The sequence below is a fragment of the Rhizobium sp. 05N49 genome (genome assembly GCF_056396805.1).
On record NZ_JBFTME010000001.1, the window covers coordinates 389273 to 444251 of the forward strand.

At 61.6% G+C, this 54979-nt stretch carries 57 protein-coding genes, 1 other RNA gene and 1 riboswitch (1 of these 59 only partly in view); of the genes, 31 read left to right on the forward strand and 27 right to left on the reverse strand.

Translation table 11 applies throughout. The annotated features are described in order from the left end of the window. The first annotated feature begins 80 nt into the window (after nucleotides 1-80). Nucleotides 81-1124, forward strand: coding sequence for a DUF2278 family protein (locus tag AC1DF8_RS02015; RefSeq protein ID WP_477994853.1), 1044 nt, complete (start codon nucleotides 81-83; stop codon nucleotides 1122-1124). Nucleotides 1125-1148: 24 nt separating this feature from the next. On the opposite strand, the gene AC1DF8_RS02020 is transcribed toward AC1DF8_RS02015, so the two are convergent. Further along, nucleotides 1149-2366, reverse strand: coding sequence for an aminotransferase-like domain-containing protein (locus AC1DF8_RS02020; protein WP_477994854.1), 1218 nt, complete (start codon nucleotides 2364-2366; stop codon nucleotides 1149-1151). 305 nt (nucleotides 2367-2671) lie between these two features. Between AC1DF8_RS02020 and AC1DF8_RS02025 the strand changes: the two genes are divergently transcribed. The 4 genes from AC1DF8_RS02025 (at nucleotide 2672) to AC1DF8_RS02040 (ending at nucleotide 5100) form a co-directional block, all read left to right on the forward strand. Continuing rightward, nucleotides 2672-3769, forward strand: coding sequence for a branched-chain amino acid aminotransferase (locus AC1DF8_RS02025; protein WP_029616541.1), 1098 nt, complete (start codon nucleotides 2672-2674; stop codon nucleotides 3767-3769). Between the two features lie 172 nt (nucleotides 3770-3941). Beyond that, entirely contained in the window at nucleotides 3942-4151 is a 210-nt protein-coding gene (locus tag AC1DF8_RS02030; RefSeq protein WP_112546792.1) for an AbrB/MazE/SpoVT family DNA-binding domain-containing protein, read from the forward strand. After that, on the forward strand, nucleotides 4151-4528 hold the full coding sequence (locus AC1DF8_RS02035; RefSeq protein WP_477994855.1) for a PIN domain-containing protein: 378 nt from the start codon (nucleotides 4151-4153) through the stop codon (nucleotides 4526-4528). The genes AC1DF8_RS02030 and AC1DF8_RS02035 overlap by 1 nt, the downstream gene beginning before the upstream one ends. Then, the gene (locus AC1DF8_RS02040) at nucleotides 4525-5100 is read left to right on the forward strand and encodes a class I SAM-dependent methyltransferase (RefSeq protein ID WP_477994856.1); all 576 of its coding nucleotides are present in this window, start codon (nucleotides 4525-4527) and stop codon (nucleotides 5098-5100) included. The genes AC1DF8_RS02035 and AC1DF8_RS02040 overlap by 4 nt, the downstream gene beginning before the upstream one ends. Before the next feature lie 51 nt (nucleotides 5101-5151). Here the strand turns inward: AC1DF8_RS02040 and ilvC are convergent, their stop codons facing one another. Beyond that, complete coding sequence (ilvC, locus tag AC1DF8_RS02045) at nucleotides 5152-6171, reverse strand: ketol-acid reductoisomerase (protein WP_018115625.1); 1020 nt, start codon at nucleotides 6169-6171, stop codon at nucleotides 5152-5154. Between the two features lie 47 nt (nucleotides 6172-6218). After that, entirely contained in the window at nucleotides 6219-6884 is a 666-nt protein-coding gene (locus tag AC1DF8_RS02050; RefSeq protein ID WP_018115626.1) for a TetR/AcrR family transcriptional regulator C-terminal domain-containing protein, read from the reverse strand. Between the two features lie 172 nt (nucleotides 6885-7056). Here AC1DF8_RS02050 and AC1DF8_RS02055 point away from each other — a divergent pair, with 172 nt between their 5' ends. After that, nucleotides 7057-7413 carry a DUF4087 domain-containing protein gene (locus tag AC1DF8_RS02055; protein ID WP_477994857.1) on the forward strand — a complete coding sequence of 119 codons (357 nt, stop codon included), beginning with the start codon at nucleotides 7057-7059 and terminating at the stop codon, nucleotides 7411-7413. Between the two features lie 3 nt (nucleotides 7414-7416). Here AC1DF8_RS02055 and AC1DF8_RS02060 read toward each other — a convergent pair whose 3' ends face one another. After that, entirely contained in the window at nucleotides 7417-8328 is a 912-nt protein-coding gene (locus AC1DF8_RS02060) for an AraC family transcriptional regulator (RefSeq protein WP_477994858.1), read from the reverse strand. A 201-nt stretch (nucleotides 8329-8529) separates the two neighbouring features. Between AC1DF8_RS02060 and AC1DF8_RS02065 the strand changes: the two genes are divergently transcribed. From AC1DF8_RS02065 to AC1DF8_RS02080, 4 genes are all read left to right on the forward strand, one after another. Then, nucleotides 8530-9576 carry an NAD(P)-dependent alcohol dehydrogenase gene (locus AC1DF8_RS02065; RefSeq protein ID WP_018115630.1) on the forward strand — a complete coding sequence of 349 codons (1047 nt, stop codon included), beginning with the start codon at nucleotides 8530-8532 and terminating at the stop codon, nucleotides 9574-9576. A gap of 618 nt (nucleotides 9577-10194) precedes the next feature. Further along, nucleotides 10195-10674: a DUF992 domain-containing protein gene (locus tag AC1DF8_RS02070; protein ID WP_477994859.1), complete on the forward strand. Its 480-nt coding sequence runs from the start codon at nucleotides 10195-10197 to the stop codon at nucleotides 10672-10674. Nucleotides 10675-10703: 29 nt separating this feature from the next. After that, nucleotides 10704-10979, forward strand: coding sequence for a hypothetical protein (locus AC1DF8_RS02075; RefSeq protein ID WP_477994860.1), 276 nt, complete (start codon nucleotides 10704-10706; stop codon nucleotides 10977-10979). Between the two features lie 52 nt (nucleotides 10980-11031). Beyond that, nucleotides 11032-11745, forward strand: coding sequence for a hypothetical protein (locus AC1DF8_RS02080; protein WP_477994861.1), 714 nt, complete (start codon nucleotides 11032-11034; stop codon nucleotides 11743-11745). 158 nt (nucleotides 11746-11903) lie between these two features. Here the strand turns inward: AC1DF8_RS02080 and AC1DF8_RS02085 are convergent, their stop codons facing one another. Together AC1DF8_RS02085 and AC1DF8_RS02090 are read right to left on the reverse strand one after the other, a co-directional pair. Next, a complete protein-coding gene (locus AC1DF8_RS02085; RefSeq protein ID WP_018115634.1) occupies nucleotides 11904-13169 on the reverse strand; it encodes an NAD(P)/FAD-dependent oxidoreductase in 1266 nt (421 codons plus the stop codon). A gap of 88 nt (nucleotides 13170-13257) precedes the next feature. Continuing rightward, complete coding sequence (locus AC1DF8_RS02090) at nucleotides 13258-13719, reverse strand: Lrp/AsnC family transcriptional regulator (protein ID WP_029616542.1); 462 nt, start codon at nucleotides 13717-13719, stop codon at nucleotides 13258-13260. Between the two features lie 150 nt (nucleotides 13720-13869). Here AC1DF8_RS02090 and AC1DF8_RS02095 point away from each other — a divergent pair, with 150 nt between their 5' ends. The 4 genes from AC1DF8_RS02095 (at nucleotide 13870) to AC1DF8_RS02110 (ending at nucleotide 17656) form a co-directional block, all read left to right on the forward strand. Then, entirely contained in the window at nucleotides 13870-14592 is a 723-nt protein-coding gene (locus AC1DF8_RS02095; RefSeq protein ID WP_112546784.1) for an aspartate/glutamate racemase family protein, read from the forward strand. A gap of 160 nt (nucleotides 14593-14752) precedes the next feature. Further along, the gene (locus tag AC1DF8_RS02100; RefSeq protein WP_477994862.1) at nucleotides 14753-15670 is read left to right on the forward strand and encodes a bifunctional helix-turn-helix transcriptional regulator/GNAT family N-acetyltransferase; all 918 of its coding nucleotides are present in this window, start codon (nucleotides 14753-14755) and stop codon (nucleotides 15668-15670) included. A 60-nt stretch (nucleotides 15671-15730) separates the two neighbouring features. Next, nucleotides 15731-16354 (forward strand): TetR/AcrR family transcriptional regulator, encoded by a 624-nt coding sequence (locus AC1DF8_RS02105; RefSeq protein WP_477994863.1) that lies wholly within the window; start codon nucleotides 15731-15733, stop codon nucleotides 16352-16354. A 93-nt stretch (nucleotides 16355-16447) separates the two neighbouring features. Further along, entirely contained in the window at nucleotides 16448-17656 is a 1209-nt protein-coding gene (locus AC1DF8_RS02110; RefSeq protein ID WP_477994864.1) for an MFS transporter, read from the forward strand. Between the two features lie 88 nt (nucleotides 17657-17744). Here AC1DF8_RS02110 and AC1DF8_RS02115 read toward each other — a convergent pair whose 3' ends face one another. Continuing rightward, complete coding sequence (locus tag AC1DF8_RS02115; RefSeq protein WP_112969306.1) at nucleotides 17745-18191, reverse strand: winged helix-turn-helix transcriptional regulator; 447 nt, start codon at nucleotides 18189-18191, stop codon at nucleotides 17745-17747. Nucleotides 18192-18309: 118 nt separating this feature from the next. On the opposite strand from AC1DF8_RS02115, the gene AC1DF8_RS02120 reads away from it, so the two are divergent. Continuing rightward, entirely contained in the window at nucleotides 18310-19197 is an 888-nt protein-coding gene (locus AC1DF8_RS02120) for an SDR family oxidoreductase (protein WP_477994865.1), read from the forward strand. Between the two features lie 124 nt (nucleotides 19198-19321). Here AC1DF8_RS02120 and AC1DF8_RS02125 read toward each other — a convergent pair whose 3' ends face one another. After that, entirely contained in the window at nucleotides 19322-20074 is a 753-nt protein-coding gene (locus AC1DF8_RS02125) for a pyridoxine 5'-phosphate synthase (RefSeq protein ID WP_018115642.1), read from the reverse strand. A gap of 449 nt (nucleotides 20075-20523) precedes the next feature. Here AC1DF8_RS02125 and AC1DF8_RS02130 point away from each other — a divergent pair, with 449 nt between their 5' ends. Next, nucleotides 20524-21216, forward strand: coding sequence for a MerR family transcriptional regulator (locus AC1DF8_RS02130; RefSeq protein ID WP_018115643.1), 693 nt, complete (start codon nucleotides 20524-20526; stop codon nucleotides 21214-21216). 74 nt (nucleotides 21217-21290) lie between these two features. Here AC1DF8_RS02130 and AC1DF8_RS02135 read toward each other — a convergent pair whose 3' ends face one another. Beyond that, nucleotides 21291-22418, reverse strand: a complete 1128-nt coding sequence (locus tag AC1DF8_RS02135; RefSeq protein WP_113115327.1) for an ATP-dependent DNA helicase — start codon at nucleotides 22416-22418, stop codon at nucleotides 21291-21293. Nucleotides 22419-22477: 59 nt separating this feature from the next. Next, nucleotides 22478-23797: a Mur ligase family protein gene (locus AC1DF8_RS02140; protein WP_113115146.1), complete on the reverse strand. Its 1320-nt coding sequence runs from the start codon at nucleotides 23795-23797 to the stop codon at nucleotides 22478-22480. A 30-nt stretch (nucleotides 23798-23827) separates the two neighbouring features. Next, nucleotides 23828-23908, reverse strand: a riboswitch (ZMP/ZTP riboswitch). 172 nt (nucleotides 23909-24080) lie between these two features. Between AC1DF8_RS02140 and AC1DF8_RS02145 the strand changes: the two genes are divergently transcribed. The 4 genes from AC1DF8_RS02145 to AC1DF8_RS02160 all read left to right on the forward strand — a co-directional run bounded on the left by AC1DF8_RS02145 (nucleotide 24081) and on the right by AC1DF8_RS02160 (nucleotide 26892). Further along, complete coding sequence (locus tag AC1DF8_RS02145; RefSeq protein ID WP_477994866.1) at nucleotides 24081-25112, forward strand: sensor domain-containing diguanylate cyclase; 1032 nt, start codon at nucleotides 24081-24083, stop codon at nucleotides 25110-25112. A 91-nt stretch (nucleotides 25113-25203) separates the two neighbouring features. Continuing rightward, a complete protein-coding gene (locus AC1DF8_RS02150) occupies nucleotides 25204-25584 on the forward strand; it encodes a COG4315 family predicted lipoprotein (protein WP_113115148.1) in 381 nt (126 codons plus the stop codon). A gap of 10 nt (nucleotides 25585-25594) precedes the next feature. Then, entirely contained in the window at nucleotides 25595-26110 is a 516-nt protein-coding gene (locus tag AC1DF8_RS02155) for an RNA polymerase sigma factor (protein ID WP_113115328.1), read from the forward strand. Further along, entirely contained in the window at nucleotides 26107-26892 is a 786-nt protein-coding gene (locus AC1DF8_RS02160) for an anti-sigma factor family protein (RefSeq protein WP_113115149.1), read from the forward strand. Before AC1DF8_RS02155 ends, AC1DF8_RS02160 begins: the two co-directional genes overlap by 4 nt. Nucleotides 26893-26913: 21 nt before the next feature. On the opposite strand, the gene AC1DF8_RS02165 is transcribed toward AC1DF8_RS02160, so the two are convergent. The 3 genes from AC1DF8_RS02165 to nthA are packed head-to-tail and all read right to left on the reverse strand — an operon-like array spanning nucleotide 26914 to nucleotide 28602. Beyond that, nucleotides 26914-27285, reverse strand: coding sequence for a nitrile hydratase accessory protein (locus tag AC1DF8_RS02165; RefSeq protein WP_113115150.1), 372 nt, complete (start codon nucleotides 27283-27285; stop codon nucleotides 26914-26916). Next, nucleotides 27272-27931: a nitrile hydratase subunit beta gene (nthB, locus tag AC1DF8_RS02170; RefSeq protein ID WP_113115151.1), complete on the reverse strand. Its 660-nt coding sequence runs from the start codon at nucleotides 27929-27931 to the stop codon at nucleotides 27272-27274. Before nthB ends, AC1DF8_RS02165 begins: the two co-directional genes overlap by 14 nt. Beyond that, a complete protein-coding gene (nthA, locus tag AC1DF8_RS02175; protein WP_113115152.1) occupies nucleotides 27928-28602 on the reverse strand; it encodes a nitrile hydratase subunit alpha in 675 nt (224 codons plus the stop codon). The genes nthB and nthA overlap by 4 nt, the downstream gene beginning before the upstream one ends. A gap of 256 nt (nucleotides 28603-28858) precedes the next feature. Here nthA and AC1DF8_RS02180 point away from each other — a divergent pair, with 256 nt between their 5' ends. From AC1DF8_RS02180 to AC1DF8_RS02190, 3 genes are all read left to right on the forward strand, one after another. Continuing rightward, the gene (locus AC1DF8_RS02180; protein WP_477994867.1) at nucleotides 28859-29551 is read left to right on the forward strand and encodes a hypothetical protein; all 693 of its coding nucleotides are present in this window, start codon (nucleotides 28859-28861) and stop codon (nucleotides 29549-29551) included. A gap of 88 nt (nucleotides 29552-29639) precedes the next feature. After that, nucleotides 29640-30923: an SDR family oxidoreductase gene (locus tag AC1DF8_RS02185; RefSeq protein ID WP_477994868.1), complete on the forward strand. Its 1284-nt coding sequence runs from the start codon at nucleotides 29640-29642 to the stop codon at nucleotides 30921-30923. Then, complete coding sequence (locus AC1DF8_RS02190; protein ID WP_113204775.1) at nucleotides 30923-31393, forward strand: DUF2269 family protein; 471 nt, start codon at nucleotides 30923-30925, stop codon at nucleotides 31391-31393. The genes AC1DF8_RS02185 and AC1DF8_RS02190 overlap by 1 nt, the downstream gene beginning before the upstream one ends. Here the strand turns inward: AC1DF8_RS02190 and AC1DF8_RS02195 are convergent. Then, entirely contained in the window at nucleotides 31385-31978 is a 594-nt protein-coding gene (locus AC1DF8_RS02195) for a LysE family translocator (RefSeq protein ID WP_018115656.1), read from the reverse strand. The two genes, AC1DF8_RS02190 and AC1DF8_RS02195, sit on opposite strands and share 9 nt — an antisense overlap. 151 nt (nucleotides 31979-32129) lie before the next feature. Here AC1DF8_RS02195 and AC1DF8_RS02200 point away from each other — a divergent pair, with 151 nt between their 5' ends. Beyond that, nucleotides 32130-32975 (forward strand): aldo/keto reductase, encoded by an 846-nt coding sequence (locus AC1DF8_RS02200; RefSeq protein ID WP_112969294.1) that lies wholly within the window; start codon nucleotides 32130-32132, stop codon nucleotides 32973-32975. Between the two features lie 83 nt (nucleotides 32976-33058). On the opposite strand, the gene ilvN is transcribed toward AC1DF8_RS02200, so the two are convergent. After that, entirely contained in the window at nucleotides 33059-33631 is a 573-nt protein-coding gene (ilvN, locus tag AC1DF8_RS02205; RefSeq protein WP_018115658.1) for an acetolactate synthase small subunit, read from the reverse strand. A 27-nt stretch (nucleotides 33632-33658) separates the two neighbouring features. Continuing rightward, entirely contained in the window at nucleotides 33659-35452 is a 1794-nt protein-coding gene (locus AC1DF8_RS02210; protein WP_018115659.1) for an acetolactate synthase 3 large subunit, read from the reverse strand. Between the two features lie 340 nt (nucleotides 35453-35792). Here AC1DF8_RS02210 and AC1DF8_RS02215 point away from each other — a divergent pair, with 340 nt between their 5' ends. Further along, the gene (locus AC1DF8_RS02215; RefSeq protein WP_477994869.1) at nucleotides 35793-37823 is read left to right on the forward strand and encodes an ATP-binding protein; all 2031 of its coding nucleotides are present in this window, start codon (nucleotides 35793-35795) and stop codon (nucleotides 37821-37823) included. Nucleotides 37824-37832: 9 nt separating this feature from the next. Here AC1DF8_RS02215 and AC1DF8_RS02220 read toward each other — a convergent pair whose 3' ends face one another. Both AC1DF8_RS02220 and miaA read right to left on the reverse strand, forming a co-directional pair. Further along, a complete protein-coding gene (locus AC1DF8_RS02220) occupies nucleotides 37833-38381 on the reverse strand; it encodes a histidine phosphatase family protein (protein ID WP_477994870.1) in 549 nt (182 codons plus the stop codon). A 12-nt stretch (nucleotides 38382-38393) separates the two neighbouring features. Continuing rightward, nucleotides 38394-39287, reverse strand: coding sequence for a tRNA (adenosine(37)-N6)-dimethylallyltransferase MiaA (gene miaA / locus AC1DF8_RS02225; protein WP_477994871.1), 894 nt, complete (start codon nucleotides 39285-39287; stop codon nucleotides 38394-38396). On the opposite strand from miaA, the gene serB reads away from it, so the two are divergent. After that, nucleotides 39286-40176, forward strand: a complete 891-nt coding sequence (gene serB, locus AC1DF8_RS02230; RefSeq protein ID WP_477994872.1) for a phosphoserine phosphatase SerB — start codon at nucleotides 39286-39288, stop codon at nucleotides 40174-40176. The genes miaA and serB overlap by 2 nt on opposite strands. Before the next feature lie 80 nt (nucleotides 40177-40256). On the opposite strand, the gene AC1DF8_RS02235 is transcribed toward serB, so the two are convergent. The 6 genes from AC1DF8_RS02235 to AC1DF8_RS02260 all read right to left on the reverse strand — a co-directional run bounded on the left by AC1DF8_RS02235 (nucleotide 40257) and on the right by AC1DF8_RS02260 (nucleotide 45945). Beyond that, nucleotides 40257-42011, reverse strand: coding sequence for a Do family serine endopeptidase (locus AC1DF8_RS02235; RefSeq protein ID WP_477994873.1), 1755 nt, complete (start codon nucleotides 42009-42011; stop codon nucleotides 40257-40259). Between the two features lie 103 nt (nucleotides 42012-42114). Then, nucleotides 42115-42300 carry a DUF2065 domain-containing protein gene (locus AC1DF8_RS02240; protein WP_018115664.1) on the reverse strand — a complete coding sequence of 62 codons (186 nt, stop codon included), beginning with the start codon at nucleotides 42298-42300 and terminating at the stop codon, nucleotides 42115-42117. Nucleotides 42301-42311: 11 nt separating this feature from the next. Further along, complete coding sequence (gene hflC, locus AC1DF8_RS02245) at nucleotides 42312-43274, reverse strand: protease modulator HflC (RefSeq protein WP_018115665.1); 963 nt, start codon at nucleotides 43272-43274, stop codon at nucleotides 42312-42314. A 3-nt stretch (nucleotides 43275-43277) separates the two neighbouring features. Further along, nucleotides 43278-44375: an FtsH protease activity modulator HflK gene (gene hflK / locus AC1DF8_RS02250; protein ID WP_112969551.1), complete on the reverse strand. Its 1098-nt coding sequence runs from the start codon at nucleotides 44373-44375 to the stop codon at nucleotides 43278-43280. 146 nt (nucleotides 44376-44521) lie between these two features. Further along, nucleotides 44522-45043: a dihydrofolate reductase gene (locus tag AC1DF8_RS02255; RefSeq protein ID WP_477994874.1), complete on the reverse strand. Its 522-nt coding sequence runs from the start codon at nucleotides 45041-45043 to the stop codon at nucleotides 44522-44524. A gap of 107 nt (nucleotides 45044-45150) precedes the next feature. Continuing rightward, entirely contained in the window at nucleotides 45151-45945 is a 795-nt protein-coding gene (locus AC1DF8_RS02260) for a thymidylate synthase (protein WP_477994875.1), read from the reverse strand. Nucleotides 45946-46059: 114 nt separating this feature from the next. On the opposite strand from AC1DF8_RS02260, the gene ssrA reads away from it, so the two are divergent. From ssrA to AC1DF8_RS02280, 4 genes are all read left to right on the forward strand, one after another. After that, nucleotides 46060-46436: a transfer-messenger RNA gene (gene ssrA, locus AC1DF8_RS02265) on the forward strand. A 130-nt stretch (nucleotides 46437-46566) separates the two neighbouring features. After that, nucleotides 46567-47079 (forward strand): SspB family protein, encoded by a 513-nt coding sequence (locus AC1DF8_RS02270; protein WP_018115669.1) that lies wholly within the window; start codon nucleotides 46567-46569, stop codon nucleotides 47077-47079. A 51-nt stretch (nucleotides 47080-47130) separates the two neighbouring features. After that, on the forward strand, nucleotides 47131-47319 hold the full coding sequence (locus tag AC1DF8_RS02275; RefSeq protein ID WP_018115670.1) for a DUF4169 family protein: 189 nt from the start codon (nucleotides 47131-47133) through the stop codon (nucleotides 47317-47319). 84 nt (nucleotides 47320-47403) lie between these two features. Next, the gene (locus tag AC1DF8_RS02280; protein ID WP_477994876.1) at nucleotides 47404-47625 is read left to right on the forward strand and encodes a ribbon-helix-helix domain-containing protein; all 222 of its coding nucleotides are present in this window, start codon (nucleotides 47404-47406) and stop codon (nucleotides 47623-47625) included. A gap of 26 nt (nucleotides 47626-47651) precedes the next feature. Here AC1DF8_RS02280 and AC1DF8_RS02285 read toward each other — a convergent pair whose 3' ends face one another. The 3 genes from AC1DF8_RS02285 to AC1DF8_RS02295 form a co-directional block, all read right to left on the reverse strand. After that, complete coding sequence (locus tag AC1DF8_RS02285; protein WP_477994877.1) at nucleotides 47652-51359, reverse strand: AsmA family protein; 3708 nt, start codon at nucleotides 51357-51359, stop codon at nucleotides 47652-47654. Nucleotides 51360-51448: 89 nt separating this feature from the next. After that, nucleotides 51449-52861 (reverse strand): FAD-binding oxidoreductase, encoded by a 1413-nt coding sequence (locus AC1DF8_RS02290; RefSeq protein WP_477994878.1) that lies wholly within the window; start codon nucleotides 52859-52861, stop codon nucleotides 51449-51451. A 101-nt stretch (nucleotides 52862-52962) separates the two neighbouring features. After that, entirely contained in the window at nucleotides 52963-54015 is a 1053-nt protein-coding gene (locus tag AC1DF8_RS02295; RefSeq protein ID WP_477994879.1) for an aldo/keto reductase, read from the reverse strand. 89 nt (nucleotides 54016-54104) lie between these two features. On the opposite strand from AC1DF8_RS02295, the gene AC1DF8_RS02300 reads away from it, so the two are divergent. Then, nucleotides 54105-54979, forward strand: partial view of a LysR family transcriptional regulator gene (locus tag AC1DF8_RS02300; RefSeq protein WP_477994880.1) — the 5' portion only. Its footprint extends 28 nt past the window's final position; 875 of the gene's 903 nt are visible here — the first part of the coding sequence; it begins with the start codon at nucleotides 54105-54107; its stop codon lies off the right edge, out of view.

Genomic DNA, 54979 nt, shown 5'->3' on the forward strand with positions numbered 1-54979 from the left:
TTGCATGGCGGGTAACCGGCGTCACAAAAGATGCAATTCCGCCATGCTATCGTGAACCTCGCCCCACCAAGAGGTTCATCATGCTCCGGAATTACAAGGTGCTGAAGGGTACGGCTTCGTCGCTCGCCCTTGACGACGACAACGATCCCCACATCGAAATTCGCCTCGAGGCCGGTGACGTCAGCTATCGCATCGCCATGAACGTGCGCTCGAAGGAATCGCCGCACGATCTGCTCTATGCAAATGTCATGGACTTCCAGCACGCCGAGCTGACGGCAGAGCTCGCCGCCTTGCCGATGGGCCTCACGGATATCAGGGGCGACCGGCAGGATCTGGCGATCGACTATGTGCGCGGCGGCATCATCGAGCGCGAGGACATGGATGTTGCGCCCTTCCAGCTCGACGGACCGAAGAACGACCTGCGCGATTTCATCGAACCCATCGTACAGGAAGGCATCGCCGACAAGTCCATCCATTTCTACGCCTTCGGTGAAGCCTGGGGACCTGAGAACAACAAGCCGGACGAATATTTCGGCTTCGAACCCGGCAACGGCATCCACGACATCCACATGAACCAGGGTGACAGCGGCAGTTTCCGCGCCACCAACGCCCCCAATCAGGACGGCGCGCTGCTGATCCATTTTTCCGATGAGGATCACTGGGCGGCGATCTTCCTCGGCTTCCAGTCGCAGAACTGGAATACGGACGCCAATACCGGCCATCCGGTCGGCGACAACAGGGGCGGTCAGGGCCGCGGCGAAGGCACTCGCCGCCCGCAACCGATCGTCGCCTCGTCGCTGCGTATCGTTGCCGCCATGATCAACCCGGTGAACCACCCTGACGGCACCGAGGACGAGACGGTGACGATCATCAACCGGTCGGACGTCGCCATGTCGATCGAGGGCTGGTCGCTGGAAGATGGCGAAGGCCGCCGCCAAAAACTCTCGGGCTCACTCGCATCGGGCGAATTCCGTACCGTGACGCTCGACCCGGAAAATGGCGGCCCGCAGCTCGCCAACAAGGGCGGCGATATCATGCTCGTCAATGCCGACGGAGCTGTCGCCGACCGTGTCGGCTACGGCAAGAGCGAAACCGCCAACGAAGGCTGGACGACGATCTTCTGATCGCCGCCCATGCATCTCGACATATCAGCCGATCTCGCTGGCGATCAGCTGGCCGAGACGGCTGATGCCCTCCTCGATCATCCTCTCGTTGGCGCAGGAGAAGCTGACACGAAACGTGTTGGCGCCCGAACCGTCGGCAAAGAAAGCCCGGCCCGGAACGAAGGCGACCTTGGCGCTTTCGAGCGATTTGGGGAGAAGCTTCGCGCCGTCCATGCCCTCCGGCAGGGTGACCCAGATGAACATGCCGCCTGCCGGCTTCGTCCAGCTTGTGCCTGATGGCATGTATTTTTCAAGCGCCGCCAGCATGCAATTCCGCCGCTGGCTGTAGGCGGCCCTGATCTTGGCGACCTGCGCGTCGAAACCACGCTCGGCAACTTCCGAAATTGCCATCTGGTTGATGGTCGACGAATGCAGATCCGCCGCCTGCTTCATCAGCACCAGCTTGCGGATGACGGGCGCATTGGCAACGATGAAACCGACGCGAAGGCCGGGCGCGAGCGTCTTGGAGAAGCTGCCGCAATAGATCGTGCGCGTATCGTTGATATGCCCCTTCCGCGCAATTTCCAGCGCCAGGATAGGTGGGATCGGATCGCCGTCATACCGCAGCGATTGATAGGCGGCATCTTCGATGACGGCGATGTCGAGCTCTTCGGCAAGATCGAGAACTTTCTCGCGACCCTCGCGATCGACGGTTTCGCCGGTCGGGTTGGAGAATTCGGCCGAGAGATAGGCGAACTTCACCTTGCCGCCCTTCTGGGCAGCCGCATCGCGATAGGAACCCGGCGTGCGGTTGCCGCCTGGTGTCAGCTGGTCGTAGGCGGGCTCATAGGCATTGAAGGCCTGCAGCGCGCCGAGATAGGTCGGCCAGGTGACGAGCGCCGTATCGTTGGGCGAGAGAAACAACTTGCCGAGATAATCGAGGCCCTGCTGCGAGCCTGAGACGATGAAGACATTCTCGAGCTCGCAGGGAATGCCGAGATCCGCCATCTGCCTGACAAGCCATTCGCGCAACGGCTTGTAGCCTTCCGATACCGAATATTGCAGCGCCGAGTTCACCGCCGCACTGTCGAAAATATCCGCATAGGCCTTCTTGAATTCCTGATCCGGAAACAGTGCCGGGTCCGGAATGCCGCCGGCAAAGGAGATGATATCCGGCCGGTCGAGAAGTTTCAGAAGCTCGCGGATTTCCGAAGCGCGCATCCGTGACGAGCGCGTCGCAAACATTGAATCCCAGTTCAGCATGGGGTTTCCTCATCTTTTTTTATGTTGTTTGCAGATCACCATGCCGCGCAATTTATGTCAACAATACTGACCTATTTTCTTGTCACTGTGACAAGTCCGACGATCCGGCAGTCCGACTGCCTTGGCGCCAATCCAGGATTTCACGCAGCCAAACCGAATGGTCTGCGTCATTGGCTCAACATTCGCCACATCGCTGAATTATTCGTCCGATCAAGAGCAAAAATCGGCTCATTCAGACCTTTCCAAAACCGGCCCGGCGGCAGTAGTGTGCCGGCCATTATTCAATGGACTATCAAGGTGCCAGCATGACCGCGACGTCGACCTCTCATGAAATCACAATCGAATTCCACAAGTCTCCCGTCTCCGACGCCGACCGCATCAAGGCACTGGAAACACCCGGCTTCGGCAAGATCTTCACGGATCATATGGTCCTGGCACGCTGGACCGCCGACAAGGGCTGGCACGATGCGAAGGTGACGGCGCGCCGCCCGCTGGAGCTCGATCCTGCAAGCGCCGTCCTACACTACGCCCAGGAAATCTTCGAAGGCATGAAGGCCTACAAGGCGGACGATGGCCGCATTCTGCTCTTCCGGCCCGAAGAGAACGCCCGCCGTTTCGCGCAGTCGGCCGCCCGCATGGCGATGCCCGCCGTGCCGGAAGAACTTTTCCTGAAGGCGGTCGAAGAGCTTGTTCGTGTCGACAAGAACTGGATCCCCTCCGGTGACGCCAGCCTCTACCTGCGCCCCTTCATGTTCGCCAATGAGGCTTTCCTCGGTGTTCGCCCGGCCCAGGAATATATCTTCTGCATCATCGCCTCCCCGGTCGGCGCCTATTTCAAGGGCGGCGCCAAGGCCGTCTCCCTCTGGGTCGAGACCGCCTATACCCGCGCAGCCGCCGGCGGCACCGGTGCTGCAAAATGCGGCGGCAACTATGCAGCCAGCCTCGTCGCCCAGGCTGAAGCGGCCAAGAAGGATTGCGACCAGGTCGTCTTCCTCGACGCGGCAGAACATCGCTGGGTCGAAGAGCTCGGCGGCATGAACGTCTTCTTCGCGATGAATGACGGCTCGATCGTCACCCCGCCGCTCGGCGGCACCATCCTTCCCGGCATCACCCGCGCCTCGGTCATCGTGCTCGCCAAGGAAAAGGGCCTGCGCGTCGAGGAACGCCCCTACTCCTTCGAGGAATGGAAGGCCGATGCGGCGAGCGGCAAGCTCGTCGAAGCCTTCGCTTGCGGCACGGCAGCCGTGCTCGCGGGCATCGGCCTGGTCCGTCATGCCGACGGCGAGTTCAAGGTCGGCGACGGCCAGACCGGCAAGCTGACATCAGAACTGCGCCAGCAGCTCGTCGGCCTGCAGAAGGGCGTCACCAACGACGAGCGCGGCTGGACCCGCCGCGTTCTCTGATCTCAATCCTGGATATCGGGAATGCTGCCGCGTTCCCGATCGCGATTCTCACGTAAAACAGAACTTCGAAACCGGGCTTGTCGCCCGGTTTTTTTATTGCGGAAAACCACCCACCATTGACGGCAGCGAACCATGTTCTTACCCTATAGCGATCGATAGAGGAAAGGTAAGAATGGCAACAGCAACTCTCTCTGCAAAGTTCCAGATCTCCATTCCAAAGGAAGTGCGCGAGCAGCAGCACTGGTCCGCGGGCCAGGAATTCGTGTTCATCCCGAAGGGCAAAGGCGTTCTGCTCATCCCCGTCCCTGAACTCGCCGATCTCAAAGGCATTGCCAAAGGCGCCGACCCCGCCAACTATCGCGACAGGAAAGACCGTTTCTGATGCGCGTCGTCGATAGCTCGGCCTGGATCGAATGGCTGACCCAGGGCCCTGCAGCGGATCGCCTGCAGGGTGAAATGCCCGCTCGGACAGAATGCATTGTCCCCACGATCGTCCAGCTTGAGCTCGCCAAATGGCTGGAGCGCGAACGCGGTGAGGACGCCGTCGATTCCTTTTTCGCCTATACCGCCACCTGCGTCATCGCGCCCCTTGATACGGCCCTCGCCCACCGCGCCGCCGAAGTGTCGGCCAAGCGCAAGCTCGCGCTTGCCGATGCGATCATTTATGCCACGGCCGAATTGCACGATGCCGATGTCCTGACACTGGACGCTCATTTCAAGGATCTGGACCGCGTGGTCTATATCGGGAAGACTCCATGACCACTTCCTTCTACGACGACAACGCCGAAACTTACGCCGCCCGCGATCGCAAGCCGCCTACCGCAAGGCTCGATGCATTCCTCGCCGCCCTGCCCGAGAAGGCTCGCATCCTCGAACTCGGCTGCGGTGGCGGGCAGGATTGCGCCTATATGCTGTCCAAAGGCTTCGACGTCACGCCGACGGATGGTTCGGCTGAGCTTGCTCGCCAGGCCGAGAAACTGATCGGCAGGCCCGTCAAAATCATGCGTTTCGAGGAACTGTCCGCACATGAGGAATTCGATGGCGTCTGGGCCGAAGCGAGCCTCCTGCACGTGCCTCGCGCAGATCTGCCCGGCATCCTCACTCTCATCCGTAGCGCCCTGAAGCAGGACGGTGTCTTTCATGCGAGCTTCAAGGCCGGTACCACCGAAGGCCATGACAGCTTCGGGCGCTATTACAACTATCCTTCGATGGAATGGCTGCAGGCATTGCTCGACGCGGACGGCTGGAGGGATATCTCAATCAACGAGGTCGATGGCGGCGGCTATGACGGTAAACCGACCCGCTGGCTGCATCTTGCCACCCGCAAATGAAAAGGCCGGAGCTTTTGCCCCGGCCTCTCGTGATTACTGTCCTGAAGTCGCTTAGTTGACGGACTTGTCGACCAGCTTGTTCTTGCCGATCCAGGGCATCATGGCACGCAGCTTGGTGCCGACTTCCTCGATCTGGTGGCTGTCGTTCAGGCGACGGATGCCCTTGAAGCGTGCGCCGCCGGCGCGGTATTCCTGCATCCAATCCGACGTGAACTTGCCGGTCTGGATATCGGTCAGGACGCGCTTCATCTCGGCCTTCGTCTCGGCGGTGATGATGCGCGGACCGGAGACATATTCGCCCCACTCGGCCGTGTTGGAGATCGAGTAGTTCATGTTGGCGATGCCGCCTTCATAGATCAGGTCGACGATCAGCTTCACTTCGTGCAGGCATTCGAAATAGGCCATTTCCGGAGCGTAGCCGGCTTCGGTCAGCGTTTCGAAACCAGCGCGGATGAGTTCGACGAGACCGCCGCAGAGAACGACCTGTTCGCCGAAGAGGTCGGTTTCGCACTCTTCACGGAAGTTGGTTTCGATGATGCCCGAACGGCCGCCGCCGACGCCGCAGGCGTAGGAGAGAGCGAGTTCAAGCGCATTGCCGGAAGCGTTCTGGTGAACGGCAACGAGGCAGGGAACGCCGCCGCCCTTCTGGTATTCGCCGCGAACCGTATGGCCCGGGCCCTTCGGGGCGATCATGACGACGTCGACCGAAGCCTTCGGCTCGATGAGGCCGAAGTGAACGTTGAGGCCGTGGGCGAAGGCAATCGCTGCGCCGTCACGGATGTTCGGAGCAATCTCGGCCTTGTAGATATCGGCCTGCAACTCGTCCGGGGTCGCCATCATCATCAGGTCGGCCCAGGCGGCAGCTTCGGCCACCGTCATGACCTTGAAGCCATCGGCTTCGGCCTTCTTGACGGTCGGCGAACCGGCCTTGAGCGCGATAGCGACGTTCTGGGCGCCGGAATCCTTGAGGTTCAGCGCATGGGCGCGACCCTGCGAACCGTAGCCGATGACGGCGACCTTCTTCGACTTGATGAGGTTGAGATCGGCATCACGATCGTAATAGACGCGCATTGAAATTCCTTCCCTTTTGCTTGTCCTGTTGACTGTCAGAAAGCGGTTCAGCCGAGGATCGGCATCTCCGCCAGAACTTTCTCCGTGCCGTAAAGGCGCAGGAAAGCGGTGACCGCCTTCTCCGCCTGACGCGCGGTATCCTTGAGGCCCGGCTCGCCGAGCAGCATGCGCACATGCAGGTCGGAAACGATGAGGCCGTATAACGTATGATAGGCTTCGTCGGCATCATGGAAGCGCAGCAGCCCTGCCCTCTTGCCGGCATCGATCAGTGCCATGGCGCGGCGGTCGATCTGCCGGCGGCCGCGCTCGAGCAAGAGCTTGCCGAGCTTGGAGCCGTCGCGATGCGAATCATGCGCACTGGCATGGCCGATCGCCAGCCGGTTGAGCGCCAGCGACACGTCGCCGGCCAGAACCTCGAGCAGGTCGCGGGCGAAGATCACGAGATGGTCGTGCAGGCTCGTATAGGTCAGCCGCTCGCCGCTGCGCTCGAACGTGCGCACCTTGCTCGCCTGATAGGCGATCATTGCAGACAGAAGACCGTCACGGTCGCCGAACCATTTATAGAGGCTTTCCTTGGAGCAGTTGGCGGCGCGCGCCACACCCGAGGTCGTCAGCGCTTTCTCCCCGCCATCGACGAGAAGCTGCAGCGCCTGCTCCAGAACAGCGTTCTGGCGTGGCGAAAACTCGCTCGGCTCTGCGACATCGACTGACACGGTTTCAACTCCCCATTTACGTACCGTACGGTACGGTTCGTGGCGTTTATGCGCCAGATGGCAGGCCCTCGTCAAGAGCCATCAGGAGATTTTTCATGTCATATGAAACAGCGGAATTCGGCTGTTCGAAGGCAGGCAAATAGCTGAACCTGAAAGCCAAGGAGAATCGCTCATGAAAATAACAGCCCTCACCGTTGCCCTGTCGCTTGCGCTTGCCCTTCCGACCCTTGCCGCCGAGACGCGCTGCGGCTGGATCCAGAACCCGACGCCCGGCAACTGGTGGCTGGACGATGCGCAAAACACCTGGACGATCATGACGCAGGGCGGCAACGATGAGCCCGAGGGCATGGACCTCATCCCCGACATCTCCGAGCATGATTATGTCAAGACCAACGGCAATTACGGCTATGCCTGCGCCTGCATGAGTGTGGAGACCGACGGCGAGGAACGCATCACGCAGATCCTCTCCTTCCGCCAGCTGCCACTTGCCAAGTGCCGCAACGACAAGGCGCTGAAATTTCCGGGCTGAGGCTTACTCGGCTGCTGCCATGACCTCCCGCGCGCCGTCGACATCGCGCGACGGCGACGCGCCATAGAGGCGGCTATACTCACGGCTGAATTGCGACGGGCTCTGATAGCCGACGCGGTGGCCGGCAGTGCCGGCATCGAGCCGTTCCACCAGCATCAGCCGGCGCGCCTCGTGCAGGCGAAGCTGCTTCTGATACTGCATCGGCGTCATCGCCGTCACCGACTTGAAGTGATGGTGAAACGACGACGCGCTCATGCTGACATGCTCTGCCAACTCCTCGATGCGCAGCGGCCGGGCGAAATTCTCCTTCAGCCAGGCAACGGCGCGCGCGATCCGGTTGCTGTGGCTGTCGRCCGTCGCAATATTGATCAGCCGTTCGCCATCGGGGCCGGTCAGGATGCGATAAAGGATTTCCTGCTCGATCAGCGGCGCCATGGCCGGAATTTCGCCTGGACGATCGAGCAAGCGCAGCAGGCGCACGGCAGCATCCAGAAGCTCCGGCGGCGCGACGTTGACCGTCATGCCGCGCTGCCCGTCGGTATGGGCGGCCGGACGCGGAATGTCGATGCGGCTCAAGAGCTCAAGCAGCTTCTCGGAATCGATTGCGAGCCCGAGACAGAGATGCGGCACCTCGGGGCTGGCCTCGGCGATGCGCCAGGCAACCGGCAGGTCGAGCGAGGTCAGCAGATAATCCCCGGTTCCGTAGCTGATGAACTCATCGCCAAGGCGCAGGCTCTTGGCGCCCTGCAGCACAAAGGCAAAGCAGGGCTTGTAGCTGCTGTGCAGCGGATCGCTGGGATTGGAGCGGCGGCTGATGTGAAGATTGCCGATGGATGTACGAAACTCACCGTCACCAGGCGCAAACCGCATCGCGATATCGACGATTTCCCGATAGGGGTTGAAGGGCAATGTCATGCGGCAACTCTTTCTGTCTCAGGCCTGCGATCTGATCCCAATTTAAGACTGCTTTTCCATTTCGCAAACAGGTGGCCGGCTCACTTTTGCAGGATCGTGCAAAAAGCTGAGAGTATCGCTCTAACGCTGCTGCAAGGTTCCGCGCAATAGTTCAGCCACCCCCTTTCACCCCACCCTCCCACATTGGAAAGGAAGGCACCCATGCCTATTGCCAGAGGTTACGCCGCAACTGACGCTTCCAAGCCGCTGACCCCTTTTACCTTCGAACGCCGCGATCCTAACGAGGATGATGTCGTCATCGACATCAAGTTTGCCGGCATCTGCCATTCGGACATCCACACTGTCCGCAACGAATGGAAGAACGCCGTCTACCCGATCGTTCCGGGCCATGAGATTGCCGGCATCGTCAGGGCTGTCGGTTCCAAAGTAACGAAGTTCAAGGTCGGCGACCGCGTCGGCGTCGGCTGCTTCGTCGATTCCTGCGTCGGCTGCGCCACCCGCGACGTCGACCGCGAACAGTACATGCCGGGCCTGGTCGGCACCTATAACGAGTTCGAAGCCGACGGCAAGACCCGCACCCAGGGCGGCTATTCCGACTCGATCGTCGTCAAGGAAGGCTATGTCATGTCCATCCCGGACAACCTTCCGCTCGATGCATCCGCACCGCTGCTTTGCGCCGGCATCACGCTCTATTCGCCGCTGCGCCACTGGAATGCCGGCCCCGGCAAGAAGGTCGCGATCGTCGGCATGGGCGGCCTCGGCCATATGGGCGTCAAGCTCGGTGCGGCCATGGGTGCCGATATCACCGTGCTCTCCCAGACGCTGTCCAAGAAGGAAGACGGCCTGAAGCTCGGCGCCAAGGAATACTACGCCACCAACGACCCGGAAACCTTCACCAAGCTCCGCGGCGCCTTCGACCTCGTCATCTGCACTGTCAGCGCCGAGATCGACTGGAACGCCTATCTCGGTCTCGTCAAGGTTGACGGCGCCTTCGTCGTGGTCGGCGTTCCGGAAAATGCGATCCCGGTCCACGCCTTCTCGCTGGTCCCCGGCCGCAAGAGCATTTCCGGCTCGATGATCGGCTCGATCAAGGAAACCCAGGAAATGCTCGACTTCTGCGGCGAGCACAACATCGTCTCCGAAATCGAGAAGATCAACATCCAGCAGGTCAACGAGGCCTATGAGCGCGTGCTGAAGAGCGATGTGCGCTACCGCTTCGTCATCGACATCGCCTCGCTGGCAGCCTGATGAAACAAAAGGGCGGCTCTCAAGCCGCCCTTTTCATGTCCGGATCCTGCACTGATGGCGACAGCATCGTCAGAGTAACTGGCCGACAGTCTCTGCCCCTGGAGATGGATGCGGCGGCATGAGCGAATGCCGGATCATCCGCCCCGAACGCGATATTCTCCCCGTTCCCCCCACGCATTCTCGCTGAGGCTTCAGCGATGGGAAGATCACAACCAGCTCTTCCCAAAGACCGAACTCCCCAAGTCTATCCAGCGCGCGCAATAAGTAACTGCTTGGATAAATGTTCCATTTACGACTCATTATGTCGCTCAGGCATATTTCGGCATATCAAAGCCAATGTATGTTCGCGATGCCTCATAAAGTAGTCAGTAATGGGCGGATATAATTGAAGTATCCGTAGTAGCATCCGGCCGCGTATATACGTCGAGCCGTCGATTTCGCATATCTGCAACTTCAGAAGACCGATGCTCAAAACGACGATCTAGACCTCCGTCGTACCTTTACTTTCTCGCATTGCCTGTAGGGACATTGCCGCAGCACTCCCTACGACGGCCAGCCTGCGTGACAGTAGCTGCGCGTCCTGCCTTGTCGCAACTTGATGGAAAAGGGGACTTCATCATGAATATCTCGAAAAGCACCGGTGAAATAATGCTTGTCGTGGCCATGCTGGCCGCGACTGCAGGGCCGGGCCATGCCGATGTTGCAAAGATCGGCATCCTCTCCTGCGACGTCTCGAAGGGCGTCGGAGAGATATTGAGCCGCAAGCAGTCACTCAATTGTCAGTTCAAGCCCGATGGCGGACAGCCCGAAAACTACACCGGCAGCATCGATGAATATGGCATCGAGCTTGGCAAGGTGGATCAGGGCCATCTGATCTGGGGTGTCGCATCCGCAATGCGCGGCGTCCCGAAAGGCGCGCTTGCCGGCAAATATGTCGGCGTCGGCGCAGGCGCATCCGTGGGCGTCGGCGTCGGGGCCAATGCGCTCGTCGGCGGCAATGATCAGTCTTTCTCTCTGCAGCCGCTTTCCGTTGACGGCGAAACCGGCATCAACATCGCAACCGGCGTGCTCCGGGTGACACTGACCGCCTCCGAATAGACAACCCAACCGCAGCGAAAGGAAATGACATGCCTGAACTCATTCTCGCACGCCGAAATCTCCTTGCCGGAATGGGCGTCGCCTTGGCTGCCGGACCGGCGGCAACGCTTGCGGCCTCACCTGTCATGGCTAACCAGGGCAATATGGACGCGGCGATGCGTGCCCTCGAAAACGCCCTCGCTGCCTTGCGTCGCGCCACTCCCAACAAGGGCGGGCACAAGGAGCGGGCCGTCGGCCTCATCGAGCAGGCCATGGCCGAAGTGCAGGCAGGCATCGCCTATGCCGCCGAGCATGGTGGCGGCTAGGCGGCTACCGCATCGACCAGTGGCAATCAGCATCCCCATAAGGAAGGTATCGATGACACGCACATCAACGACCGAACTGTTGCTTGCAGCTACTCTAACGCTCCTCGGCGGCAGCGCTCTCGCTCAGGACGCAGCCCCGAAGCCGCATGTTCCGCTCGAGAAGACTATCGGCCAGGTCAGTCGCCAGGGACCGGTCGCATCGCTGATCGTCGTCAATTCGGATGGCGCAAAGCTTGAAGGAGACAAGCTGACCCTGACGGGCGTCTCCTCAAACGCCATCATCTTCGCAGACCGGCCCGTCCGGGCAGCCGGCCATCTGGCAACGGACGAACTCGTCAAGCAATGGGGGACCGGACCTGACAATTTCGATGCGGATCCACCCAATGCCACGGTCTCCGTCCTCGGCGGTGGCTCAAACATTGCCGATGCTGTCGTCACGCTGAAATCGCCCAAGCTTGAGGGCACGACGCTGACTTTCGACGTTTCAGTGCTGGAAGGAAGCCTTGCCGGCGCCTCCGGGCCTGCAGCCGTCTTCATCGATCATTGGCGCGGCTGGAACAATGCCGGCTGGTATGGCTTGGGCCTTGCGACTGGCGCCGCCTTTGGCCTGGCCGCCCGCCCGGGCTATGCAGCGCCCTATTATCCCCCTCCGTACTATCCGCCGGTCGAAGCCAACCCCTGCCCTCCCGGCTACTGGCTCGGCCCGTGGGGACATTGCCGCGACACGCCCTATCACGGCCGCCTGCCCAACGGCAGCTGGCAATAAGCCGGTATGAACGGGCGGGATAGAATTCCCGCCCTTGCGACACGTACAGTCATGCCCCTACGGCCGCGCAATTTCCGGATAGCCCGGGAACATCCGTATCCAGCCGGAGTGGACGATATTTCGTCAGCGCCGGCTGTCGCGACCGGGTGCGCCTTTTGCTAGCCGTCGTCGCGCATCGTCTCGCGCTGGGTGATCAGCCGGGCGCTGTGCTGGCCGCTCATATAGATCCAGAACCAGTTCCAGGCGACGCTGAAACGCGAGCGGGTGCCGATCAGGAAGTAAATATGGGCAAGACCCCAGATCCACCAGGCAAGCCAGCCCTTGAGCTTGAAAGGGCCGAAATCGATGATCGCCGCACTCTTGCCGATCGTTGCCAGGCTCCCCTGATGGAAATATTTGAATGGTGCAGGCGCGGGTTTGCCGGACATGCGCGCCCGGATCACCTTCGCGACATAACCGCCCTGCTGCTTGGCAGCCGGCGCAATACCCGGCACCGGCTTGCCATTCTCCTGGGTTACGGAGGCGGTGTCACCGATCACGAAGACATCCCGCAGGCCCGGTGCCGTCAGATCCTTTTCGACGATGGTGCGCCCTGCCCGGTCGGCCGGCACGCCAAGCCAGAGCGCCGCATGCGAGGCCTGCACGCCCGCCGCCCACACGATGGTCCGGCTCGGAATGAAGGCCTCACCCATGGTTACGCCATCGGCCGTGCACTGTGTCACCGGCGTTCCCGTCAGCACCTCGACACCGAGTTTTTCGAGCGCCTTCCGCGCATAGGCCGAGAGATCCTCTGCAAAGGCAGGCAGCACGCGCGGGCCTGCCTCGATCAGCACGACACGGGTCTTGCGCGTATCGATATTGCGGAATTCCTTGGGCAGCGTGAAATGCGCGAGCTCCGCAATAATGCCGGCAAGCTCGACACCAGTCGGGCCTGCGCCGACGATGGAAAAGGTCAGGAGCGCATCGCGCACCGCAGGATCGCTTTCCACTTCCGCCCGCTCGAAAGCAAGCAGCACGCGGCGGCGGATCGTCGTCGCATCTTCCAGCGTCTTCAGGCCGGGTGCGACCGGTTCCCATTCATCATGGCCGAAATAGGCATGCGTGGCGCCGGTCGCCAGCACCAGCGTGTCGTAGTTCAGCACCATGCCGCTGCGCAGCGTAACGGTCTTTGCCTGTGCATCGACGCCATTGACCTCGCCGAGCAGCGTCGTCACCTCGGGCCGGTCGGCATAGAGATGGCGGATCGGCCAGGCGATCTCGGAAGTGGACAGGATCGTGGTTGCCACCTGATAGAGAAGCGGCTGAAAGAGATGATGGTTGCGCCGATCGATCAGCGTGATCTTCACGCCCGCCCCCTTCAACCCGTTGACGAGCTGCAGCCCGCCGAAGCCGCCGCCGACAACGACGACATGATGTTCGCTCATGACCCTACCCTTTCGTCATTTCGCTGCAGCAAATGTCGCCTTTCGCAGGAAGGATTCAACCGCCGTTTCAGCATGCCTGCCCACGACTTCAGGCATAGGAGACAGGTATGGAGGTGCCGCTCTTCATCAGTTCCATGGAGATCGAGGCAGAGACATCGAAAAGCTCGATGCGGCGTACGATGCGCTTGTAGATGACGTCGTAGTGCTCGACGCGCGGCAGCACGATCTTGAGAATGTAATCGTAGTTGCCGGTCAGCCGGTGCGCCTCGACGATCTCGGGGATATCGCTGATCGCCCGCCGAAAACTCTCGGTCCACTCGTCGGAATGATGTGCGGTCTTCACAAGCGCGAAGACCGTCGTCGGCACGCCCATCTTCTCCCGATCGAGCACGACGATGCGCCGCGCGATATGGCCGGTCTCTTCCAGCCGCTGGATGCGCCGCGAACAGGCGGAAACCGAAAGCGCCACCTGTTCGGCAAGCTCGGTCACGGAGATGCCTGCATTCTCTTGCAGGATATCGAGAATCCGCCTGTCGCGATCGTCGATCATGAAAAGTCCACGCTGAAATTTTGCAGAGAAATCGAAAATGGTGCAAAAGTATAGCACAGAACGATGCAAAAGAACAAACAACGCAAACACATCGCGCCCGATCTGCAGCATCATCAGGACATCAAAAAACACTCCAGGGAGCGAGCATCCATGAAAACAATCGGCCTCATCGGCGGCATGAGCTTCGAAAGTTCGGCAGTTTACTATCGTCTCATCAACGAAATGGTGCGTGAGCGCCTGGGCGGCCTAGCCTCTGCCGAACTGACCATGCATTCGGTGAATTTCGAAGAGATCGTTGCCCTGCAGAAGGCCGGCGCCTGGGACAAGGCTGCCTCGCGCCTCGGCGATGTTGCGTTGCGCCTGCAGATTGCCGGTGCCGATTGCGTGCTGATCTGCACCAACACGATGCATCTGATCGCGCCCGAGGTTGCGACACATATCTCCGTGCCGCTGATCCACATCATCGACGAGACCGCGAAGACGATTCACGCAGCAGGCTGCAAGCGCCCATTGCTGCTCGCCACGCGATACACGATGGAGCACGGCTTCTATACCGAGCGCATGAAGAGCCTCGGCCTCGACATCGTCGTGCCTGATGCCGCCGACCGCACCACCGTCCATGACATCATCTTCAACGAGCTCTGCGCCGGCAAGGTGCTCGACAGCTCGCGGGAAAAACTCATGGCCGTGATCGAACGCGCCCACGCCAAGGGTGCCGATGGCATCATCCTCGGCTGCACCGAGATCTGCCTGATCCTCGATCCCGATCATCTGCCCCTGCCCGGCTTCGACACGACGACGATCCACGCCCGCGCCGCTGTCGATTTCGCGTTCGAGGGAGAACTCCCAAACGAAGAAGAAGACGCGGCCTGAGCCATCAATTTAGTTGACTCAGTCAAATAAAAGCACCAGGGTTTCGATAGAACACCGTGCGTCCATTCTGACGCACGGCGTTCTATCTCTTTGAATCTGCGCATCAGGCTTACCGAAAATCGAAGCGGATTTTCGGGCCGATGCTGTAGGAGACCCTGCCATGACCGATATTGCCCTCATCGAGTCCGCCCGCGAATTCAATCGCTTCTATACGAACTTCCTCGGCCTTCTGAACAAGGCCTATCTCGATACCCCCTTCACGCTGACCGATGCGCGCGTGCTCTTCGAGATCGGCGCCCATGATGGCGTCAATGCCGGCGTCCTCGCCCGCGACCTGCAGCTCGATCCCGCCTATCTCAGCCGCATCCTCAAGCGCTTTCGCGAAGAACACTTCATTGAGGCAACGCCCGATCCGGCCGATCAGCGCAGCCAGATTCTGACTGTCACCGCCAGGGGTCGCGCCCAGTTCGAAGAGCTCGGCAGCCGCTCCAACGCCCAGATCGCCGCCCGCTTCAATACGCTCGCCGATGGCGAGCCGCAGGCCGCCATTGCCGCCATGCGAACGATCCGCGCGATCCTCGATCCTCAGGCAAAACCGGCAGCCCCCGTCATCCGCCCGCATCGCGCCGGCGATATCGGCTGGATCGTCCAGAGCCAGGGACGTTTCTATGCCGAGGAATATGGCTGGGACCTGCGCTTCGAGGGGCTGGTCGCTGACGTCGCCGGCAAGTTCCTCGCCAGTTTCGATCCCAAGATGGAATATTGCTGGATCGCCGATCGCGGCGGCATCAATCTCGGCTCCGTGCTGATCACCAATGGTGGCGATGGCGTTGCCAAGCTCCGCCTGCTCTATGTCGACAAGGCCGCCCGCGGTCTCGGCCTCGGCAGGCAACTCGTCGACGAGTGCATCGCCTTCTCCCGACGCAAGGGGTACCGGCAGATTTCGCTCTGGACCAACGACTTCCTCCACACCGCCCGTGCCATCTATCAGAAGGCCGGCTTCCGGCTTGTCTCCGAAGAGAGACATCGCATGTTCGGCCCGGAAGCGAACGGCCAGACCTGGGTGCTCGATCTCTGATTTTGCTGCCTGGCAGAAATTTTACTTGATTTGGAAACGGTCATTCCCTAATTAGGCGCCATGACCGTTGACACCCTCACACCTGACCCGAAAACCCGCAGCCGCGGCCGCCCGCGCGAATTCGACATGGACTCGGCACTCGATGCGGCTTTGCGCGTGTTCTCCGAGCGCGGCTACCATGCCGCCTCCATCAGCGAATTGACCGAAGCCATGGGCCTTGCCTCCGGCAGCGTCTACAAGGCTTTCAAGGATAAGCGCGGCATCTTTCTTGCCGCCTTCAGGCGCTATCRCCAGCTCGGCCGCGGCCGGCTGGAGGCGAAGATCGCATCCGTAAAGACGGGCCGCGAAAAGGTCTTCCAGATGGTCCTGTATTACGCCGAGCTTTCCCACGGCGAAGCGGGCCTCAAGGGCTGTCTCGTCGTCGGTGGCGCAAACGACATTTCGCTGCTCGACGAGGAAGCCGCGGAACATGTGGCCGCCGCCTTTTCCGCTGATGAAAAGCTGATGGCCGATCTCATCCGCATCGGCCAGGCCGATGGCACGATCCCGTCAACCGTGGATGCCGATACTACCGCCCTCACATTTCTCTGCCTGACGAAGGGCTTTCGCGTCATCGGGAGGACGGGACGCGAAGAGAAAGAGATGATGGCTGCGGCCGAGGCCGCAATGCGTCTCGTAACTTGATGACAGAAATACCGTCATCCGGTCAGGGATCGGGTGGCGGCAAACGATAAAATTGCATTCAATCCTCCCAATCATTGCCTCTTGGAGTTTCTGATGAGCGTTTCAGCCACCACTCAGGATGCGGCCTTGCCTCGCGCCCTATCCCCTTGGCTAACCTTCCTTTTTGCAGCCTCCTGCGGCTTCGTCGCCGCCAACCTCTATTACGGCCAGCCACTGGCAGGCCTGATCAGCGCCGATCTCGGTTTCTCGCCTGCCGCAACTGGCCTCATCGTCACGCTCACGCAGATAGGCTACGGTCTCGGCCTTCTGCTCCTGGTGCCGCTTGCCGACCTCTTCGAAAATCGTCGTCTCATCCTGACGCTGACTGTCGGCTCCGCACTTGCCCTCGTCGGCGCGGCATTCTCCTCCACGCCCGGCATGTTCCTGACGGCCTCGCTCTGTATCGGTCTCGCCTCGGTCGCAGCGCAGGTCCTCGTCCCCTTCGCCGCCAGCATGGCGCCGGACGCGACGCGCGGCCAGGTCGTCGGCAATGTCATGAGCGGCCTGCTCTGCGRCATCATGCTCGCCCGCCCCTTCGCGAGCCTCGTTGCCCAAGCCTCGTCCTGGCATATGGTCTATTACGTCACTGCAGCGGTCATGATCGCCCTCGGCATCGTGCTGCGCGCCAACCTGCCGGTCCGCGTCCCCCACACCAAGCTGCGGTACGGTGAGCTGCTGGCCTCCATGGGCCATCTGGCGGTGAACTCGCGCGTCCTGCAGCGCCGCGCCCTCTATCAAGCCGGCATGTTCGGCGCCTTCAGCCTGTTCTGGACGACTGCGCCGCTGCTGCTCGCCAGCCCCGCCTTCGGCATCTCGCAGAGCGGCATCGCCCTCTTTGCGCTTGCCGGTGCCGCCGGCGCCGTTGCCTCGCCGATTGCCGGCCGTCTGGCCGATCGCGGCATGACGAAGGTCGCATCCACGCTCGCCATGCTGCTCGGCATGGGCTCCTTCCTCATCAGCCACTTCGCCACCGATGGCTCGCTGATGGCGCTCATCCTGCTGACGGCTGCTGCGATCCTCCTGGATTTCGGCGTGACCACCAATCTCGTCTGCGGCCAGCGCGCCATCTACGGGCTGAGCCCGGAACATCGCGGCCGCTTGAACGGCCTCTTCATGGCGACCTTCTTCACCGGCGGCGCCATCGGTTCGGCGCTCGGCGGCTGGGCCTATGCAACGGGTGGCTGGACGATGGCGGCCTGGATCGGCTTCTGCTTCCCGGCAGTCGCCTTCCTGTTCTTCCTGACGGAAGGCCGCGAGAAGTAATCATTTCAGGATCAGGCGGCTTGTCCGCCTGATCCCCTAAAGCAATTCCAGCAAAAGTGTGCAGCGGTTTTGCGTCCGGAATTGCGCTCTACACAGCATCGGCGTCGAAGCGAAGCCGGGCAGCACGAACTCCGTCATGGTTCGCTTCGGCCCAGTTCAGAAGCTGCGACAGCGCCGTATAGAGCGAGCGGCCCAAATCGGTCATCCGGTATTCCACGCTCGGCGGCTTCGTCGGAAAAACCTCCCGCTCGATATAGCCGTCGCGCTGCAGGTCACGGAGCGACTGGGTGAGCATGCGCTGGGAAATATCCGGGATCATCCGGCGCAACTCGCCGAAGCGATAGGGCTGCTTGGCGAGCGCCTCCAGAAGCAGGGTCGACCATTTGCCGCCGATCTGCTGCAACACATCCCGCACCGGACAATTGGTGAAATCCAGACTGGCAAGATCGATCTCGCGCCGCGCGCCGCCCTGCCCGTCCGCAGGTCCTGCCGACTGGCGCGTTCTATCCTTCAGGCTAACGATGGTTCCTGCCATGAGCTGGTTCCCTTTTGGTAACGAACTCCCCAAAAACTGCCTCCTTTACAGCATCAGGTCAATTCCTATTCTAGTGTTACTCTCTTTTTGAGACCACCTGTAACCACAAGAGGATATCATGAGCGAAACCATTCTCGTCACCGGCGCAGCAGGCCAGCTCGGCCGGCGTGTCGTCCATCACCTGATCGAAAGCTACAAGGTCGCTCCGGCAAACATCATTGCCGCGACCCGCAGCCCGGAAAAGCTCGCCGATCTCGCGGCCAAGGGTGTCGTCACCCGCAAGGCGGATTTCGATGATGCCGCCAGCCTCGAAGCCGCCTTTGCCGGCGTCGACCGCCTGCTGATCATCAGCACTGACGCACTCGACACACCCGGCAAGCGCCTGATCCAGCATAAGGCCGCCGTCGCCGCCGCAGTCAAGGCCAAGGTCAAGCACATCACCTACACCTCGATGCCGGCCCCCGATAATTCGCTCGTCACCTTCGCGCCCGACCACCTCGGCACCGAAAATGCCATCAAGGAAAGCGGCATCCCCTACACGATCGTGCGCGACGCCTGGTATCACGACAACTACATGCACAGCATGCCGCACAATCTGCAGGCCGGAAAATGGTTCACCTCGGCGGGTGACGGCAAGATCTCGACCATCTCGCGTGACGACTGCGCGCTCGCCATTGCCTCGGTTCTTGCAGCCGGCATCTCGGCAAGCGCCATCTACACGCTCACCGGCAAGCAGTCGCTGACATCAAAGGAAATCGCCGCCATCGCCACCGAGGCCACCGGCAAGCCCCTGGACGTCGTCACCGTGACCGACGAGCAGCTCGGCCAGGGCCTCCGCGGCGCCGGCCTGCCGGGCTTCGTTGCCGACATGCTCGTCTCTGCCGACGCCAATATCCGCGCTGGCAAGTTCGACATCGTCACCGATGACTTCACCAAGCTGACGGGCAAGGAACCGCAGTCGCTGAAGGATTACTTCATCGCAAACAAGGCCGCTCTCATCGCCTGAGCCGGCCTGCAGCATAGGCCCGAAGATCGGAATCGATTTTCGTAAGAGCGGCCTTTGTGCGTCCGAATGGACGCGCGCCGCTCGAATGCCCGCCCTTTCATCCACAGAGGGCGGGCCTTTCTTGTCAGATTTTCTGGCCGCATGCCCGGCAGAAGCGGCGCACCGTTTCCGCCATGCCATATTCCAGCGCATCGGCCGTCAGCCCGTGGCCGATCGAAACCTCGGCGAGATCGGGAATGCGCTTCACCAGCGCTGGCAGGTTGTCCACCGTCAGGTCATGGCCGCCATTGACAGCAAGGCCGAGGGCAAGCGCCGCATCCGCCGTCTTGCCGAGCCCTTCGAGGATCGGCCCCGCCCTTTCAGGCGCATCGTAGCAGCCGCCATAGGGGCCAGTGTAAAGCTCGATTCGGTCAGCACCCGTCGCTTTCGCGGCTTTCACAGCCTCCGCGTCGCCATCGCCATCGGCAAAAAGCGAAACGCGGAATCCCATCTTCTTCAGCCGTCCCACCACATCGGTCAGGAAAGCCTGATGCTTGCGGAAATCCCAGCCGTGATCGGAGGTCGCCTGCGAAGGATCGTCAGGCACGAGCGTCACCTGCTCGGGCTGGGCCTTGGCGCAGAGCTCCAGGAATTCCTCCGTCGGATAGCCCTCTATATTGAATTCGGCCTCCGGAAACTCGTCGTCGATCAGGTTGCGAATGACGGGAAGGTCGGAAAAGCGGATATGCCGCTGGTCCGGCCGCGGATGCACGGTCAGGCCCGAAGCGCCGGCCTGCAGCGCGATGCGCCCGAGCCCCTCCACGCTTGGCCAGGGCAGGTCGCGCCGGTTGCGCAGCATGGCGATTGCATTGAGGTTCACGGAGAGTTTGGCGGGCATGGCGATATCCGTCTGGGGTGGGGACTGGCCCTGCTTTTAAGCCAAGGCGGCAGCGAAGGCCAATCAGATTCGCGTATGCATTCATGCCTGGCCTTGATGGCCACGTCTCCCACGACGGCCGGCATCATCAGCGTACCGGAAACAGTAATTTCCGTTCCCTTCGAAGATCATTCGTGAACGGCGGAAAACACTGTGGTTCCTCTATACCACACACCCGAGCAAGAGGTGGACCGGGATGCCCTGACATTGCTATCCCATTTAAAAACGGTTATTTTTAGCACTTACAAAAGAAACCGTCCGCGCATAAAGTGGGCGCTGCGTAAACGAGTCAAGTACGCCGAGTACTGCTTCTTCCAACGATAAGAACGCTAGAGGAAACCCCACTCGCCGCGCTCCGGAAGCAACTGGCAAAGCCGCATGAGGTGCAACTACCTGCCCCAGGAGGGTTCATGCCAGACGGTTCCAAACGTTTGTTTGCTGCCGCCGGTATTGCTTCGGAGGCCCGGTCGAAATACCGGTTCCTGCCTTCGGCTGCTTTGCCGCCGGATATTCCACAAGGTCCCGTTGCCATCGCCGACATGGCGAACGCTTTCGGCGTCACGCACAGGACATTGCATTTCTACGAAGAGAAGGGCCTGATTTCCGCAAACCGCATCGGCCTGATGCGCGTTTACGATCAGGATGACGTCATGCGCATGGCGGTCATCACCGTCTGCCGCGAAACCGGCATGCCGATCGCGGTCATCCAGGAGCTGATGGAGGTTCTGCGCAGCGCAGTCTCACAGGAAGAGGCCGAGTCGATCTTCCGCGAGGCCCTTTCCCAGCGCAAGCGCGAGCTGACGGCCGAGATGTCGACCTTGCACCGGCAGTTACAGCAGGTGAGCGATCTTCTCGAATATGACAGCAGTCTCGACTTGCCGCCGATCAACGACAACAGGGATCCGGCAAGCCTGACCGATCAGGAGCGACAATGCCTGGAGCTGATGTCAGAGGGCTATTCGACACAGCGCATTGCCCGCGCCCTCGACCTCAAGCATGAGGAAGCGCGCGGACTGGAAGCCAACATCATTCTGAAATTCCATGCCAACAACCGCTTCCAGGCCATCGCCAAGGCGGTTCTCCTCGGCATCGTTCAGGCTTGATTCTCCCCACACCGGCTGCGGCCGCCACCGCATCCCGCACGACCGTGATCGCGAAACTTTAGGGAACGCCCAGTTTAGCGGACAATCGTCAGCGTTTCTGCTGCACGTGTAATCGCGGTGTAAAGCCAGCGCTCGCGCGTATCGCGGAAAGCCCAGCTTTCGTCGAACAAGACGACATTGTTCCACTGCGAACCCTGTGCCTTGTGCACCGTCAGCGCATAGCCGTAATCGAACTCGTCATAGCGCTTGCGCGTGTTCCAGGGGATCTCGCCTTCCACATTCTCGAAGGCCTGTTTCAGGAGCTTGATCTTGGCAGCCCCCCGTTCCATGTCGTCATCTTCGGGGCGCACCAGCAGATTGATGCCAGGCTTCGTCGTTTCCTTGGATGAGGTCATGACCTGCCAGAGCGAGCCGTTGAGCAGGCCCTTTGCCGGGTCGTTGCGCAGGCAGACCAGCTTGTCGCCGGTCTGTGGATGTTCGGTCGTAAAACCCTTGAGTTCCCGCAGGCGCTGGTTATAGCGCCGCCGCGTCTTGTTTGTGCCGACAAGCACCTGATCGGCATCCATCACCAGCGGCTGCGTCACCTCGTTCTTCGAGATCACCTGCGCCTTGCCGTAGTCGCCATACATGATCTCGTTGCCCTCACGCACCTGCATGGCGAGCTTGATGATCGGATTGTCGCGCGCCTGCCGGTGGATGTCCGTCAACAGATAATCCGGTTCCTGGTTTGTGAAGAAACCGCCGCCCGTGACCGGCGGCAGCTGGCCGGGATCACCGAGCACCAGGATCGGCGTGCCGAAGCTCATCAGGTCCTTGCCGAGCGCCTCGTCCACCATCGAGCATTCGTCGACGATGATCAGCGCAGCCTTGGCGACCGGACTCTGGCGATTGATGGAAAACATCGGCGCGATCGAAGTCTTGCCGGTTTCCTCGTCCTCCACCTCTTCCTCGCCGCGCGGCCGATAGATCAGCGAGTGGATGGTCTTGGCGTTCGACGCCCCACGCGAGCGCAGTACCTGTGCGGCCTTGCCGGTGAATGCGGCAAACAGCACATCTCCGTCCACATGCTCGGCAAAATGCTTGGCAAGCGTCGTCTTGCCCGTTCCGGCATAGCCGAACAGACGGAAGAGCGGCGACCTGCCCTCCTTCAGCCAGTTCGAAACGGCCTTCAGGGCTTCATCCTGTTGCGGGGCGAATTGCATGGAAGCGACTTGGCAGGATTCGCCTCGCATAGGCAAGGCGGAATTTTCCCTGAGGCGAGCTAGCTCTTCACCGCCTCGTTGATGACCCGCTCGCGCAGCAGGCCGACGAGATAGAGCGATCCCGTCAGGATCACCCAGGCGCCGGAGCTGGCTGCCCGTTCGAGCGCCTTTTCATAGGCAGTCTGCGGATCCTCGATCACTTCGCTCGCGAGACCGATCTGACCGGCAAGCCTCTGCAATTCGGCAGGAGAACGGAAACGATCGGAGACCGAGGTGAAGATCGGCGAGACGCCATGGCGGCCCATCACCTCGAGAAGCCCCGCGGCATCCTTGTCGGCCGCGATCGCCACGACAGCAATGCCCGATCCGGCAAATCCTTCCATGCCGGAGAGATCGTCGAGCACCGCTTCGAGATTGAACGGCACATGTGCCCCGTCGAGCGCAACGGCAATATTGCTGGCCGCGGCACGCCCCGGGACAGGGACAGGTACAGGCACGGCAAACCGCTCCAGCCGCCCCGGCAGCTGCGATTCCCGCTCGGCCTCGGCATCAACAAGCCATCCGCCGACCGCCTTGCCCTCGCGCGCCCTGACGCCGAGTTCACCGAGCACATCGAGCGCGGCACCCGCGACTGCGGCATTGCGCCCGGCAATCGTCGACGCTTGCGAAAGATCCGGCCGGATCAGACGCGCATCGATCTCGGCCGCCCGCCTGGCTATCACCGCCCCCGCCTCGTCATCCGCTTCAAGCGGTGTCACGACAGTCGTATGCGGCTTGATGATGCCGGCCTTTTCGAAGGCAATCGCCGCCCGCGTCTTGCCCAAGATCTCCGTATGTTCGAGGCCGATATTGGTGACGATCGAAACATCGCTGTCGACGATATTGGTCGAATCCAGCCGGCCGCCGAGCCCTGTCTCGACAACGGCCCATTGAACGCCCGCATCGCGAAAAATCAGGAAACCCGCCGCTGTCAGTATGTCGAACCATGTTGCAGCCTCGGCTGCCGTCCCTTCCGTCCTTGCTTCCCTGAGCGCATCAAGGCCCTGGAACAGCGCCTCGGCTAGCACGGCCTCCTCGACCGGCTGGCCGTTGACGCTGACGCGCTCGGAAATATGCTCCACATGCGGCGAGGCATAGCGCCCGACGGAAATGCCGGCATGGCGTAGCCCTGCTTCCAGCAGCGCGCAGGTCGAGCTTTTGCCCTTGGTGCCTGCCACATGGATCGAGCGGAAGGCGCGGTGCGGATTGCCGAGACGCGCGGAGAGATCGAGGATCGGTTCAAGCCCGACACGCATTTCGCCGCGCGGGCGTTGTTCCCAATTGGTGAGCTGATCAAGTTGCGAAAGGGCTTCGATAAGGCGGGGATTCTGGTTCTGCATGGGGCATGGCACAGGTTACAGGAGTTACTATCTTGGTGCCCAGGCGAGCGGCAGCGGCAGCCTGCGCTTCCCGATGGTTCTCCATCTGTCTCGCCAGTCACGCAAGCGAACCGACACTAGAACCTTTCCATCGCCCTGCCTAGCCTCGCTAGCGTCATCGGCAGCGCCCCGCCGCGACGCCGCCCGCGGCAACTGCCAGTTAACGCTGGTGAATTTTAGCCCTTGCCGAGATTTTCAATAGGGCCATTTCTATCCCCTGTCTTTGACAGAGACGGAGATCCGAGTGGGGCAGACGATCCGAATTCCAGTCAACGAACCGCAGCGACTGCTTGCCGTGCGCTCGCTGAGCGCCATCAGCAGCAGCCCGACGCCGGAGCTTGCAGCACTTGCCGAGCTCGCCAAGAATGCATTCGCAATGCCCTATGCCGCCGTCAACATCGTCGATGAGGACTGGCTGCGCATTGCCGGCGAAGCGGGTATGCAGCTTTCCGAATGCCCGCGCGACCTTTCCTTCTGCACCCGCGTCGTCTTCGCCAACGACATGGTCGTCGTTCCCGATTTGGAACAGGATGCGGAACTCAGCACCGCACCCTACGTGACAGGCCCGCCGCATTTCCGTTTTTATGCCGGTGCACCTCTGGAACTTGAAAGCGACCTGGCAATCGGCGCGTTCTGCATCCTCGATCAGAAGCCGCGGCTCTTCACCGAACAGGAGGCCGCCAATCTTCGCCGTTTCGCCCGTGTGGCCAGCGCGCTTCTGCGGCTGCAGAAGGCGAATTTCGTCATGGGCCTTGCCGAAAACAGCCTGCGCACCGCCGCCATGACCGATCCGCTGACGGGCTTCCTCAACCGATCGGCGCTCGATGCCATCGTCGACCGGGCGCTGGAAGCAGCCCTTGCCTCCGGCCAGACCTTCGGCGCCCTCTATCTCGACATGGACGGCTTCAAGTCGATCAACGATACGCTTGGCCATCATATCGGCGACGAAGTGCTGCGCGAAGCGGCAAGCCGCATTCGCTCGGTCATCCGCTCCGGCGATATCGTCATCCGCATGGGCGGCGACGAATTCGCAATCTTCGTTCCAAACCCGCCGAGCACCGAAGCGCTTGTCGCCGTCTCCGAACGTCTTCTCGCGAGCTTCCGCAGCCCCTTTACCATTGAAGGGAACATCATCCGCGCCCGCCTGAGCATCGGTGCGGCACTTGCTCCGCTGGGCGGCCGCCGCCGCGCCGAATTGCTGCGTAACGTCGATAACGCCCTCTATCGCGCCAAGGCGGCCGGACGGGACTGCCATGTTGTTTTCAATCCGAACTGACGTTTGAAAAACAGACGGGAATAAAACCAAGCCCTGACGTGTCTCATGTCCGGTATCGCAAAAATGCGTGCCTAACCCGAGGAGAGAGACCATGAAGTCCGTGAAATTCCTGTCCGTGCTTGCAGTCGTCGCTGCCACCGCCACTGCAGCCTACGCCGCCCCCGCCGTCACCGAGGTCGAAACGGCCAAGGGCAAGGTCCTCGCCGGCGAAAAGGGCATGACCCTCTACACCTACAAGAAGGACGAAAAGGGCGTCACGAACTGCTACGACAAGTGCGCCACCAACTGGCCGCCCTTCCTCGCTGCTAGCGACGCCAAGGCCGATGGTGCATACTCGCTCGTCGAACGCAAGGATGGAAAGAAGCAGTGGGCCAAGGACGGCATGCCGCTCTATTACTGGGTGAAGGACACGAAGTCCGGCGATATCACCGGCGATGGCGTCGGCGGTTCCTGGGATGTCGCAAAGCCCTGATGAGGCCAGCGTGAAGACGCCCCCACCCGATACGTTCGAGGGCCAGATCCTGGCCCTCCTCCCCTCGCTCCGCCGCTATTCCCGCAGCCTCACCCGCTCGGATGCCGAAGGCGAGGATCTGCTTCAGGATTGCGTGGAAAAGGTCCTGGCCCGGCGCGGCCAGTGGCGCGGCATCAACCTGCGCGGCTGGGTCCTCACGACGATGACCAACCTTTACCGCAACGCCCGCCGCGCAAGCCCCCGCGACCGGCTGGTCGAACTCGATGCCGCCGAGGATATCGCCAATTCCGATACCCAGGCCGATCCGCTAGAGCGCCTGCGGCTGGAACAGGCTCTCAACAGCCTGTCGGAGGACTACCGCTCCGTGCTGATGCTCGTGGTCATCGAAGGCTACAGCTACAACGAAGTCGCGGCCATGCTGGAGATCCCGATCGGCACCGTCATGTCGCGCCTGTCGCGCGCACGCCAGCGCATGAGCGAACATATGAAAGCCGACAACGTGATTACGCTTCGGAGACCGAAATGAACGAAACCAATCGAGCCGTGACCGAAGCGGACCTGCACGCCTACGCCGACGGGCAATTGCCGGAAGCTGCCCGCGCCCGCGTCGAAGCCTACCTCGCGGAAAACCCGGAGGAGGCGGCCATGGTCGCCGCTTGGCAGACGCAGAGTGCCGGCATCAAGTCGCTTTTTGCAGGCTATGAGAAGAGCCGCGATGCCGATCTCCGGATGGTGACATCGGTAGTCCAGCCAGCCTCCCCCTGGAAGTTGCGCTCGGCATTCGCCGCAGCCGCCGTGATCCTCTTTGCGCTTGGCGCCGTCAGCGACCGCTTCATCCCGCCGCTCTTTGAGCGCCCACCGTTACAGCTTGCCGAATCCGAGACCCTGCCGAAGCAGGCCGAAACCGCCTTCCTTGTCTATGCGAGCGAAGTGCGCCACCCGGTCGAAGTCTTCGCCAATGAGGAAGCCCATCTGGCGACCTGGCTCGGCAAGCGTCTGGCGATCCCCGATCTCAAGGTTCCGGACCTGAAATCCCTCGGCTTCCACCTTGTCGGTGGTCGCCTGCTACCGGTCGATGACAGGCCGGGTGCCATGTTCATGTACGAGGATCAGGGCGGCGAGCGCCTGACGGTCATCGTCGGCCGCAATAAGGAAAACAGGACGACGAGCTTCCGCTTCGCCTCCGCCAAGGATGTGGAAACCTTCTATTGGATCGACGGCGAACTCGGCTACGCTGTCACCGGCGAAATCTCTCGCGACATGCTGCGCAAGGTGGCGGAGGAATGTTACCGGCAGTTCCCATCCTGAGGCGGGAACCGCATCTGAAACTCAGCGCTGGGGATCGTTGGCAAGCTCGATCGGCCTGCCATGCGGCGTTGCTTCCGCCGCCCTTTGCCAGCTCTTCTGCAGGTCGAGGATCACGGCGGCATCCGCAACGCCGCGGCTGACGAGCAGTTCGGAAAGAGCAGCCACCCAGCAGTCGAAATAGTCGCTGCCGTCTTCGGCGCGGCCGGGTTTGTGCAGCTCCGTCGACAGGGTCTCAGCCCATTCGTTCCAGGTAAACAGCCCCTTCTCATGCAGATGCACGGTCATGGCGAAGGCCTCCGCAGCCCAGGGCTCCGGGAAAACCGGATCACCTTCCGGTGACTTCGGCAGGCTGGGCGATTGGGCCAGTTGAGACGGCACCTCACACACGCTCAAGATAGCTCTCCCACGCATCGATCGAGACCGTCAGCGACGGGTCTGCCCCCTCGCCCCAGATCTCGCCACCATCGAAGACCACGGTATAGAGCCATTGCGGGTTCTCGCCCTTGCCATGCGCATTGTCATCGGGGAAGACAAATGAGCCCTGCACCGCCTCGATGGTGCCGGTCTTGGCGCGGGCATAGCGCGGCAGGCGGGTATGGGTGGCCGGATTGAAATTCTTGGTCTTTACAGTTTCGCCGACCACGAAGAGCGGCGCCGCCTCGATAGGCCGGTCGCAAGGCCCGCCCTTGGCGAGCACGCCGGCGACCATGTCGGCCTTCAGCACTCGCTTCGGCACCGAGCCATCCTGCAGCTTGGAGCCGGACAGCAATTCCTCGCGGCTCGCAAAGCCATGGCGCTCCAGAAGCATGTCGATGCCGCGGATCCAGATCTCGTAATAGCTTGCTGCAAGATAATCGGCCGGCGGAATGCTTTCGCGCGCATGCCGGCTCTCGTCGATCGTCCAGGCACCAAAAGCGCCACAGGAGAGCGTGATGCCGAGCGCCCTCTTCTCCCATTCGGCATGAAAATAGGGTTCGTTGACTTCCGGCGCGACGGGGCCGAAGCCCATCTGGCCACCGAGATCGTGTGGGCCGTTCATCGGGCCACCTCCGGGTTGCCGGCACCCGAAATTTTCGGGCTTCCCGCAATTGCAGTGCCGATCATCGCATCGCGGCTGACGAGATCGGCAAGCGCCTCCTCATCCATGCCCTCCGTTCCCTCGGGCCGCTCGGGGATGACGAGATAACGCAGCTCCGCCGTCGAATCCCAGACGCGAACCTTCTTGCTCTCAGGCAGCGTCACCCCGAATTCAGCCAGCACGCCGCGCGGATCGATGACGGCACGCGAGCGATAGGCGGGAGCCTTGTACCAGACCGGCGGCAGGCCGAGAACCGACCACGGATAGCAGGAGCAAAGCGTGCAGACGATGAGGTTATGCGTGTCAGCCGTGTTGAAGACGGCGCGCATGTGCTCGCCCTGCCGACCAGTATAACCGAGGCTCGCAATCGCAGCCGTCGCGTCCCGCTTCAGCCATTCGGCAAAGTCGGGATCGCTCCAGGCTTTCGCAACGACACGCGCACCATTGCGCGGCCCGACCTTTGTCTCATAGGTTTCGACAATCGCATCGATCGCCGCCGGATCGATCAGCCCCTTCTCCGTCAGCAGCGTTTCCAGCGCCTTCACGCGCGCCTGCATGTCCGAATAATGGTTGTCATGGTGATGATCATGGTGATCGTGGTCATGATCTGCGTGGTCGTCTCTGTGCCGCATGGCGCTCTCCAGGCTAGAGCGCTCGATCTTATGCGGCGATCGGAGGACCGCCAAGCGCATTTCTCGTCAAGAAGTGTCCCAAATGAATGCCGTCGGCGATGACTGAAGATGGAGCTAATTAAGCAACTCCTTATTTTTCGCCGTGATCCTAACCAAACGTTAACGGCTTCATCTCAACATCGCACACATGAAACTTCCGACATTCGGCCGCAGCACCAGATCACCCGCGCCTCCGTCCGCGCCTCCGCGAGACGAGATGGAGAGCCTTGCCGATAGCTCGGCCTCTGTCGATCCGCGCCGGCAGGAGACCGAAGATGCCGTCCAGAGCCCAGGACTGGTTGCACGCGCCCTGCTGGATCATGTGATTCAGGAGATGGCGACTGACGGCCATGTTCAGCCGATCGATCTGTTTGGAGCCCTGGGATCGATTGGCGGTTTTTCGTGCGTCCTCACTGCCTTTGATATTGCTTCCGCAGGGGATCTCAGCGACGACGCTGATCTCATCGCCATGGAAGCCGAGGACGGCTCCCGCTATTATACCGGCAACCTGCCCAACGCCTTCCTTCTGGAAAGCCACGATTCCCTGCTAAACCTGACGTATGGCGCCGCAAGAAGGTCCGGAGCCCTGATCTCGCAAGAGATGGCGATGGAAACGCTTCGTTACGTGGTCTCAACAATCGGACATCCGCAGTTCGGAATACCGCGATTGACGGATGAGAACCGTCCAGCCGAGACGCCCGTTGCCTACGTTCGCCGTCTGTGGCCAAAGTTGGCCGATGCTCTCGATCGAAATCGCGTACCCCTCAGCAGGCGACCTTTCGCGATCGGCCTGGCGCTGGAACTTGCCTTCTTCCACGTCAGGCCGCCGCTTGACCCGTCTCTGGCGGCCCGGATCGTCACCGAATGCGCTATTCCCATGGCGAGACTCGATCCCCGCCTTATCGCTTGAGCTATCCGGCATGAAAGGCAGACAATTTCTTGCAGGCGTTATACCGCCCGCCCCTGCCCGACATGCCGTTTTTGGGTAGTCTCCCATCATGAACATCCTGATTCTCGGTGCCACAGGCTTCATCGGCTCGGCGATCGCAGCGCGGCTGCTTGCGGACGGCTGCACCGTGACCGGGCTAGCCCGCAATCCCGACCGGGCGCGGGTTCGCCAGCCCGCTATCCGCTGGATCAGGGCCGACCTGGAGAAGATGACCAATGTGGCCGACTGGGCCTCCGTGCTGGAGGGCCAGGACGTGGTCGTCAACAGTGCCGGCGCCCTCCAGGACGGTCTTTCTGACAATCTCGCGGCCACCCAGAAACGCGCAATGATCGCGCTCCAGCAAGCGGCGCGACCGGCCGGCGTGACGCTCATCGTCCAGATATCCGCCCGAACGGATGGCGCCGGCAGCGACTTGCCCTTCCTCGCCACCAAGCGCGCTGCCGATATCGCGCTCGCAGCCTCCGGCCTGCCTTACGTCATCCTGCGCCCGTCCCTCGTGCTCGGCCGCAACGCCCATGGCGGCACCGCACTTCTGCGCGCACTCGCATCCTTCCCGTTTGCCCTGCCGCTCATCCATGCCGACAGCCCGGTTGAAACGGTCGCCGCCGAAGATGTCGCCTCTGCGGTCTCGGCTGCGATTTCAGGCACGCTTCCCTCCGGCAGCGACATCGAACTGGCTGCCACCGAACGGCACACGCTGACGAGCCTCGTCAAACTGCATCGTTCCTGGCTTGGCCTGCCGGATGCGCCTGTTATCTCTATCCCGCCGGCACTCGCACGGCCCGTCTCATGGCTTGCCGATCTTGCCGGCCATCTCGGCTGGCGCTCGCCGCTGCGCTCCACCGCCATGACCGTCATGTCCGAGGGCGTCAGGATGGACCGCCCCATCCGGCAGGGTCTGCCGACGCTTTCGGCCGCAGAGACGCTTGCCGCCAACCCCTCCGGCGTTCAGGACCTGTGGTTTGCCCGCCTCTATCTCCTGAAGGCGCCCATCATTGCCGGGCTGTCGCTCTTCTGGCTGCTATCGGGCCTCATCCCGCTTCTGGCACCTGAACAGACAAGCGCCCATTTCCTGCCCTTCATGCCAGCCGATGCGGCCAGGGCGATGACAATCATCACCTGCCTGATCGATATCGCGCTCGGCGCCGCAGTTCTCGTGCGCCCCTTCGCCCGTCGCGCCCTTGCCGGCATGCTCATTGTCTCGCTTGCCTATCTCGCAGGCGGCACTGTCCTGGAGCCGGCGCTCTGGCTCGATCCGCTCGGGCCGCTGGTCAAGGTGCTGCCATCGCTGCTGCTGACGCTTGCGGCACTCGCAATCCTGGATGAACGCTGATGCTCGCCGAATTGCTGCTTCTTGCCCATGTCGTGGGTGCCGCCGTGCTCTTCGGCACCGGCGCCGGCATCGCCTTCTTCATGGTGATGGCCCATCGCACCCGTGATCCCGGGCTTATCGCACACGTCGCCGGCACCGTCGTCATCGCCGACACGATCTTTACCGCCACCGCCGCCATTCTGCAGCCAGTCACAGGCTATCTTCTCGCCCGCATCATCGGCTGGGACCTGACGGAAAGCTGGATTGCGCTCTCGCTGTTGCTCTATGTCGTGACCGGCATCTTCTGGCTGCCGGTCGTCTGGATCCAGATCCGGCTGCGCAATCTGGCGCGGGCCGCAGCGGCTTCGGGCGCCGCCCTGCCATCGGCCTATTTCAGCCTTTACCGCGTCTGGTTCGCTTTCGGCTTCCCGGCTTTCTTCGCGGTAACAGGCATTCTCTGGCTGATGCTCACGAAGCCGACGCTATTTTAGCATCGGCCAGAGGCTGAGAACGAGCAGCAATGCCATGGTGATATTGAACCATTTCAGCCGCACCGGATCGGACAACCACTCCCGAAGCGCCGAGCCGAAGCCAGCCCAGGTGGACACGGAAGGCACGTTGACCGCCGCAAAGGCGAGGCCGACGAGCAGGACGCTGATCATATAGAGCTCAGGATTGGTATAGGTCGCCATGGCCGTGACCGCCATCACCCAGGCCTTCGGATTGACCCACTGGAAGGCCGCGGCACCGAGGAAGGACATCGGCTTCACGCCGCTCGTGCCCTCGCCCAGCGAGCGTGACGTTCCGATCTTCCAGGCGATCCAGACGAGATAGGCGCCGCCTGCGAACTTCAGCGCGGTATAGACCGCCGGCACCATATGCAGCAGCGCTCCGAGCCCAAGCCCGACGCCAAGAAGCAGCGACAGGAAACCTGCCCCGATGCCGAACATGTGCGGGATGGTGCGACGGAAACCGAAATTCACGCCCGAGGCAAACAGCATCATATTGTTCGGCCCCGGCGTGATTGACGTCGTGAAGGCAAAGAGCAACAGAGCCAGAAACGTATCCAGCGGCATGAAACCTCCCGGAAAGCATGTGTCGATGATGTGGCCGACTTATTGGATTTAGGTCAGCATAACTGCCCTAAACCCTTGTCACCATAACATGATTGTCACGGTGACAGGATTACCTGATAGTCTGCCGGAGACGCAAAGGACCAGAACCGCCATGGACGACCCGATCCCCACCATCACTTTCCCCGATGGCACCGAAGTCCCCGCTCTCGGCCAGGGAACCTGGGGCATGGGCGAGGATGCCGGCCACGCGAGGCAAGAAATCGCAAGCCTCAAGGCCGGCCTCGATCTCGGCATGACGATGATCGATACCGCCGAAATGTATGGTGACGGCGGCGCCGAAGAAATCGTCGGACAGGCAATCAAGGGCCGCCGTGAGGAGACCTTCATCGTCAGCAAGGTCTATCCCTGGAATGCCAGCCGCACCGGCACGATCACCGCCTGCGAAAATAGCCTCGACCGCCTCGGCACCGACCGCATCGACCTCTACCTGCTGCACTGGCGCGGCAACTATCCGCTCGCCGAGACCGTCGAGGCCTTCGAAACGCTGAAGGCTTCGGGCAAGATCCGCGCCTGGGGCGTCTCCAATTTCGATACCGACGACATGCAGGAGTTGCTGTCTGTTCCCGGAGGAAAGAACGTCGCCGCCAATCAGGTCCTCTACAATCTCGCCCGTCGTGGTATCGAATACGATCTCCTGCCCTGGTGCCAGAGCCGCAATATCCCCATCATGGCCTATTCGCCGATCGAACAGGGCCGCATCCTGCACCATCCGGACCTGATCCATATCGCCAAGGCCTATCAGGCCACCCCGGCGCAGCTGGCGCTTGCCTTCGTGCTCGAACGCGACGGCGTCTTCGTCATACCCAAGACCTCCAACATCGAGCGCGCCCGCGAAAACCGCGACTGCGTCTCCCTCGACATTACCGACGAGGACTGGGAAGCGCTCGATGCCGCCTTCCCGCCACCGGCAAGAAAAACGCCGCTGGAAATGCTCTGATCTCCAACGGCGCAATTGTTTTGCTATTGTGTTGCAGTTTCCACATGCCCGGGCTGTAGTTTCTACATGCCCGGGCTGTAGTCCTACATGCCCTGAGCGCCGCGGTTCATCGCGGCAATGCCGGTGCGGCAGACTTCGATGAGGCCGAGCGGCTTCATGATCGCGATGAACTGGTCGATCTTCGAAGACTTGCCGGTGATCTCCAGGATGAAATGATCGATCGTTGCATCCACCACCTTGGCGTGGAACGCATCGGCAAGGCGCAGCGTCTCGGCGCGGGTCTCACCGCTGCCGATCAACTTCAGAAGCGCCACTTCCCGTTCGATCGGCCGGTCCTGGCCGAGTTCACGGGCACGCACCGTCAGGTCCACCACACGATGAACGGGCACGATGCGCTCCAGCTGCGCCTTGATCTGCTCCAGCACCTGCGGCGTGCCGCGGGTCACGACGGTGATGCGCGACAGATGCGCTGCATGCTCCGTCTCGGAAACCGTGAGGCTTTCGATATTGTAACCGCGGCCGGAAAACAGGCCGATCACGCGGGCGAGAACGCCCGGCTCGTTATCGACGAGCACCGAGAGCGTATGGTTCTCGACGGCCGCCGTTTCCGGAGAGATGAAATAGGCAGAGCCGGTGGGTTGAAGGTGTGCGTTCATGATCCTGGGGTTCCTACCTATCTGTTTTTATACTAGCTGACGGCCCTTGGCGTCGATCGCATTGGCGACCGCCTCGTCCGTGGCTTCGTCCGGCAGCAGCATTTCATTATGGGCCTTGCCCGATGGAATCATCGGGAAGCAATTGGCGAGATTGGCGACGCGGCAATCGACGATGACCGGCTTCTTGACATCGATCATCTCCTGGATCGTCGCATCGAGATCGTCAGGCTTTTCGCAGCGCAGGCCGACCGCACCATAGGCTTCGGCGAGCTTCACGAAGTCGGGCATCGCTTCCGTATAGGAGTTGGACAGGCGGTTGCCATGCAAGAGCTGCTGCCACTGGCGCACCATGCCCATGTACTGGTTGTTCATGATGAAGATCTTGATCGGCGCATTGTGCTGGATCGCCGCCGACATTTCCTGGATGCACATCTGGATCGAGGCATCGCCGGCAATGTCGATGACGAGGCTCTCCGGATGGGCGATCTGGACGCCGAGGGCTGCCGGCAGGCCGTATCCCATCGTGCCGAGGCCACCCGAAGTCATCCAGCGGTTCGGCTGCTCGAATCCGTAGAACTGGGCTGCCCACATCTGGTGCTGGCCGACTTCGGTCGTGATGTAGGTGTCGCGATCCTTGGTCAGCTCATAGAGACGTTCCAGCGCATATTGCGGCATGATCACGTCGTTGCTCTTGGTATAGGCGAAGGAATTGCGCGCGCGCCAGCGGGCGATATCGGCCCACCACGCGTCCAGGCGTCCCTTCTCCGGCTTCTTCGGCAGCGCCCGCCACAGGCGGATCATGTCTTCCAGGACACTGCCGACATCACCGCGGATGCCGAGGTCGACGCGAACGTTCTTGTTGATCGAGGACGGATCGATGTCGATATGGATCTTCTTGGAATTCGGCGAGAAGGCATTCAGCCGGCCGGTGATACGGTCGTCGAAGCGCGCGCCGATGCAGACCATGACGTCGCAATCATGCATCGCCATGTTGGCTTCGTAGGAGCCGTGCATGCCGAGCATCTTCAGCCAGTTCTTGCCTGAGGCCGGATAGGCGCCGAGGCCCATCAGCGTCGAGGTGATCGGGAAATCCGTCAGCTCGACCAGTTCGCGCAGCATGCGGGATGCTTCCGGGCCGGAATTGACGACGCCGCCGCCCGTATAGAGGATCGGCCTGCGGGCATTCGCCATCAGCTCGATTGCTGCGTGAATCTGGTTAATGTCGCCCTGAACCTTCGGCTGGTAGCTCTTCTGGATCGCGTGATCGGCCGGCGGCGTGTAGGTGCCGGTGGCGAACTGAACATCCTTCGGAATATCGACGACGACGGGACCGGGGCGGCCGGACTGCGCAATGCGGAAGGCTTCATGGATGACGGCGGCGAGCTCGTTGACATCCTTGACCAGCCAGTTGTGCTTGGTGCAGGGGCGCGTGATGCCGACGGTGTCGCATTCCTGGAAGGCGTCCGAACCGATGAGCGAGGTGGGAACCTGGCCGGAGAGGCAGACGAGCGGAACCGAATCCATCAAGGCGTCCTGCAGCGGTGTCACGGCATTTGTGGCACCCGGACCTGACGTGACCAGCATGACGCCGACCTTGCCGGTGGAGCGGGCATAACCTTCGGCCGCATGGCCGGCACCCTGCTCATGGCGCACGAGGATATGCTTGATCTCTTCCTGCTGGAAGATCTCGTCATAGATCGGAAGAACCGCGCCGCCGGGATAGCCGAAGATGTGCTCGACACCATTATCCTTCAGCGCGCGGAGAACGATTTCCGCTCCCGTCATTCGATTGCTGTCCGCTTGATTGTCCGTGCTCGCCATGTATCTGTTCCGTTTGATGCTGAGGAGTTGAGGTTCGTGCCGGAAGCCCTGATTTCGGGCATAAAAAAAGGCCCCTGAGGAGCCTTCGTCTTGCGCATGGGTGGCTACCGCCGGATGGTTACACCATCCTGCCCATGCGCTTTCCCACCACGATAAGAACGTTCGAAATTGTCATGGGCGGAATTGATAGACAGAAAATTTCGCAGCGTCAACGCATTCCGCAATAAAAAATCCGCGGCCGGCCAACCGATCACCACTCCCATAGCCCGTCCAATTCTGGGGCTGAAGGATTTATTAAAGGATCGGTCATATCCTGTCCTTTACTGCGGGGAGTAACCCTTTGCTGAACAACGACATGATGACGACAGGCAAGGCAGGCGAACAGGATCGCCGCGATAGCCTTACGCCGGGGAACCGCTTCCTCGGGCGTGTCGTTGCGTGCAGCGGTTCGCGCGCCACCATCGCCGCCGTGGCGGAAGCCGGTGGCACCGATCTCACCGAACTATGGTCCGTCGGTCGGCTGATTTCGATCAGCGTCGGCAGGAATCGTGTCGTCGCCCTCGTCTTCTCCATGAATACTGGCAACCAGGGCTGGGGCGAAGGCCAGGACAATGTCTTCCGCATCGAGACGGAACTGCTCGGCGAGGTCCGCGTCGACGAAGACGGCCGCGAGGAATTCTCGACCGGCATTTCGTGTTATCCCCATCTCGGCGCCATCGCCCATCGTATCCGCGCCGCGGACCTGATGCGCATCTATGATGCCGGCAAGGGCGCCACCGCCGTCATCGGCAACCTGACACAGGATGAAAGCATCGAAGCGGCGATCCATGTCCCCTCGATGCTGTCGAAGCACTTCGCCGTAGTCGGCTCGACCGGTGTCGGCAAATCGACTGCCGTCTCGCTGCTCCTGCACAAGGCGATCGAGGCCGATCCGAAGCTGCGCGTGCTGATCCTCGATCCGCACAACGAATTTGCCGCCGCCTTCCCGAAACACGCCGTTACCATCGATACCGATACGCTTGACCTGCCCTTCTGGCTGATGCGTCTCGAGGAATTCGCCGAAGTGGTCTTCCGCGGCCGCCCGCCGGTACCGGAAGAGCTCGACATGCTGCGCGATATCCTGCCGGAGGCCAAGCGCGCCTTCCGCGGCAGCGACAGTTCGCTGGTGCGCCGACAAACGGAAAAGAGCTCGATCACTGCCGATACGCCGGTACCGTACCGCATCGCCGACCTGCTTGCTCTCATCGACGAGCGCATCGGCCGGCTCGAAGGCCGCACCGAAAAACCCTTCCTGCGCTCGCTGAAAATGCGCATCATCGCCGCGATCAACGATCCGCGCTACCACTTCATGTTCTCCAATAACACGATCAGCGACACGATCACGGAGACCATCGCGCAGATCTTCCGCATCCCCGGCGACAACAGGCCGATCTGCACCTTCCAGCTCGCCGGCATCCCCTCCGAAGTCGTCAATTCGGTCGCGTCCGTGCTCTGCCGCATGGCCTTCGAAATCGCGCTCTGGAGCGAAGGCGCCATTCATATGCTGGTCGTCTGCGAAGAGGCGCACCGCTATATACCCTCGGATCCGAACCTCGGTTTCGTTCCGACCCGCCAGGCGATTGCCCGCATTGCCRAGGAAGGCCGCAAATACGGCGTCTCGCTCGGCATCATCACCCAGCGCCCGGGAGAGCTCGACCAGACGATCCTGTCGCAGTGCTCGACACTCTTTGCCATGCGCCTTGCCAACGACCGCGACCAGGAAATCATCCGCTCGGCCATTCCCAATTCCTCGATCTCAACGACGAGCTTCATCTCCTCGATCGGAAATGGCGAGGCGATCGCCTTCGGCGAGGCGATCCGCGTGCCGATGCGCATGCGCTTCCTGCGCGTCGATGAAACCCTGCTGCCGAAGGCCCATAGTGCCACCAGCAAACATGCCGAGGAAGACCCGGACACCGTCGACCTGCGCCGCATCGTTACCCGCATGCGGGCGATCACATCGGGCCCCGATATTTCCACCTTCCAGCAGAGCTACAGCTCCGCGATGACGGATTACGAGCCGGACGAGGATTTCGAGGACGAGGACGCCGCCCAGCCCTACGCCGCTCCGTCGGCAACCGAGGCGCCGCTCGAGCCCTATCGGCCAGCACTCCTGCCACAGACCCGGGCCCCACTGCCCGAGCCTCCGCCGCTCTCGCCGCAAACCTCCATCGACGCGCGCCTGGAAGCGCTGCGCCGGGAAATGCGCCGCGACGAGCAGCCGAAGCCGGCCTTCGGCGAACAGACGTCACAGCCACGCCGCGAGGGTGGCATGTCACTGCGCGAAAGCATCCTGAAGAAGCCGCTGAGCAGCCTCTACAATAAGGATTGAGCCCTTCGCTCAGTGAAAATAGGAGATCGCCTCGATCCGCATGGTCTCGTCTGCGACCGCCAGCTTTATCACGGTTGGCATGGTGAGGAGCTTCCACAATTCGTAACCGGACGTCCCAGAGAGATTCCCGAGGAAGCTGCAGAGAATGCGGCCGTGGGAAACAACGGTGCATTGTGTCGCTCCGTCCAGCAGCGAGGCGATCTGGCTCAGACCGGCCCTGAATCGCGCTGCCGTTTCGGCATGGGAATCGCCCCAGACCCGGTTCTCCCGATCGCTGAAATAGCGCTCGACCGATATCGCGAAATCGTCGCTTGATATCCACGCCATTTTGTCGGCTCGATGCTCGCGAAACTCCTCAACAGCCGTCACCTCCAGGTGCGTCAACTGTCTTGCCGTCTGCATTGCCTTTGCTTCGGGGCTGCTGAAGACCAGTTCGGGCAATAGGCCTTTGAGAGATGCAGCCACGGCACGGCCAGCCTCGGTCAACTGCCAGGAGGCGGGAGGGCGCTCCGGATCGGGCATCGTCTCTGCATGGCGAACAAGATATACTTCACGCATTCCTGGAACACTTCATGTCAACCGCTCCCAGCTTTCATCCATCTGGTTGCGGAACCATGTCATCTGCCGCTTGGCATATTGCCGCGTGGCGGCCGCCCCGCGCTCGATCACCTCGCGGCGGCTCATCTCACCGCGCAGCATCCCCGCAAGCTGCGACACACCGATCGCTTTCATGACAGGCATCTCGGCGGGAAGATCGAGCGCCAGCAGCGCCTTCACCTCTTCCTCTGCTCCCTGCTCCAGCATCTTCTCGAAACGGCCATTGATGCGCTGGTGCAGTACGGCGCGATCCGGCAGCACGACGATCTTGCGCGCCGTCTCGGGATCGACGATGACTGGCCCCGCCAACCCCTGGAATTCGGCGATCGACTGGCCCGTCACCTCGAAGACTTCAAGCGCCCGCACGATCCTCTGCCCGTCCTGCGGATTGAGGCTTCCAGCGACGGCAGGATCGGCCTTGGCAAGGTCCGCATAGAGCACTTCCGGCCCCTCCTGCAGCAGTCGGCCCCTCAGCCGCTGGCGGATCGCCTCGGGGATGACAGGCATCTCCGAGAGCCCACCTGTCAGCGCCTTGAAATAGAGCCCCGTGCCGCCGACGAAGACCGGCAGCTTTCCCTCGGCGCGGATGCGCGGCAAGAGCGCCGTCACATCCCGCAGCCAGGCGCCCGTCGAATAGGCCTGCCCCGCCGGCACATGACCGTAGAGATGGTGCGGCACGCCTTCCATATCTTCTTCCGAAGGCCGTGCCGTCAGCACCCGTAGCGTGTCATAGACCTGCATGCTGTCGGCGTTTATCACCACGCCACCATGCTGTTTGGCCAGTTCCACAGCGAGCGCGGACTTGCCGCTGGCAGTCGGCCCGGTTATCAGGATCGCATTCAAAGTGCTCAGAAGGTTTTCCATCATGGCCCTCGTTGCCACGCTTGTTGCCAATCCGTCAAACCCCGTACTTTCGCCTGCGATCGCCGAACGCGCCGCCGACGCCGTCAAGTCATCGGGGCTCTATTGGCTGGCGGGCGGTGTTGCCTGCGATATCGTGCTCGCGGACGGCTCCGACGGCCAGGCGGCCGAGGCCAGCCTGCTCGCCGCCATCGCCGGCAACCCGATCGATCTCGTCATCCAGGAACAGGAAACCCGCCGCAAGAAGCTTTTGATCGCCGATATGGATTCGACCATGATCGGCCAGGAATGCATCGACGAACTCGCCGCCGAAGTCGGCCTCAAGGACAAGGTCGCGGCCATCACCGCCCGCGCCATGAACGGCGAGATCGCCTTCGAGCCGGCATTGCGCGAACGCGTCGCGCTCCTGAAGGGCCTGCCGATATCGGTGGTGGATGAAGTCATTGCCAAGCGCATCACGCTGACCCCGGGCGGCCCAGAACTGATCGCCACCATGAAATCGAAGGGCTATTACACCGCCCTCGTCTCCGGCGGCTTCACGGTCTTTACCAGCAGCATCGCCGCGACCCTCGGCTTCGACGAAAACCGCGCCAATATCCTGCTTGAGGAAGGCGGCGTCCTCTCCGGCTACGTCGCCGAACCCATTCTTGGCAAGCAGGCCAAGGTCGATGCCCTGAACGACATCGCCGCCCGTCTCGGCATCTCCCCTGAAGACGCCATTGCCGTCGGCGACGGCGCCAACGATCTCGGCATGCTGCATCTGGCCGGCTCCGGCGTCGCCCTGCACGCCAAACCGGCTGTCGCCGCCGAAGCAGGCATGCGGATCAACCACGGCGACCTGACGGCGCTGCTCTATATCCAAGGCTACCGCAAGACGGATTTCGTAACGGCTTGAGCGCTGCGAGCCACATCTGAAAACAGAAAAGGAGCGGCTAACCGCTCCTTTTTGATTTCCGGAACCGTATCCGACAGCCCCTACTCCATTGGCACGGCAACAAACCGCAGATCGCCGTTGGCAGCGGCGACCATCATCTGCGCATTGCGCCGGCCTTCCTGCTTCAGCGTCTGCACTTTCGTGGCAACCGCATCCGGCGACTTCATGAATTCCTGCGCCACTTCGACGATCACGTCGCCGGGCTTGAGACCTTTTTCGGCCGCAGCAGAACCCGGCGCGACCTCGGTCACGACGACACCGTCGACGCTTTCGGCGATGCCGAAGGCCTTGCGGGTTTCGGGGCTAAGCAGCGAGAGCGACAGGCCGAGCACATGCTTTGGCGTAACCTGGTCTGGTGTCGCCTGATCCTGCCCCTTTTGATCTGGGCCTTTCTGATCCTGTCCCTGATCCTGCTGATGCGGATCCTGGCCGTCCGGCGCGGTCTGCCCCTGATCGCCGCCCTGATCCGGTTCGTCCATATCGTTGTTTTCGCCGGGATCGGGATTGATGACGCCGCCATCGCCGGAATTGTCGACGGCAGCAGCAGCCTGGTCGCTGTCTTCGAGACGGCCGAGCGTCACCTTCACGGTCTGCTCCTTGCCGTCGCGCAGCACGATGACATCGACCTCCTTGCCGACAGGGCTTTCGGCGACCACGCGCGGCAGGTCTCGCATCTCGCTGACGACCTTGCCGTCGAATTTCAGGATCACATCACCGGCCTTGATCGAACCGTCGTCGACAGGTCCGCCCTTGATGACCCCGGCAACCAGAGCGCCCTTGGCGCTGTCGAGGCCGAGGCTGTCGGCCACCTCGTCGGTGACGGGCTGGATGCGTACGCCGAGCCAGCCGCGGCGCGTCTCGCCATATTCACGAAGCTGATCGACCACGCCGGAAGCAAGCTCCGATGGGACGGAGAAACCGATACCGATCGAGCCGCCCGACGGGGAGATGATCGCCGTATTGATGCCGATGACCTCACCCTTCATGTTGAAGAGCGGACCGCCCGAATTGCCCTTGTTGATCGCCGCATCCGTCTGGATGAAATTGTCATAGGGGCCGGCATTGATGTTGCGGCCGCGGCCCGAAATGATGCCGACCGTGACCGATCCGCCGAAACCGAACGGGTTGCCGATCGCCATGACCCAGTCGCCGATGCGCATGACGCTGGAATCGCCGAACTTGACGGATTTCAGCGGCTGCTTCGGCTCGACCTTCAACACCGAAAGATCGGTCTTGGTATCCGTGCCGATCAGCTTGGCCTTGAGCTTGGAGCCGTTGGCGAAATTGACCTCGATGTCGTCGGCGCCTTCGATCACGTGGTTGTTGGTGACGATATAGCCGCTGGGATCGATGACGAAACCGGAACCAAGCGAGCTGACATTGTGGTTGGGACCGCGATTGCCCTGCTGCTTATTGAAGAAATCGTTGAAGAATTCCTGGAACGGCGAGCCATCCGGCGCGCGCGGAGCCGGCCCTGCCCCCTCGTCATCCTTCACGTTCTGCGAGGTCGAAATATTGACCACGGCATCGAGCAGTCCCTCGGCGAGATCGGCAACGGAAGCCGGCCCGTTGCCCGGCGCCGTCATCTGCACCGGCGGAGCGGCGGGTGCGACCGCAGCAGGAGAAACCGCTGGTGCTTGAGGCGCCGCAGGGGCCGGTGCTGCCTGTTCAGGTGTCGCTGGTGCGGGAGCGGTTTGCGCATGCGCAACACCGCTTGCGCCGACATTTGCCAGAAGGGCGGTGCCGGCCAGGAGCGCGAGCGTTCGTCTGAAGGGCGAGCGATTCGTGGGGGCCATCAAGCTTCCTCTGCTGGGGTAAAGGCGCACATACAGCACCAGCATACGGCGGAATGATGGAGGGCGAAATCACCTTTTCGCGAAATCCCCTTCCGAATGTGACCTACCCTCGCAAAAGCCAGACCCCTCCGACGCCAAGCGCCGTCGCTGCCAGGCCGAAGGCTCTCAATTGCCACTCTGGAATGCTGGGAAGAAGCTTCGCCATCCCGACAAGAAAACGAGGGGCCAGTGCATAGACCAGCCCCTCGATGATGAGGAAGAACGCAAGTCCCGTCAGGAAATCCTGCATTCTCTAAGTCGTCAGTTCGCCGCCGGAGCAGGCGCAGGCTGCGCGGCCGGCGGCGGCACAAGGCCACCCGTCTGGCCGGGTACTGCAGGCTGATTGCCGTTCGAATTTTCGAAGTAGCGGAAGAACTCCGAGCTCGGCGACAGAACCAGCGTCGTATCCTGCGAGGACATGGCCGTGGAATAGGCCGACATCGAGCGATAGAACTCGAAGAAGGCCGGATCCTTGCCGAAGGACTCTGCGAAGATGCGGTTACGATCCGCGTCACCCTGACCACGCAGGATTTCCGAGTCACGCTGGGCATCCGCGGTGATCTCGACGACCTGACGGTCGGCGACGGCCCGGCGGCGCTGGCCTTCTTCGTTACCCTCGGCGCGAATACGCTCGGCCTCGGCCAGACGCTCGGAGCGCATGGCGTTATAGGTATTCGGAGCCACTTCCGGCGACAGGTCGGTCCGGCGAATGCGGACATCGTCGATATGCAGGCCGAGATTTTCGGCGTCGGTGCGCAGATCGTCCCGGATTTCGAGCATCATCGCCACGCGCTCTTCGGAAAGCGCGGCATTGTAGTCGCGCAGACCGTAGACGCGGCGAAGCGAGGAATCGAGCTGCGCGCGCAGACGTGCCTCGGCAGCGTCACGATCACCCGACACCGTTTCGCGGAAACGGCGCACATCCGAGATGTTGTAGATCACGAAGGCATCGACATCGAAGGTCTGGCCGTCCTGAACCTGAACGCGGATATTGTCGAGGTCGAGCCTGAGTGCGCGCTTTTCGACATACTGTACCCGATCGGCATCCATGAAGCCGAAGGGCAGCTTGAAATAGAGGCCCGGTTCGCTCTTGACCGACTGGATCTGACCGAAGCGGACGACGATTGCCTGCTCACGCGCATTGACCACGAAGATCGACGAATAAAGAATGGCGAGAATGATCGCGAGCCCGATGAGGATTACGGGAAGTCTGTTGGATAGCATGGTTCAACCTCCCTGCCGTGCCGGTGCCGCCGGTCGATTGATCTCGTTGAGCGGCAGGTAGGGCACGACGCCCTGCTTGTCGTCGATCACGACCTTCTTGGAGTTCTTCAAGACCTGTTCCATCGTTTCCAGGAACAGGCGCTTGCGCGTCACGTCGGGAGCTTTCGAATATTCGTCATTGATGGCGGTAAAGCGCTGGGCCTCACCTTCGGCTTCCTTGACGACGCGATCCTTGTAGGCGGCTGCGTCTTCGCGGATACGGGCGGCATCGCCTCGCGCCTGGCCGAGCTTCTGGTTCGTATAGCGGTTGGCGTCCTCGATCGTGCTGTCGCGGTCGCGGCCGGCACGCTGCACTTCTTCGAAGGCATCGGCGACTTCACGCGGCGGCGCCACGTTCTGGATCGTCACACCGGTGACGGTGATGCCCGCGCCGTAGCGGTTCATCGTATCCTGGACGATGTTGAGGACCTGTGTCTCGATCGGCTGACGATTGCTGCGGAACGCATCCTGTGCCGGACGGCGGCCGACGATCTCGCGCATGGCGCTGTCGGAAACCTGTTGCAGCGTCTCGGCTGGATTCTCGACGCCGAAGAGGTAGGCCTTCGGATCGCTGATCGTGTAGAAGACGGCAAACTGTACGTTGATGACGCTCCTGTCACCCGACAGCATCAGCCCGCTCGAAGAGCCGGCCGTGGTGGCGCCGATATTCTGCTGCTGCACCGTCACCTTGACCATCTCGACGGTTTCGAACGGCCAGAAGTGGAAATGCAGGCCCGGCATGGAAATTTCTTCCTTGGGCTTTCCGAAGCGCAGTTCCACGCCGCGCTCGTCCGGCTGGACGACGTAAATGCATTGGAAAAGCCAGAAGATCGCAATGACCGCGACGATGATCGCAACGACACCGCCGTTGAAACCGCCGGGAACGATGCCGCGCAACTGATCCTGTCCGCGACGGATGATATCTTCCAGATCGGGCGGACCGCCCTTGCCGCCGCCACCGCCGCGTGGACGGTTCGGCCCCTGCCCCCATGGTCCCTGATTGTTATTTCCGCCGCCGCCGCCCCAAGGGCCGCCGCCGCCATTCTGATTGCTCCAGGGCATCAAAACCTCGTTGTTCGTTACGTCATACACATCCGACCGCCGTGGGGGCTACCGGCGGATGCGATGGGACCGTTATAGGTATCACCGCATCTGCTTTCAACGCGGCGTCAGAAACTTGGTCAATATAATTGGAAAATAGTTCCTTTTCAGGCATCTCGACGTTCATAAACGACGAAACGCGTGGGATAGGTATCCCTCTCCCCTGCCGGAACATCAAGACTTTCGGTCGCCACCCAGGCGGCCGCATCGATGGCCGGAAAAACAGTATCGCCATCCACATCGGCCTCGACATGCGTGATGCACATGCGATCGACGAAAGCTATGGCCTGCGCGTAGATCTGCCCGCCGCCAAGGATGGAGATTTCGTTTTCGCCCTGCTTGCGGGCGAGCGCCTCGGCCATTGTGATCGCTTCGTCGAGCGAGCGGGCCATATGAACATCGGGATGGTCGATATCGGCATCCCGCGAGATCACCACGTGTTGGCGTCCCGGCAGCGGCTTTCCGCCGAAACTCTCGAAGGTCTTGCGGCCGACCACGACAGGCTTGCCCACCGTCATCGCCTTGAAGCGCTTGAGGTCTGTCGAAAGCCGCCAGGGCATGTCACCGTCGCGGCCGATGGTGCCGTTGCGCGCAACGGCGACGAAGATGGTCTTGCGGATATCGGACATCGGCCTTCCCGGCTTGGAGCATACCACGCAAACCTGTGAAGCGGTCTGCGGTCACGACATGCGAAACAGAAACCTGAAGCAGGCGATCTGAAAGATCGCGACACGCTTTAGACGGCGATCGGCGCCTTGATACTGGCATCGGCCTCATAGCCGACGAGCTCGAAATCCTCGTAGACGAAGCCGAATATATCCTTGACTTCGCGCTTGATCACCATGCGCGGCAGCGCATTCGGCTGGCGCGTCAGCTGCAGTTTCGCCTGTTCGAAATGGTTGTGGTAGAGATGCGCATCGCCGAGCGTATGGACGAATTCGCCATATTTCAGCCCTGTCACCTGCGCCACCATCATCGTCAGCAGCGCATAGGAAGCGATGTTGAAGGGGACGCCAAGGAAGATATCGGCCGAGCGTTGGTAGAGCTGGCAGGAAAGCTTGCCGTCGGCAACATAGAACTGGAACAGGCAGTGGCAAGGCGGCAGCGCCATCTCGTCCACTTCGGCCGGGTTCCAGGCCGAGACGATGTGACGGCGCGAGTTCGGATTCTTCACAAGGCCTTTGACGAGATTGTCGATCTGGTCGATATGGCCGCCGTCCCGCGCCGGCCAGGAGCGCCACTGGGCACCGTAGACCGGCCCGAGATCACCGTTCTCGTCGGCCCATTCGTCCCAGATGCTGACGCCGTTTTCATGCAGGTAGCGGATATTGGTCTCGCCCTTGAGGAACCACAGGAGCTCGTGGATGATCGAGCGCAGGTGCAGCTTCTTCGTCGTCAGCACCGGAAAGCCGGCATCGAGATCGAAGCGCATCTGGTGACCGAAGACCGAGCGCGTGCCGGTACCCGTACGGTCGCCGCGGTCGGTGCCGTTTTCCATCACATGGCTCAAGAGGTCGAGATATTGCTTCATGGTCGCCACCGATTCCTTTTGCGCCTAATTTAAGGGGAAAACGGCCGCAAACCAATGCGCGTTGCTGATTATCCAAGCAAAATCGCTGGAGAGCACGAAGCTTTTGTGACGTATCCCCTTTCCTTGCGATCACAAAAACACTATATCACCCGTGCCGGCTTTCGGGCCGGCTATGGCGATAAACGGGCGATGGAATAAGCCTATTGGACCCGGGGGCGGTACCCGGCGCCTCCACCAAAAACAGACGGCTTCCCTGATGGGAAAAGGACTGCTTTTGATGGGGGCGAAATAGGATCGACAAGGGTGTAAAGATCGACTTTTTGCTCGGCATGATACCGCCGTTATCGGGTCACAAGTGTAGTTGCAAACGACAACAACGCTAAGGAATACGCTCTCGCTGCCTAATGGCGGTGTGAGAATTCCGAACTAAGCCCTTACGGTTAGCCCCGTAAGGCGGGGTCCGAAGGCACCTGGCAACAGAAGCCTTCACCTTCTCCCCTTTTTCGACGAAATCATGTATGCTGATGGGTGCATGAATCGGCTTGCGCCTTTCCCAAAGCGGCCGGACGTGCCATAGAAGTTCGTGAAAAGACTTCCAAACCGACGAAAGACAGGAAAAGCATGGGGCAGGATCATATCCGCTACGACATTCTGGCACAGGACGCGTTGCGCGGTGTCATCCGCAAGGTCTTGACCGAAGTCGCAACGACGGGCCGTCTGCCCGGCGACCATCACTTCTTCATTACGTTTCTGACCGGTGCTCCCGGCGTGCGCATCTCGCAGCACCTGAAGTCCAAATATCCTGAGCAGATGACCATCGTCATCCAGCACCAGTTCTGGGAACTGAAAATTACGGAATCCCACTTCGAGATTGGCCTGTCCTTCTCGGACGTGCCGGAAAAGCTCGTCATTCCCTTCAATGCCATCAGAGGCTTCTACGACCCCTCGGTCAATTTCGAGCTGGAGTTCGATGTGCCGCTGAGCGATGGCGAGGAACTGCCGGCAGCCGAGATCACCGCCTATCCTGTCGATGCAGCCAAATCCGAGGATGCGGCGGCAAAACCTGCCGTGGAAGGCGAGGAAAAGAAACCGGGCTCGGTCGTTTCACTCGATTCTTTCCGCAAGAAGCAGTAATGCCAAGGGAGGCGGAAGCCTCCCTTTTTCTTTCATGACGGAGGCAACCGCATGAGCGCCGAAATCGTCAACCTGCGCCAGTTCCGCAAGCAGCAGGCTCGCTCCGAAAAGGAGAAGCAGGCAGAGCAGAACCGTATCTCGCACGGCCGTACCAAAGCTGAAAAGCAATTGACCCGTGCCCTCAACGAGAAAGCCGAAAAGGTGCTCGATCAGGGCCGGATCGAAGACGACAAGACCTGATCGCCGACGTCTGAAAGGCTTGGGCGATCAAGCAGATGCGATTCCTTACTGAATCAATTTCTCAATCAAGACGAAGCAGGGCCGATGATCCGCAAACATTCGGCGACGTTGCACGGGCACCGCACCAGTTTTTCGCTGGAAGATGAATTCTGGACCGAGTTGAAGGCGATTGCCGCGAGCCGCTCCATGCCGCTCGCGGCACTGATATCAGAGATCGACGATGACCGCATGCCCGACAGCAACCTCTCCTCGGCATTGCGGCTGCACGTCTTGTGCTGGCTGAAAAATGCCGCGGCGAATGCCTGATTGGACGTGTTTGACCGTCGTTCTTTTTACTGCGCCTGAACGCCTGGCAGCTGATCGAAATTGAGCTGGCCGGGCGGTGACGGTCGTTCGGTCCGGCGGGCAGCCTCGGCCTCCGACGCAGCCCTCGCCTCCGCCTCCGCCTTGGCACGCGCCTCTGCTTCAGCCGCTGCCTTTGCCTCGGCTTCGGCCTTGCGCTGAGCCGCATCCTGCGCCAGAGCCCGCAGCCGCTGTTCTTCTGCCTGCCGCTGCCGCTCGATCTCGGCAGCCGCGACCCGCTGGGCGTCATTGAAGCGATAGAGCGCCACCTCGCGCCGCAGCCGCTGCTTCTCCAGCACGTTGGCCTGCAGGCGTTCGACGCGCCGCCGCTCGCGCTCGAAGGCACGCAGCGAAAGATAGCTGGTAATGTCGGTCACATCCATCGTCTTGCCGGGCGAGGCCAGCAGGCCGGAGAAGTTCAGGCGGATACCCGGCTCCGCGCCTGAAAGCGCCTCGGCACCGGGATTGAAACCGATGCCGAGCGTTGCGCTGATACGCTGCTGCGGCAGCTCGATCTGCGCATCGGCGCTCAGATGCGCCAGATCGTTGGYGACGCTGACGTTCTGGATACGCAGCGTACCGTCGGTCACGTTGAAGGGAATACCGAGTGGCGGCAGTTTTGCCTCGCCGTTGTTCAGCAGCGTCTCGACGATCGGATGCACCTTACCGGCATTGATCTGGTCCTGCATCGGATCGGTCGCGGCCAGAAGCGGCGCCAGGATCGCAAGGTTCAGCCCGCGAACGCTCGTTTCGCCAAGCCGGATTTCACCCGAGCCGTTCAGCGAGCTCGCAATCTCCGAAACCGTCTTACCGGAGGCTTCGAGCGCCAGAGACATGCCGAATTTTCCGTTGGCGACAGGTGCGCCGTCACGCGGCCAGATGACGCCACCGAGATCGGAATCGGCAAGTGCCAGTCGCGACTGCAGGAAGCCCGTGCCATTGGCATTGGTGAAAAGCAGGTTGCCGGAGAGTGTGCCGCCGTCCCAGTTGCCCGCAATGTCGTTGAGCTGCAGCTCATCACCCTTGTAGGCAACATTCGAGCTGAAATCGTTCACCGCCGTGTTGAAAACACTCGGCCAAAACTGCTTGGCTGTGAGCTTCAGATTGACGTCGAGATCGCGGAAGAGCGGCATGCCAAGGGCTGCCGTCGTCAGCTGGCCATTGGCGGGATCATTGATCTGCCCGAACACGGCCTCCCCGAGCCAGCCGAGATCGGCCGTGGAAAGCGCAAGCGCGCCGCTCGCCGTCGTCTTTGCCGCCTTGCGGTCGAAGGTCAGCGCACCGGCAAATTCGTTGTCGGCCGCATGCCCGTTGAGATCGGCCAGCACCACCTTGTCGGCATCGATGGTCGCATTGGTCTGCAGCTTGAAAGGCAGCCCGGTGCCGAGCTCGGGCAGCGCAATGCCGTTCATGACCAGATACGGGTCGAGATCGGCACTTTCGAGCGACACGGCGACCTTGCCGTTCATGAAAGTATCGGGCCGCACGTCGACCTTGCCGTTTGCCGTAAACGAGGTCCGGTCGGTCGCAAAGGTCAGCGCGGCGTCGGCGGGATCATTGTCGGTCGCCGTCACCTTCAGCGTCATGCGGCCATTGGCGCCGGCATCGACCGGCAGCGGATCGAGGCCCGCCTGCCCGAACAGGATCGACGGCACGGCATTGTCGAGCGTTGCCTCCAGCGTCGTCGTGCCGTTGCCGGTCAGCGCCAGCAGGTCGGACATGCGGTAATCGAGATTGACGCGGCTGCCGTTCGAAACGCCCGCGAGCGTCACCGCCAGCGCATCGCCATCATCGCCGCCGAGCGTCAGCGCGCCACGTAGCGCCGTATTGCCATACCAGCCCGCATTGCGCACCAGCCGGTCCATGACCGGATGATGCGGCAGGTGCTCGCGCAGCATGGCGAAGAAGGCGCCGGGATCGGCAGCCTTGAAGGTGATCTCGCCGGTGCCCTTATAGTCGAGCAGCGATCCCTCCGCCTTGCCCGTCGCGGTCAGTTCGGCGCCAGCAAGGTTCTTGATCGCCAGCCGATCGACCGAAAGGGCCCCGTCTGCGAGCGTGAAAGTCGTTTCGACATTATCGGCCTGCACGCCGAAGGCCGTGAACTTGTCGGCCTTGAGCTGCGCGGCGATCCTGTGATCGAGCACGTTGTCACCGGCATCCTGGCCGGTAAAGAGACCGGTCAGCGCCCTCAGCGCATCGAGATCGAGTGAATCACCGTTGAGCGCAACGGAAAGCGACGGTGTCTGGCCGTTGGTCGCCTGCCGCTCCAGGCGCCCCTTCAGCGTCGCGGCACCGATCGCGATCTCAAGATTCTCGAAACGCTGCAGATCGTGCGTCAGGCTGACATTGGCGGAGAAACCCGCCTGCCTTAGTTGGCGGATCGCCGGATCGACCGAACCTGCCAGCCAGGAAGCAAGCCCGGTCGGCTGGTTGGAGGCAACCACCATCTGACCGTTGAAGGACGGTTCGCCCGTAAGCGTCAGCTTGCCCTTGCCTTCCACCTGCGTGCGGCCGGGCAGCGTGCCGACAGCGCTGTCGATCATCCAGCCGTTGCCGGCAGGCTCCAGTTCCAGAGCCACGTCGCGGATCGTCGTATCGCCCGCAACGATCGCCGGCAGGCGCACGGTCGCCTTGCCCGGTACCTGCGGGATCGGCACCTGGCCGACAATTTCAAGCAGCGAATTCAATCGCTGACGTGCCGAAACCGCCGGGTCGCGGTTGGTCTTGCCGGCGGCACCCTGATTGCCGATACGGTTGACGTCGATCTGCTGGCCATCGGCGGTCAGCAGGAATTCCGGCGCCTTTCCGGTATCGAGCGTCGCCTCGCCGGTGATCACATAGGGGTCACTCGTGGAGCCGACCTCCATGCGGTATTCGGGAATGCGGATGCGGTCGTTGGTAAGCTCGAAACGACCCTTGAGGCGCGGCGGCGCCTCCCCTTTTTCAGTCTTGCCCTCGCTGCTCTCGATCGCGGCCGAGAGCGTGCCCTGGTAATTCGGCCGGCTGTCGACGAGCTTGAGTTCACCGTCGAGATCGATGCTGACGGGATGTTTGTCGGGCGCAAGTCGGGTGCGCACGCGCAGCACGCCGTTTTCGTCCGGCTGGTTGCTGGCAATCGAGAAGCTGCCATGCTCGCCGTCAAGCGCGCCGTCACCCTCGATGCGCCATGGACCGGCGAGCGACTTTGCCGACATCTCGGCATTCAGCCCGGTTACGTGGCGCGAACGACCGGATTGATCATCGATGAACTCGATCTCGCCGCCGTTGACATGGACATTTTCCAGAACCACCGTCTTGGCTGGAATTTCCGGCTGGCTGCCGCGCATCCAGTCCAGCGAACCGTCCTTCAGGAGCCGCAGTTGCACCTTGGGATTGACGACGCGCATGTCGAAGATCAGCGCTTCGCCCGAAAGGAAGGGCGCAAGCTCGGCATCCATGGAGAACTGCTCGACCTGCACGACCGGCGTGCCGTCTTCCTCCTGGCCGACGCGCACGTCATGCAGCGTCACGGAGGGAAACGGCAGCAGCCGGGCATCGACCGTGCCATGCACCGTCACCTTCTTGCCGATGATGCGGCTTGCCTGATCCTCGAAATTCTTCCGGAAATCCGTCCAGTCGATGAATAGCGGTGCCAGCAGCGCCACGAAGAGCACTACGACGATCACTCCTCCTAGAAAGACGAGGAACCGGCCTATCAAGTCAGGGATTCTCCATTCGGGATTCTGTTGCCGACACTAGCGCTATTCATGCCGGGAGCAAGGGCCAAGATCATGAGATTGTTCCATTTTCAGCCCAGATGAAAAATCTTGCCGGGATTGAGGATATTGTCCGGGTCGAGCGAGCGCTTGATCTGGCGCATCAGATCCACCGTACCCCCGAGCTCCTGCTCCAGAAATGCCATTTTCCCCTGCCCGATCCCGTGTTCGCCGGTGCATGTCCCGTCCATTGCCAGCGCCCGCGCATTCAGCCGGGCGACGAATTCCTCGGCCGTCGCGATGTCCGCGGCGCTCTTGTCGTCGAACAAAAGCTGCACATGGAAGTTCCCGTCGCCCGCATGGCCGACGATCGGCGCCAGCAAACCATTTGCCTCGATATCGGCCTGCGTTTCGGCAACGCAATCCGCAAGCCGGGATATCGGAACACAAACATCGGTCGAAAGTACGGCAAGCCCGGGCGCCAGCGCCCGCACCGACCAATAGGCATCGTGACGCGCCTTCCAGAGCTTCGTGCGCTCCTCCTGGCTCGACGTCCACTTGAATTCACCGCCGCCGCATTCGGCCGCGATCTCGGCAAAGGCGGTCGATTGCAGCGCCACCGTCTCATCCGTGCCATGGAATTCGAGGAAGAGCGCCGGGCTCTCCTCATAGGGAAGATTGGCATAGGCAATGCTGGCGCGCATCTGCAGCGCATCGACAAGCTCGATACGCGCCACCGGAATGCCCATCTGGATCGTCATGATCACGGCGTCGCACGCCGCTTTCACACTCGGGAAGGCGCAGACGCCGCCGGCGATCTTCTGCGGAATGCCGTGCAGCCGCAGCGTCACCGAGGTCAGAATGCCAAGCGTACCTTCCGCCCCGACGAAGAGCCGCGTCAGATCGTAACCCGCCGACGACTTGCGGGCGCGGCGCGCCGTGCGAATTTCCTCGCCGGAGGCCGTCACTGCCGTCACGGCAAGCACATTGTCCTTCATCGTTCCATAGCGCACGGCATTGGTGCCGGAGGCACGCGTCGAGGTCATGCCGCCGATCGAGGCATTGGCGCCGGGATCGATCGGGAAGAACAGGCCGGTATCGCGCAGATGGGTGTTCAGCGCCTCACGCGTGACGCCCGGTTCGACCGTGCAGTCGAGATCCTCAGGATTGACTTCAAGCACTCGATTCATGCGGTTGAAATCAATGGAAATGCCGCCATTCGGCGCGTTGACCTGCCCTTCGAGCGAAGAGCCGGTGCCAAATCCGATGACCGGTACCTTATGATCGGCGCAGGCCCGCACAGCGGTCTTCACATCGTCGGCCGTCTCGGCAAAGAGGACTCCGTCGGGCAGCTGGGCGGGAATGTAGGTGGTCGTGTGCGCATGCTGGGCGCGAAAAGCCTGGCCGGTCTGGAAGCGCTCCCCGAAGCGCTGTTTCAGGATACCGGTGACGGCCTCGATACCCGCCTCGTTTCGCATCCCAGCCTTCGCGTCGCGCAGTGCCATGCCCTTGATCTCCCTGCATTCCACAGCCTGCTACAGCATCTGTAGCAGGCCGGGTATGAGGCAAGTCAAAGCGGCTGTCCAGCCAAGATTCAGGGAAGATCTCATCCCATCCTTGTTGTGGGGATCGCAGGCGGGTTCAGCCGCGCAAAGCCCTCCTGCCGATAATAGGGGAAATAGGGATAGGGCGGTGTCACGGCACTGACAGCATCCAGCCGCCCGATCTGTTCCGGCGTCAGGCTCCAGCCGACCGCGCCGAGGTTTTGGCGAAGCTGGTCCTCGTTGCGTGCGCCGATGATGACGCTTGAAACCGTCGGCCGGCCGATCAGCCAGTTGATGGCGATCTGCGGCACCGTCCTGCCCGTCTCGGCGGCAATCGCGTCCAGTACGTCGACGATATCGAAGAGCTTTTCGTCATCGACAGGCGGGCCGTATTCCGCCGTCTGATGCAGGCGGCTTCCCTCGGGCAAAGACGCGCCGCGACGTATCTTGCCGGTCAGCCGCCCCCAGGCGAGCGGGCTCCAGACCAGGGCGCCGACCTGCTGATTGGCGGCAAGCGGCATCAATTCCCACTCGTAATCCCGCCCGGCAAGCGAATAATAGACCTGGTGGGCAACGTAGCGCGGGTAGCCATTGCGCTCGGAAAGCCCGAGCGCTTTCATCAGCTGCCAGCCGGAGAAATTGGAAACACCGATGTAGCGAACCTTGCCGGCAGCCACGAGCCCACCGAGCGTCGCAAGCACCTCTTCGACAGGCGTCGAGGCATCGAAGGCATGAAGCTGCAACAGGTCGATATAGTCAGTGCCGAGCCGGCGCAGCGCATCCTCGGTCGCGCGGATCAACCGCGCCCGCGAGGTGCCCCAATCATTCGGCCCCTCGCCCATCGGCAGCGCCGTCTTGGTCGAGATCAGCACGGCGTCGCGCTTTCCGGAAATCGCCTGCCCCAGCACCTCCTCTGAAGCACCGGCCGAATAGACGTCCGCCGTGTCGAACAGCATCACACCCGCCTCCAGGCAGATATCCACCATCCGTCGCGCCTCCTGCGCATCCGTCGTGCCCCAGGCACCGAAGAGTGGACCGCTGCCGCCGAAGGTACCGGCCCCGAAGCTCAGCACCGGCACCCTCAAGCCCGATGCGCCCAGATTTCTGTATTCCATGATTCAATCTCCTTTTTTGAAGAGATAGACCCGGCCGGAACGATGATATAGATTGCCTCAGAGCATATCATCTGTGATTTGAATTCATCATGAGCCGTCAGGACATCAATCGATCGGGCGAAATGGAAGTCTTCGTCAGCGTCGTCGAACGCGGCGGTTTTTCCACTGCCGCGCAGGCGCGGCGCATGACGCCATCGGCCGTCAGCAAGCTGGTCGCCCGGCTGGAGACAAGGCTCGGCGCCCGCCTCGTCAACCGCTCGACGCGCAAGCTGCAGCTGACACCGGAGGGATGCGCCTTCTATGAGCGCAGCGTGACGATCCTCGCCAACATATCGGAGGCGGAGCGCTTCGCTTCGGCAGGAGAGCAGGCGGCCGGCCGCATCAGCATCAACACCAGCGGTTCCTTCGGCAATCATGTTCTGGCCCCGCTCGTCCCCGCCTTCATGGCCGGGCATCCGGGCGTGACGCTCGATATCACCCACACAGACAAGGTCGTCGACCTGCTGGAAGAGCGTGCCGATGTGGCGATCCGCGCTGGACCGCTGAAGACATCGAGCCTGATCGCCCGCAAGCTCGGCGCCGCCAGGAAGATCGTCGTCGCCTCCCCCGATTATCTCGCGAAATATGGCGAACCGCATTCAGCCGGCGAACTCCAAAACCATCGCCGCATCGGCTTTTCCTATGCCCGGGCGCTGGAAGGCTGGCCGATCCTGGAGAACGGCGGGGAAATCACCATTCCCCTTACCCCGGGCTTGCAGGTCGGCGATGGCGAGGCCATGCGTTATCTGGCGCTCTCGGGCGCCGGCCTTGCCCGCATGACGGAATTCACCGTGCGCGCCGATATCGCCGCTGGACGGCTCGTTCCGCTGCTGGAAGACCTCAACCCCGGCGATGTCGAGGAATTCTACGCAGTTTATATCGGCCAGGGCGGGCCACTGCCGGCCCGTGTTCGCGCTCTGCTTGA

Coding starts and splice junctions, on each gene's coding strand:
- AC1DF8_RS02015 (WP_477994853.1), top strand. CDS start 81: ATGCTCCGGAATTACAAGGTGCTGAAGGGTACGGCTTCGTCGCTCGCC.
- AC1DF8_RS02020 (WP_477994854.1), bottom strand. CDS start 2,366: ATGCTGAACTGGGATTCAATGTTTGCGACGCGCTCGTCACGGATGCGC.
- AC1DF8_RS02025 (WP_029616541.1), top strand. CDS start 2,672: ATGACCGCGACGTCGACCTCTCATGAAATCACAATCGAATTCCACAAG.
- AC1DF8_RS02030 (WP_112546792.1), top strand. CDS start 3,942: ATGGCAACAGCAACTCTCTCTGCAAAGTTCCAGATCTCCATTCCAAAG.
- AC1DF8_RS02035 (WP_477994855.1), top strand. CDS start 4,151: ATGCGCGTCGTCGATAGCTCGGCCTGGATCGAATGGCTGACCCAGGGC.
- AC1DF8_RS02040 (WP_477994856.1), top strand. CDS start 4,525: ATGACCACTTCCTTCTACGACGACAACGCCGAAACTTACGCCGCCCGC.
- ilvC (WP_018115625.1), bottom strand. CDS start 6,171: ATGCGCGTCTATTACGATCGTGATGCCGATCTCAACCTCATCAAGTCG.
- AC1DF8_RS02055 (WP_477994857.1), top strand. CDS start 7,057: ATGAAAATAACAGCCCTCACCGTTGCCCTGTCGCTTGCGCTTGCCCTT.
- AC1DF8_RS02065 (WP_018115630.1), top strand. CDS start 8,530: ATGCCTATTGCCAGAGGTTACGCCGCAACTGACGCTTCCAAGCCGCTG.
- AC1DF8_RS02070 (WP_477994859.1), top strand. CDS start 10,195: ATGAATATCTCGAAAAGCACCGGTGAAATAATGCTTGTCGTGGCCATG.
- AC1DF8_RS02075 (WP_477994860.1), top strand. CDS start 10,704: ATGCCTGAACTCATTCTCGCACGCCGAAATCTCCTTGCCGGAATGGGC.
- AC1DF8_RS02080 (WP_477994861.1), top strand. CDS start 11,032: ATGACACGCACATCAACGACCGAACTGTTGCTTGCAGCTACTCTAACG.
- AC1DF8_RS02085 (WP_018115634.1), bottom strand. CDS start 13,169: ATGAGCGAACATCATGTCGTCGTTGTCGGCGGCGGCTTCGGCGGGCTG.
- AC1DF8_RS02090 (WP_029616542.1), bottom strand. CDS start 13,719: ATGATCGACGATCGCGACAGGCGGATTCTCGATATCCTGCAAGAGAAT.
- AC1DF8_RS02095 (WP_112546784.1), top strand. CDS start 13,870: ATGAAAACAATCGGCCTCATCGGCGGCATGAGCTTCGAAAGTTCGGCA.
- AC1DF8_RS02100 (WP_477994862.1), top strand. CDS start 14,753: ATGACCGATATTGCCCTCATCGAGTCCGCCCGCGAATTCAATCGCTTC.
- AC1DF8_RS02115 (WP_112969306.1), bottom strand. CDS start 18,191: ATGGCAGGAACCATCGTTAGCCTGAAGGATAGAACGCGCCAGTCGGCA.
- AC1DF8_RS02120 (WP_477994865.1), top strand. CDS start 18,310: ATGAGCGAAACCATTCTCGTCACCGGCGCAGCAGGCCAGCTCGGCCGG.
- AC1DF8_RS02125 (WP_018115642.1), bottom strand. CDS start 20,074: ATGCCCGCCAAACTCTCCGTGAACCTCAATGCAATCGCCATGCTGCGC.
- AC1DF8_RS02130 (WP_018115643.1), top strand. CDS start 20,524: ATGCCAGACGGTTCCAAACGTTTGTTTGCTGCCGCCGGTATTGCTTCG.
- AC1DF8_RS02135 (WP_113115327.1), bottom strand. CDS start 22,418: ATGCAATTCGCCCCGCAACAGGATGAAGCCCTGAAGGCCGTTTCGAAC.
- AC1DF8_RS02140 (WP_113115146.1), bottom strand. CDS start 23,797: ATGCAGAACCAGAATCCCCGCCTTATCGAAGCCCTTTCGCAACTTGAT.
- AC1DF8_RS02150 (WP_113115148.1), top strand. CDS start 25,204: ATGAAGTCCGTGAAATTCCTGTCCGTGCTTGCAGTCGTCGCTGCCACC.
- AC1DF8_RS02160 (WP_113115149.1), top strand. CDS start 26,107: ATGAACGAAACCAATCGAGCCGTGACCGAAGCGGACCTGCACGCCTAC.
- nthB (WP_113115151.1), bottom strand. CDS start 27,931: ATGAACGGCCCACACGATCTCGGTGGCCAGATGGGCTTCGGCCCCGTC.
- nthA (WP_113115152.1), bottom strand. CDS start 28,602: ATGCGGCACAGAGACGACCACGCAGATCATGACCACGATCACCATGAT.
- AC1DF8_RS02180 (WP_477994867.1), top strand. CDS start 28,859: ATGGAGAGCCTTGCCGATAGCTCGGCCTCTGTCGATCCGCGCCGGCAG.
- AC1DF8_RS02185 (WP_477994868.1), top strand. CDS start 29,640: ATGAACATCCTGATTCTCGGTGCCACAGGCTTCATCGGCTCGGCGATC.
- AC1DF8_RS02190 (WP_113204775.1), top strand. CDS start 30,923: ATGCTCGCCGAATTGCTGCTTCTTGCCCATGTCGTGGGTGCCGCCGTG.
- AC1DF8_RS02195 (WP_018115656.1), bottom strand. CDS start 31,978: ATGCCGCTGGATACGTTTCTGGCTCTGTTGCTCTTTGCCTTCACGACG.
- AC1DF8_RS02200 (WP_112969294.1), top strand. CDS start 32,130: ATGGACGACCCGATCCCCACCATCACTTTCCCCGATGGCACCGAAGTC.
- ilvN (WP_018115658.1), bottom strand. CDS start 33,631: ATGAACGCACACCTTCAACCCACCGGCTCTGCCTATTTCATCTCTCCG.
- AC1DF8_RS02210 (WP_018115659.1), bottom strand. CDS start 35,452: ATGGCGAGCACGGACAATCAAGCGGACAGCAATCGAATGACGGGAGCG.
- AC1DF8_RS02220 (WP_477994870.1), bottom strand. CDS start 38,381: ATGCGTGAAGTATATCTTGTTCGCCATGCAGAGACGATGCCCGATCCG.
- serB (WP_477994872.1), top strand. CDS start 39,286: ATGGCCCTCGTTGCCACGCTTGTTGCCAATCCGTCAAACCCCGTACTT.
- miaA (WP_477994871.1), bottom strand. CDS start 39,287: ATGATGGAAAACCTTCTGAGCACTTTGAATGCGATCCTGATAACCGGG.
- AC1DF8_RS02235 (WP_477994873.1), bottom strand. CDS start 42,011: ATGGCCCCCACGAATCGCTCGCCCTTCAGACGAACGCTCGCGCTCCTG.
- AC1DF8_RS02240 (WP_018115664.1), bottom strand. CDS start 42,300: ATGCAGGATTTCCTGACGGGACTTGCGTTCTTCCTCATCATCGAGGGG.
- hflC (WP_018115665.1), bottom strand. CDS start 43,274: ATGCTATCCAACAGACTTCCCGTAATCCTCATCGGGCTCGCGATCATT.
- hflK (WP_112969551.1), bottom strand. CDS start 44,375: ATGCCCTGGAGCAATCAGAATGGCGGCGGCGGCCCTTGGGGCGGCGGC.
- AC1DF8_RS02255 (WP_477994874.1), bottom strand. CDS start 45,043: ATGTCCGATATCCGCAAGACCATCTTCGTCGCCGTTGCGCGCAACGGC.
- AC1DF8_RS02260 (WP_477994875.1), bottom strand. CDS start 45,945: ATGAAGCAATATCTCGACCTCTTGAGCCATGTGATGGAAAACGGCACC.
- AC1DF8_RS02270 (WP_018115669.1), top strand. CDS start 46,567: ATGGGGCAGGATCATATCCGCTACGACATTCTGGCACAGGACGCGTTG.
- AC1DF8_RS02275 (WP_018115670.1), top strand. CDS start 47,131: ATGAGCGCCGAAATCGTCAACCTGCGCCAGTTCCGCAAGCAGCAGGCT.
- AC1DF8_RS02280 (WP_477994876.1), top strand. CDS start 47,404: ATGATCCGCAAACATTCGGCGACGTTGCACGGGCACCGCACCAGTTTT.
- AC1DF8_RS02290 (WP_477994878.1), bottom strand. CDS start 52,861: ATGGCACTGCGCGACGCGAAGGCTGGGATGCGAAACGAGGCGGGTATC.
- AC1DF8_RS02295 (WP_477994879.1), bottom strand. CDS start 54,015: ATGGAATACAGAAATCTGGGCGCATCGGGCTTGAGGGTGCCGGTGCTG.